We start from the raw sequence: 57,671 nt of genomic DNA on the forward strand, positions 1-57,671 counted from the left end.
GGTTCGAGTCCCGTCCATTCCGCAGAAAACAATGTCAAAATTGACTAAAAGCCTGTAAATCATCGATTTGCAGGCTTTTTTGTTTGCCAAATAATACCAAAATATGCATGTTTTAGCATAAAAAAGGTGAGCAATTCGGTGAACATATTAAAGCTGAAATCTTATAGGCAATTTCTGAGATTGATTTATTCATTTTGGCCATAAGTTCAATCGCGGTTATTATCTGAACTGTTTTTACATCCTGAGAAACGCGCGTAATGATTTTTATTATATGCTGGAGATCATCGATGCTCTGGGAGAAGCTTTTCCGGAAATACCTGGAAAGCGCTTATATGGTCAATTTAGATATTTTTCAGCGTGAGGTGACTAAAGATGCTGAGGAGCAGTACCGGGCCTTGCTGGAACAGACCTCGATATCATGCTGTATTTACCCAATAAAGTATTGGCGTCCTATTTAAATAGGACGCCTGAAACCCTCAGTCGGGTAAAGAAAAAGTAAAGGCAAGAACAAATCTGCTTGCTACTTAAATCAATTGTTGATTTACGGCAAAGGCTTTGATTGATCAAAAGGCACAATTTTTTTACGCATACTACCTTTATCGCGAAAAATGGCGTGAGATGTCTTGCGTCAACGCTGTGAAATTGTTACCGGTTTCCCGGTCGTCATATTAGATCTTGAGCGCGGTCAGGCGGTCATCGATTAAGCGGATATAAGAGCGGCCTGGATATGATCGCCAGAACCAACCACTGTTATCTATTAGCAATTTAATAACATTGACTATTTTATATTATAAAAATCTGTTCTAATTTGCACCAATAGATTTTCAACTATTTGCACAGTCGGCTTATCTTGCAAAGTAGACTTTTCATAAGCCACTTTTATATACTGCATTTTTTCTTCAACCATTCGCATCAGGTCATCAAAGTTAAATTCACCATTACGGATCTTTAAGAGGAAGTCACGATCATTACGTTTAACGATCACCTGCTGGTATAGCGCAATTTCTTCTGCCATGTTTAAAAGCCGGAAAGTGTGCATCATATTCTTAGCATCATAGCTTTTGCCATGTGATAATGTGCTCTGATACCGTTGTTCATTCCGCTTTTCCTCCCATTCCTGGTATTCTTTATATTCTCGGCAGTAGATAGAATAACTATCCTTGTTGAAGTTCATTACAGCTATATTCTCTAAATCTTTCGGGACAGAACTTAATGACACGTCGTCAGCGTCGGGACCAGATGATATTCCTTTAAATCGCCCCTCGGTTAACTGTTTTTGATGATATATTAAATACACGTTCCTGAAATGATCCAGATTCATTAAGCCACATTCTTCCTGATTAAAGTTATTTTCCTTTAACCATTCCTTTAGTGATACACTGCCATTGTTATAGATCACAAAGCAAAAATCCAACACCGATTTGCGTTCGGCATCTAACGGCTTGTTGATCTTCTTGTGTACCGCTTTCGCGGTATTCAACCGTGCGAAGTATCACCCGCCTACGACATCTTTCATTATGTTTTTCAAAAAGGGCTAAAAGCAACCGGTGAATTTTATGATTAGACCACTGCAATTAATTGCAGGCAGAACTCGATCTGCATCTTTCCCCTGTAAGAGGAGTATCATACCGAGGCATCACCAGTTTACGGCACCCTTTAAGGTTTAGGTAAATATCAAAAGAAGAGCTACAATCAACCAGCGTTGGTTTTGCGTTGGAATCGAAGTAACGCTGATCTACGGCGTCTTCTTTATTTCTTAAGGATCATTTACAATATTTAATTAAAAAAGGGTAAAAAGCAACAAGTGTAATGCACCTTGAGGTGCTCCTGCTCTACCAAACTGAGCTACAACGGCATTCGTATAAACGAGATGCCGAAGGCCGGATTTGAACCGGCGACCTGGACGTTAACAGCGAAGTAACACTCATTTACGACACCTTTTTTATTTTCAATTTCTTTAAAAAGAAGGGCAACAGGTAATAAGTCGTTTTTCTCTGTGCTCTACCAACTGAGCTACCTTTTCAGGATCGGACTCGAACCTCCAGCATAACTTGCGTCACACTGCCCTCCCCCTTCATGTGCGAAGTAACCCGTTTCTACGGCATCCTTATTTTAATTTCTTTTAAAAGCATGGGGCATTAGCTTCCCCATGCTTATTTACAGTTCTATATTATTGATAGCATCCAGGGCAGAGCCTCCGGTTTCTAAGGCTGCTAACACCTCAAAAACTTTATCGCTCCAGCCTGCTATCAGGTACACATCATTGCGCAATGTTTGCAACGGCGCTTGTCCGTAACCTTTCAGGTCAAATAGGTACAGTTTTGCCTTGGGCGATACTTGTGCCTTGTAGCGTAACCATAAGGTTTGAATATGGTCGGTAGTGTTATTACTGTTCCATAACTGGGCGTCGGTGAATAGAAACACCTTGTCCATCTGCGCCCTTCGTTGCAATATATCATTGATAACCAGGTAGCCATTGGTGCTATAACCAACCTCGCCCTCGCGGCGATAAAACTCCTGTACATTACCCAATATATTATTGCGTGGCACAACTATGGTTTTCCAGGTATCACCAAACATACCCACCTCCACGTTTTTGCAACGGCTTTGCAACAGCATGGCCAGCATTAAGCCCACATCATACAACAATATTTTGCTCTTGGCCGATACCGGTGTCTGCATTGATCCCGAAACGTCGCAAGCTAACAGCACACGGGTTTCATGATCAAAACCTTTTATGTTTGCAGCGCTGGCCTGTACTGCCTGCTCCAAAGCATTAAGCAATTCGCCGGTGTAACCTTTGTTTTGGCCTTTCATCAGGGCAGTCAGTTTTTCTAACACGCCTTGCGAAGGTGCTTTGGTAAGCATCGGGTTGATCAGCTCGCGATAAGCAGCCAAATAACGAAACGGGAACTGTTTTGCCTTAGCAACCTCATCAGCGTTGGCTAATCGTGCGCACACCTTTTCAAAATGCGCATAGCTCACGCCTGCTTCCTGAATATTACGCAGATTACGTAGCAAAGCCATGTAACCCAGTTTGCCGCTATCTATCAGTTCTTCCCATTTTGCCCTGAACGCTACAGCCTTGGCCTCTTCGCTATCAAAATTTAGCTGACCCAGGGCCGATAGTTCAGTTTCCCAGGTGTAAGGCGTTTGCAGATCGTTATTCGCTATTTTGTTGAACAACACCTGCTGCAAGTCGTCCTTAGCCTTGGGGTGAACCAAAAACAAGGCATCGCGCAGTTTAATAGCGCCATCGCGGTTATATTTACCAAACTGGTATTCGTCGAACCTGTTAAACGCGGTGCTCAAGCCTTTCTGCAATTGCTTGCTCAGGCGGTTCAGCTTTTTAGTTCCTTTACGCTCGTTCAGCAACTCATAGCAGGCCAATAACTCAGTGATCTCATCAGCACGGCCTATCACGCCATCGGTAACCCGACAAACCAGATCATCGCCCGAGTGCAGCTTAGCCAATTCGGTCACCAGTACCAGCGGTACCGAACGCATGTACATTTTAGTACGGGCATAAATAGCCAGCTTACCCACAAATACAGGGTTGCACGCGCTTATCAATTTTTGCAGGCGCGCTAAACGCTCCTGATCTTTTTCGTAAAAGGAATCGTTTATGCTCCTGGTAACCACGGCGCTGTATAGTTCCATTTCTGGCGACAGCGTAAACGCTTTGGCACCCGCGTGGTTGATAGTCTGGCCCCGATAGTTATTAGGATTAAATTTGCTTAACAGGTTGAATTTCATTTTGAACCTCCTTTTTTGTTTTGTTGATACAAAGATTGGGAGGCTCTGCGCAGTGTATCTGCGCAGATAAAATTATTTGAAATATTTTAAGATATTTATAAAATGGATGGCATTACTCCTGAAAAAGCCAATTATATTATAACACACTATTCAGGTATGCTTACCGAGCAAGAATTGGAGGCATTAAAACATCTCCGTCATTCTTTAAAGCTCCGTGAATTGCCTGACAGCGGGTTACGCACAAATATATATTTACGTCAGCGATGGCTAAGCAATAATCCGGAAATATTAAAACAACTTGATGGTGGATATGTGCAATTTACATTAAATTGCGCCAAGCGTATATTGAATAAAAATTTCGAGAAAATATATTTCAATTTATGCCCAGTGTGCAGGAAGCTGGCGAGAACGCCGAATGCAAAGCAATGCAAATATTGCGGACACGACTGGCATTGAATTTGAATCAAATTATTTACCAATTAAACCTTGCAACATTGGGATTGCTTAGCAATTTATTTAGAGTCAAGCCGGAAGCAAAGAAACGCTTTCCGCCGGTACCGCAATGGCAACCAAACACACCAATAGATCTTGATAGGATTCTTGAAGCAGCGAAGTATTACACTGGCTACAAATTGCAGTTGGGTGTATTTAAATATGGGACCGTAACTTTTTTCTCTGCACCTATAGATAACATTGAATCGGAATCAAAAATCTGCCTTAATAAAATCTATAATTTCCATCCCGATTTTAAGCCAATTACATTGGATGATGGGAATTACCTGATTGACTATAGTCAACCAGCGTTTACAATTGTGTTTAATGATGAGCTGGACAAACATTGGAACTACATTGAGAAAAACCATCAACGAGGCGTTTGTACCGACGAGGTTTTAATTGATGGACAAGGGCAACATAATGTATTTGACAGAATTGGAAAGATTTGCCTTTTTGCCCGGGCAAAAATGTTCATGGATGCACAGGAACCGGAAATTGTTAAAACATTTGATCCACTAATTGATTAATATCAAATCAAAAATATTTTACAGAAATTTCTTTGTTTGTAAAAAATAATGCTTATCATTGCATCATGAAAACAACAACAATACAATGCTCTATACCCCAACTGATTTATCAGAGAGGATAGGCTATGTATTGACTTAAAATATAACAAGATACTTGAATCCTCTTAGAAAAATCTAAGGGGATTTTTTGTTTTGGGGAGTTTTTTCAGGGTAGTATATCAATTGGTCAGATTACCTGCTTTGGGAGCAGGAGGCTCCCGGTTCGAGTCCGGGTTACCCTACGTTATTTATTAAGGAAATATAGCTTAATGGTTAGAGCAACACCCTTATACGGTGCCGGTTACAGGTTCAAGTCCTGTTATTTCCACAACTGGTCGATTGCCTGAGTTTGGTAATAGGAGTTCCACTTATGAGTGGAATAGTCATGAGTTCGAGTCTCGTATCGGCCAGTTTTATTTTCCTATGGTGCAACGGTAGCACGTCAGATTCTGGCTCTGAAAACCGTGGTTCGAATCCATGTAGGAAAACTTGATTTTATTATTGCTTTTTTGCTTTGATTCGGTTGTGAATTGGGTAGGGGATAAGTATGCCTAAAATAAAGAAATTTCTTTATTTTAGGCGCTTTGCTTTTAAGAGATACCACAAGCGGGACGCTTGCGGTAGCGGGGGGCGAAAGAATATAGAAAAATGAAAAAAATGGTGCTATTATAATATTTGCTACTATGTGTCTAAAGACGCTTAATACTCGTTCAGTTTCAAAGCCGATAACAGCCCAAAGTGTTAAAATCAAAAATATAGTGATAAGTACTGGCTTCATGTTATTTTATTTATAGCTTGATAAGGTTAATTAATCCGTTTTTTTCTGTTTATGATTCGTGGTAGTTTTTAATTTACAAGAACAAATTCAGTATCTGTCACTTGCGATAACCAGACATCCCTCCTTTGCTTTGAAGTTTAATATTATAGACCTTGGAATGTACAGGGAAAACTAAACTTGTAATATAGGCGGTATGTAAGTGAGTATTCACCCCATTAACCTAAACCAATCTTTAACGGTTAGTTCAAGCCGTACAACCTCATCCTCTGCTAATGGGCAACAATGAGCAATAGGACCTCTTAACTGATTTAGATTATTCATTATGCGCTGAAAAGCACGTTGCCCTCTGCTAAATAAATCGTCAAAAGCTTCCCAGTTCTTCGTTACTATTTGCGTTAATTCTCCAAACGTTGTATAGTCAATTTTCACCTCAGATCTTATTGTAAATCCAGAATCTTCTTCACGATGAATGTTTTTTTCTACGTTTTTTCTCGTTTCATCATCTACCTTTTCCTCCCACCAACTTTCACCGTATTTTTCTTGCATTAAAAGCATTACCTGTCGGCGAATGGACTTTTCTAAACAATAGAAAACCTCATAATGCTCTGACATAACTTTCGCTTCTTTTCGAAAATCTAAATCGAATTGTAGGTAAAAATCTTTCTTTTTTATTTCAGCTTTTTCAACTCTTCCAAGATTCAGCTCTAAATCATTTTCTACAGAATCAAGTTTATTCTCAGTAAGAGAATTTGCCAAACAAAAAAGTTTAATCTTAGATATTGTGTCGTTTTCAGTCATTTAAAAGATTTTCTTTAAGGGATTTAAAAATGGCGTTGTAAATAGCGGGATCATCGGTTTTTGGCAGAACTAAATTTATAGTATAATTAAGGCCGAGATTAAGTTTGTTTTTAGATTCCCGTCTGTCATTACTTTCAGACTTTGTTGATGAGATTTCTTTTTCACTTTCTTGTGTAGCTTCCTTTTTCGAGTTAAGCTTACCAGCGAAGTCTGCTAATGGTTTTGCATTAAAAAAAGTAGCGACTATTTTTTCCACTTTTGCAGAATCATGAGCTTCACCAGTCGCTTCCATAACAAGACCTTTAAAATCCTTCCTATCCAACTCATGACAATACTCATTGCGAGAATATAGTTCAGCATATGCGGTTCTTAAAGCTACCGCTAAACTAACTGCAGAGGTCGAGGGATTTCTAAACTGTTTATAAAGCGATGTGGGTGTGCCGTCAGAGTTTAATAGCCCTGCTTTTTTAGCCCAAGGAATAAAAGGTTGATAATTCCCGCCTTTAAAACCAAGTTTAGTTCTTAAAAACTCTTGGCTAAATGATTCGGGGGTTTGAGCTTCTTTAATTTTCTCTAAGATTTTTGTAATTGAACCAGCCGTTGTTATGTAAGGTATCTCTGCCATATGATAAGTTTATAGGTTAAAATTATTTAAATATATACATTCTAATATTAATAAAAGTCTATATTTTTCTCTGGTTAAAAGCCTTAATTGCTTAATAGTCAAACTATTTTCTTTTATTCTCACAATCCTAATCTCAACAGTAATTCGCCTTAAGAATACAAATTATCTGATCATCAAGCATTCATTAATTTCATGTTATTCACTCAAAAGTGAACAACATGAACAACCTCAATCCTCCGGCTTCTCCTTCGCATCTGCCATCCTTACAATTCGTGGTTCAAACTTGGCCAATACCTCTACCAGATTGTTTTGCGCAGCCATTACCGTGTGGATGTCTTTGTAAGCCATTGGGGCTTCGTCCACGTCGCTACCCATCAGGGTGATGCGTTTATCAATCAGGTTAGCGGCTATGGTAGCTTTGTCCAACGTTTTAAAGGCCGCGCTACGGCTCATGGCCCTACCTGCACCATGACTGGCCGAGTTGATGCTTGCCGCATCGCCCTTACCACGTACCAGGAAGCCAGGCGTACTCATACTACCGGGAATAATACCCAACACACCTTCGCCGGCCGGGGTAGCACCTTTACGGTGTACCATTACCTCGGTGCCATCGGCCAGTTGCTCTTTCCAGGCAAAGTTGTGGTGGTTTTCTATCATGCTGATGGGTTTAATACCAAGGGCACGGGCAATTTTGTTGTGGATCTCATGGTGGTTGGCGCTGGCATATTCGCCGGCAAGGTTCATGGCAATCCAGTACTCCTGTCCTTCGTCCTTATCCAGATCTAACCAGGCCAAATGTTTGGCTTCGGCAGGAAGCTTGGTTTTGGTCATAGCTATTTTACTGTAATGGTCGGCCACAGCACCTCCAAAACCACGTGAACCAGAATGTGAAAGCAAAGCCAAATATTTACCGGGAGGAATATCGTTTAAAGCACATTCCGTTAAGGTCAATTCGCCCCATTCCACAAAGTGGTTGCCGGTACCACTAGTACCTAATTGGGCATAAGCCTTATCTTTCAATGAGCGGATTATCTTGGTTTCGCCCCAGATCTTGCTATCAAATAACGAGCTATCAAAGTATGATCTGGTAGTACAACCCATCCCAAAATAGGTATTATCCACCAGTATATTTTTCAGTTTATCGGTTTCGGTATCAATGGATTCGGAGGGTATATCAAAAATACTTAAGCACATACGGCAGGCAATATCAACCCCAACAGCAAACGGAATAATGGTATTTGCCGTGGTAGCCAGCACGCCGCCAATAGGCAGGCCATACCCCTGGTGCGCATCGGGCATTAAAGCTCCGGCAACAGCTATAGGTAATTGCACTGCGGTACGCATCTGTGCTAAAGCACCCACCTCAATGTTCTCCAATCCCCACACCGGGAAGTCTGCTATTTCTTCTTTAAGCTTAAAATTGCTGCGTTCCTGCTTTATAAATTTGCCTTCTTTACGTAATGCAATTACATCTTTGGCCAGGTTTTTAAACTTGCCTCCCTTTTTTAAGGCGTAAGGCATCGGGTCGTCAATTAATGCTTCCAAATTGGCCAGTATCTCGGCTTTCCCTATAACGTTGTGCTTGAGCAAACCATTAGCCACCCGGCTAAAGTTTACCAATACATCCACATCATTAATACCCAGGGCTTTCAATTCATTATTGCCTATTTTTTCCTTTTCCATATCTATTGTGATCAATGAATTTACAATTAAATTCTCCGGGCCAAAACCCCTCTCTCCGGATCAAGAGAGGGGGCGTTTGTGAACAGGTTTAGCCTTTCGACAGTACAAAGAGAAATATCAAGTGCGCAGCGTATTTGCGCAGTTAAAAAATATTTTATAAATTCATCAAAAAATAATTCCGAGATCGAACTTTCGAAATCCGAGATCATAAAAACCTATGCCTGTTAACCGTAATGCCCTTATCCGCTACCGCACCATTGACCAGTGCCTGCAAAACCGCTTTAAGAAATGGACACTTGACGACTTAATAGACGCCTGCGGCGAAGCCCTGTATGAGTACCAGGGAATTAATACCGGCGTAAGCCGTCGTACCGTACAGGCCGACATGGAGATGATGCGCAGCAATAAGCTGGGCTACGAAGCGCCCATTATAGTGGTTGATAAAAAATATTATACCTATAGTGATAAAAATTACAGCATTACCAATAGCCCGCTAAATCAGCAGGATATGCAGGTGTTGACTGAGGTTTCCGGTTTGTTAAAGCAGTTTAAAGGTTTTAACCACTTTGCCGACCTTAATGAGATGGTGAGCAAGCTGGAGGATAAAATATATACTCAAAAAACACAAAGTACTCCGGTAATCGACTTTGAGAAAAACGATAACCTGAAAGGCCTGGAATGGATAGAGGTGATCCGTAAAGCAATCGTGGCTCAAAAAACAATTTGCATTACCTATCAATCATTCAAAGCCAGGGAAGCCAATACTTTTTGCTTCAGCGGGTATCTGCTGAAGGAATATCGAAACCGCTGGTTTGTTTTGGGTATGCCACATAAAAGGAATGACCAAATTTTAACGCTGGCTTTAGATAGGATACAAACCGTACAACAGGATGAAGAGCTGTACCGGGAAAACACCGTGCTTGATCTGGCAACTTACTATAATGATTGCATAGGCGTTACCAAGAGCCCTGGTCAGCGCGATAGCGAGGTGGTTTTCTGGATAGATGCCGCCAATGCTCCTTACGTAATTACCAAGCCCTTGCACCACACCCAAAAGCTGTTAAGTGAAGATGAGTTGGGGAAAACATTCAGTATGCGGGTGATATTAAACTTTGAATTGGAACGCGAGCTATTAGGCTTCGGTGCTAAAATGAGGGTACTGGGGCCAAGGGCGCTGGTAAAGCAAATAAAAGAACAATTGGCTAAAACTTTGAGAAATTACGAGAGCAACAATACGATGCCGGCCACAGCTACACTAACTTTACATGAAACAATGAAAGAAAAAGACATAATAAGCATAAGTAAATTTTTAAGCCTGATACTTCGTCACCAACCCGAACTAATTGGTATTGAATTAGATGATCATGGCTGGGTAAATGTAGATGAATTATTAAAGCAGGCCAATGCTCATGGCCATAGTTTAAATTTGGAGCTATTAAATCATGTAGTTGCAATCAATAGTAAAAAGCGCTTTGCCTTTGATGAAAGCAGACAAAAGATCCGTGCAAGTCAGGGGCATTCCGTTGATGTTGAATTAGGTTATCAGGTTCAAAGGCCACCAGAAATACTTTATCATGGAACGGGCGAAAAATCAGTGTACGCCATTCAGGAAAATGGACTGGAAAAACGGAGCCGACAGCACGTACACCTAAGCCAGGATATAGATACCGCAATACAAGTTGGCAGCAGACATGGCAAACCAGCTGTATTTGAGGTGTATGCCACCGAGATGTATAACAATGGCCATGTATTTTATTTATCAGAAAACAAAGTTTGGCTTACGGACAATGTACCAGCCCGCTTTTTGAAATTGATGGAATAAATAAAAGCTTCAATTATGCAAAAAAACGGGATATGTCTGGTAAACGTCAAGGCTTGAAACAATTTATGATGTTCATACGGTATGATGTATATGACAATCTGATATAATATTTTATATTTGCACTCAATTCCTGATTTGTTAACCTTTTAAATATCAAGGAATCATGACAGAGTCACTTTACATATCGCCCCTTTCGCTCATTGCCTAAACAGGCAGGCAAAATCTGTATCTTATTAAAATAATTTTGACGGTTGCATAGGTAACCTGTCCATTGTTTTGCTTGCCTCAATTTATTGGATCACTGAGCACTCTTAAAGAGGCTATATCCTTACTTAAGGACGAACAGAAACCAACAATCAAATTCAAAAAAATTAAATAATAAGGTGTGATAACGCACCTGAATGGCTGTGCTGTATCAAATTGATACGGCCCGGAATAAAAACATAACCCACATGGGCAATTTAAAAACAAAAGATTTAAGTAAAATAGGCTATCACAATGACCAGCTACGAAGCCTGGTAATTAGTATAGCCTCTAAAAACTTTAAACACCACAGTAAACAGCAATTGCTGGACTTGTTGGTGAATATTAAGAACGATCCGGACGCCTACCTTGATGATGAGCTAACGGCCCGGATAGCCGAAAAACTGATCGGCAAAACAGCGGCTCCATTGTTTAAAACATTTGAGTTACGGAATGAGCCGGTATATTGTAAAACCTACGGCGGGAAGGGTATAGAATCATCGGCTAAAAAACAAATGGAACTGGCTAATCTGCTTCCTGTAAGTATACAGGGGGCCCTAATGCCCGATGCGCACATGGGTTTTGGCCTGCCTATTGGCGGTGTACTGGCTACGGATAACGCGGTGATTCCTTATGCGGTTGGTATGGATATTGGCTGCCGCATGGCGTTGTCTGTTATTGATGAAAGCGATGGCTTCCTGAAACGCTTTGAATATCAAATTAAGCAAGCCTTAAAAAATCATACCCATTTTGGTATGGAAGGCGGGTTGGAAACGCGGCAGGAACACGAGGTGTTGGATAGCCCGGTATTTAACAACATCCAATTCCTGAAACCGCTGCGTAGTAAAGCGGTAAGGCAATTAGGCACATCGGGCAATGGTAATCACTTTGTGGAGTTTGGCGAGATTGAACTTTTAGCCGGTAACACATTAGGCTTACCAGCCAAAAAGTATACGGCTTTATTAACACACTCGGGCAGCCGTGGTTTAGGCTCGGCCATTGCAAGGCATTATACACAAATAGCCATGAATACCTGCAAACTGCCGCGCCATGCCCAGCAACTGGCTTGGTTGGATATGAATACCGAAGCAGGGCAGGAGTACTGGTTAACCATGACTTTGGCCGGCGATTATGCCAAAGCCTGTCACGAGCGCATTCATGCTAATCTGTTAAAAGCCTTAGGTTTAAAGGCTTTACACGTGGTAGAAAATCATCACAACTTTGCCTGGAAAGATCAACTGGCTGATGGCCGTGAAACGATCATTCATCGTAAGGGAGCAACACCGGCACACAACGGCGAACTGGGTATTATCCCCGGCAGCATGACCACTCCTGCATATTTGGTATCGGGTAAAGGCTCTCATAGCGCTTTATATTCTGCATCGCACGGAGCCGGCCGGGCCATGAGCCGGCAAAAGGCAAAGGATAGCATGACGGTTTCGGCCATGAAAAAACTGCTGGTCAATGCAGGGGTTACCCTCATAGGTGGCACGGTTGAAGAAAACCCAACTGCTTATAAGGATATTGAAAAGGTTATTGCCGCGCAGAGTGATCTGGTAGATATCCAGGGTAAATTTTTTCCACGTATTATCAGAATGAATAAGGAGTAGCGGTATGAAAAAGATGATGATACAAATTACGTCGGGTAAGGGCCCGGCAGAATGCTGCCGGGTGGTTGCCTGTGTGCAAAGCCTGATGATAAAGCAAGCCAAACAACAGGATATACAAATAGAGGTACTGGAAAATAAAGCCGGCGAACTAAACGGCACATTGCTTTCTGCTACCATGATGGCTGCCGGTAATAACGTGAATACGTTTGTAAAAGAGTGGGCAGGGACCATACAATGGATAGCGCAAAGTCCCTATCGTAAATATCACAAACGTAAAAACTGGTTTGTGGGCGTTGTCGCTTTTAATGTGAAGGAACTTATGGAGTGGAATCCTAAAGATGTAAAGCTGGAGACCTGCCGTTCATCAGGCCCGGGCGGGCAAAACGTAAACAAGGTAGAAACCGCCGTCCGGGGAACGCACCTGCCATCAGGATTGCAGGTTATGGCTATGGATACCCGCTCGCAACTGGAGAACAAGAAACTTTGTTTGGCCCGGTTAGAAGCAAAAATACTGATTTGGCAAACAGAACAACTTATAGAACAACGGCAGAGGCAATGGCTGGAGCATAACGGGTTGGAAAGGGGCAATCCCGTTAAAACTATTAAAGCCCAATTGTTTTAGTTACCCTGATAATTCATCCCATTGCGGTTATTTATATTCGCGATGGGATAATTATTTATTTTCATTAATAGATTATAAATCAGCTTCTAATTGATTCATGAACCCAAGCCGAGATTGTAGTTTTAGTCTGCGCAATTTTGTATTCTGATAACCTATTTCATTATTAGCATGTTACCGGTCTTGATTTACAGGGGATTTTCACAAAATCTATTGACGGTAATAGAAATGTCGATTTGAAATAGTTTACATTATTATTTTTGGCAGTTACATCGCCGGTGCTCCTGTTTTTAGGATGTTTTAAGTTCCGTCTCCTATTATTGAAATCAGCAATAGCTCGCTCTCAAACCTGTTAAGGTTTAGATATTTTTTTAACACGCGCGATGCGATAAGTATTTTATGGATAACTAACATAGTAGCATAGCTCTACACAACCGTGTTAATCAAAAATTCAAACCTAAGACCGCGCCAAAAAAAACTGGAATAATCCACTGAAAATGAAGGCTGTGCCTAAGGTATAACCACTAAAAGGTTTTCAGTTTTAAGAGATATCAGTTGAGCGAGCGCGCCATAAATGAATAAAGATAAAAAACACCGATGCTGCCAAATGATAAGTAAGCGTCGGCGATTGTTTTTGATTTAGATCAATAATTACCGTAATTGACCACGATACTTTTGTTAATAGGCCTTTTGACAGTGTTAATTTTTTTGAGGAAAATGATTTGCTGCATGATGAGGCTTGTGTACGCAAAGCTGAACTGTCAGGTGCCGGTAAAAATGGAAAGTTATGAACCATGATCTGAGCTTGCAGAGCGGGATTGTCAGGCCATCGGGGACGAAAACATTATTCCGTCGATCAGTGAAAATAGAAGACTTTTCGATCCGGGACCAAGTCAAAAAAAGCTTGATGCAGATGTTAATAAAGGCCTCTCCTTGTCCTGGGTAAAAATTTGGTAAAGGAGTCCTCCTTAGGATTAGCTTTTTGCCTGACCCTAAATCAATTCTTGTAGTTTTTGTGACTATGATTAGATTAAAGACATTTTTCATATTAATAATAACTTTTGGTGTTTTTCAAAAGGTAATAGCTCAGCGACCTGTTGAAATTGGAAAGAACGATCCTGAGCATATTTTTACTTACGATGAATTAAGTTTGCTGGAAGATAGTTCAGGGAGGATGACGTTTGATATGGTCCGGCAAAAAGACAAGGCCGGCTCATTCAAGGCAAACACGATTTATTATCCTAAAAATATTAAACACCATTCGGCTTATTGGTATAAAGTAAAAATTAATTTTTCGTCAGAGATCACCAGTAAACAAAGCCTTTTTGAGTTTTATGATCAAACAACGGGCGATATCATTGCTTTTTTGCCGGATGCCAAAGGTAATTATGAGCAGGTGAACAGGGGCGCAGATAAGGAATTTACCAAAAGGTTATATCATCATAAAAATTTAGAGTTTCTGATACCCGAACATCCTAAGGGAACTTATATATATTATTTCCGGATCAAATCGGCAGGAGAGGTCAATGTGATTATTGTATATCGTACGGTTGAGCGGTTCATCAACTACGCGCTTGCAGAATATATAACCTACGGATTTTTTTACGGAATGATCCTGGTATTTAGTCTGCATAATCTCTTGATGTTTTTCGCGACAGGTCTTAAGCAATACCTCTTTTATGTACTGTATATGTTAAGTGTAGGCATTTATGAAATGAGTGTTGATGGTATTGCTTTTCAGTTTATCTGGCCAGGAGCTCCGGTCTGGAACCAATATGCTTATGGCATAGCATTGTATGGCGTGAGCATTTTTGCACTTTTGTTTACGAGGACGCTTCTTCACCTAAAGCAGTATAACCTCAGGCTTTACAGGTTCATTAATATAACTATCATTATAAGAACTGTATATTTTATTTTTTGCTTCACTTTTAAACGGGAATGGTTCGTTTACAAATTTTGGGAATTTATTCCTTTATCAATTGCATTTCTGGCGGGTATCATGGTTTGGATGCAGGGTTTTAAACCTGCGCGTTTTTTTGTAATTGGATATACTTTTTTATTTGCCGGTGCCATCATGAAACTCATTACAGTACTTGGGTTTGCTACTCAACTGCCTGGGGCCGTTGGGCATTACAGTATGACGATGGGGTTTGTGCTCGAAATGACTTTATTATCTTTTTCTATAGGGGATCAGGTCCGCCTCTTTAGAACTGAAAAAGATACCGCCTCGAAATGGGCACTCCATCAAATGAACTTAAATATGGAATTACAGGGATCCATTAACCAGCGGTTGGAAGATCAGGTAGCCGAACGTACCCGCGAACTTGTTGCCCAAGCCAGACACATTGAGGAGCAGGCCAATGAAATAGCACGAATGAACCTGCTACTGGAGAACGATAATGTTCAATTAAAAACCGATATCGAAAAAATGACTGAAGCGCGAATGGAAGCTACTGATCTTAGTTTTGAGGAATTTAGTCAAAAATATCCCGATCGCGAACATTGTTACCAACTGCTTGCCGATCTGAAATGGAAGAATGGATTTGAGTGCAAGCGGTGTGCCTACACCCATTACAGTGAAGGGCGCCGACCGTTTAGCCGCAGGTGCAATAAATGTGCTTATGAAGAATCACCTATGCAGGATACGATATTTGAAAATAACCGGATACCGATCAATAAAGCGTTTTATATCGTTTACATTCTTTTTGCAACAAAAGGCAAAATATCATCTTATAAGATAGCCGAGCAACTTGATATTCGTCAGGGTACCTGTTGGACTTATGCCATCAGGATTAATGCAATCATAGAACAGCAAAAGCCGGCGCTCGGGCGTAATAAAAACTCCCGGTGGATTGATCTGATCCTGAAAGCAGGAAACTGAAAATAGGTTTCTTGTTATTAAAAATCTTTCAGTAGCTGATCCTCGTGCCAATCATTAAACTTTTCATATTACTGGCAACTCCGTTAAAGCGTGTAAGCTGCGAGTTTCCCGAATCCAGAAAAAGTTGGTCAGTTCCGTTGCCGGTTTCGGCATGCGTATATGTTCCTTGAATAAATATAGAAACTGGATTGCTAAGCTGGTAGCGAAAGGTTATCGCTGGTTCCAAGATGTATCCATCAGCCTTTTGTTTAAAACTTACAGGATGTTTAAACGCGTAGATCAGGTTCCAGTCGGCTAATGCTTGGTAGGTGGCTTGCGTATAACGTGTTGCAATATTTACGGTTAAACGCCGTAATAGTTGATATTCAGCAGAAATACCAGCTGCGGGTCCCCGCCATTGAGTGTTGTAAGTAGACCGAAGATTTTTTTGTCCGGGAACATCTTCAGCATGGTTCAACAGTAATAAAGCCTGGGTTAAACCGGAATAACCGGCTGTAAATGTTACCCATATTTTGTTGTTTTCAATTATGCGATAACCTGCAAATACAGCATATTTTTTCGAATTTCCTTCATCTGCATCCAGATCTGCCTGGTATGAAGGCAAACGCCGGTTGTCTTCACCATAGTCTGTATCATTAGCCTGGCCAGACTTAACATAGCCTTTGGCATACTCCCCCTGTATAAATAGCTTATCGTAAATATTTGCCTGCACCCCGAGATGCAGCAATGGCCCGCTAACAGACCTCCATTTAACCTCCGACAGAATATTGGGAGACGTACCATTTTGATTGCCTGCGATAGACCAGTTCAGATCTGAAGACTGGTATCCGCCGCTTGCATATGCTTCCAATAACGGATAGTGTCCCTGGCCAAAAACACTAAGGGCAAACAGAGAAAAGAAAGGCAATAACCAGTATTTTTTCATAAGATTAAAAATCACCTGTCGGCGTGATGCCAGACAGGTGATTATAAAGATGGGGTTTTACTGCTATTGATTAATTCCGAATGCTTCCCAGCCAGATATGGTGGCACGGTTACAGGTCATGGGCTGTGTACCATTTTCTGAGGAAATATATTTCCCGTTATTTCCTTTAAAAGAAATTTTACCATCAGCATTTACCACCCAGTCAAATTTTTCCCAGTCGCTTACGGTCGTGCGGTTACAGGTGATTGCTTGTGTCCCGTTTTCAGATGAAACGTATTTACCTTGTGACTGAAGAGCGACCTTGCCCGCACCCGCGTCAACTACGGTGAATGTTTCCCAGGCAGAAGCGGTTGGGCGATTACAGTTCATGGCCTGGGTGCCGTTTTCACTGCTCACATACATATTGTTGATACCCTTAATGGTAACGTTCTGGCCGATAGGTGCAGTTGTTGACGAACCTGTACTGCCTGTCCATTTAAAAGTTGCTGAAGTGCCTGCCGCTATAGAATAAGTGAAAGACTGGCTACCCCATTTTACTTTAAAGGATGTGTTTGAACCGCTGTTATTATAAGCTAACAGTACTTTGCTCCCATCACTGTTTTTAAAGGCAACGGTCTGGATATTTCCCGAATTGTCTGAACCGATACGTACAGCATCAGGCTGAACACATTTAGATACCTGGGCAATGATGTAATAACCAACATTTCTGGTAACTGTACTGCCTTGTATGGTGATAGCACCCAACGATGTTGTGCTTCCTCCTGCTGTATGCGGGCCCGGTTGGCTGTTGCCGTCGGTGGCTAAGTTCCATTCCATTGCAGTTCTTGACCAGTTGCTAAGGGCACCAAGCACTACGTTTTGCGTATGCCAGGAGAAGTCGCCGCTTGGACTTCCGCCCACGCCTGTAAACTGTTCTGTGAAATACACATTTTTATTAGTTGCATTTTTTACTACAGACATGGCAGAGATATTTCCTGCATACAAATGGAACGCTGTTCCGTCTACATAAGTACTGTTATTGGCTACGTAAATTGGATAGTCGGTACTATCGCAGTTATGGTCAAAGGCAATGATTTTACAGTTGAATCCGGCACCGCGTAATTTCGGGCCTATATAGCTGTTGATCAATCCTAATTCGTTATCTTTAGTAAGCCTCATGCTCGGTTCGTTATAAGGGTTCTGGGGCTCATTCTGCGGTGTGATCGCCCAAATGTTGATACCCTGTGCTTTCATCGCGTTCATGTAATCCAGGAAATATTGACCATAGCTATCATAGTTTTCTGCTTTAAGAGAACCGCCTATAAAAGAGCCGTTGTCTTTCATCCATCTTGGAGCAGTCCAGGGCGTGGCCAGCACTTTAATATTCGGGTTAATGGCCAGGATTTTTTTCAGGATCGGGATAGTATAAGTCATATCCGGTCCGGAAAGGTCAAAAGACGCGCCATCGCGATAGGTATAAGAATACTCGCTCATATCGGTTGCGCCAATCCCGATCCGAACGATAGAAAGGCCAATACCGCCGGTGGTGAAAAGTTCATTCAACAGGGAACTTTGCGCTGCTGATGACATGCCGCTGATCAATTTCGCACTGCCTTCGGTTAAGGTGTAGCCAAAACCGTCAATGGATTGGTAGGGTGTGCCTTCATTAATATTTATAGTGGTTGAAGCCGTCCCGGCATCCGGCGCAAAGTTGACATTTCCCTGCTGCTGCATTTGTGTACCACTTGTTGTCCATACGCTTACCGATTCATTGGCTCGTGCTGTTGTTGTGCCCGTATTCTTCAGATTAGCAGAAGGGCCGTCAAGGTTCTTTTTGCAAGAATAAAGTACGGCACTTAGCATAAAAAGTGCTGTACAGAAAAAATAGATTTTTCTCATAGTTAATAATTGTTTGTGGATTATAATTGATTTTAAAGGTTGTTTAACGTCTGTATTTTTAATCATAGGCACCTTTCCCTTTTGTTTACAATGAATGTTATCCATCTGACAGTTCCTGAAGAGGCCGGCAAATATCATGGCAACACGCCTTGACTTATTTTTTTCAAAATACGGTAAGGTCTGGTACAGTTCAGTTTAATTGTTAAGGTTGTTATTGGCTTAAACCGGGACGGAACCATGTTCGTTTTTCGGCTTTTGTAAAGCAAATTTATTGAAATAAAATCCTTATAAACAAGAGTTTTATTGTTGTAAATATCTGATATACAGTAAATAGTATTTTATTTAATACGAATTGAAAGCATGTGGCTTTGACGAATGCTACTTGAAAATCAACACTTTAAAAGGTATAAAAGCAGAACTGTTTTTTTGACTGATAATACACTTAAGTACAAGTTATTTTTTCTGAAAAATCATTGATAAAAGACAGATTCCGACATGCTTGTGACTGTTTATTTCCTGATTTTTAAATTATCGAGTATAAGTTTGACGGCTTATCAATCTTCTATCAACTTGCAGATACAGCTTCTGCCGTATTGATATTTCAGGATGTTGTGTTATTTCGTATAACGAAATATATATGCCTTTTGCCAAATGATGACCTATGTCAAAAAAATATTTTGACATAGGTCATCATTTGCTTTTAATATAGGTAGCAATTTTGTGTTGTGCCTTAGCACGAAAACGGAGCTACAAAATTGTCAACAGAAAAATTAGTACCTGCAGATATATTGATTAGGACATCCCGGTTTCGTCATCAAATTCAGGAAAGCTTTAATTGCTGGTGATGGACAGTTGTTCTTATTAGCGATATAGAAGTTGATTAATTATTAAACACAACCTTATGAAAGCCATGTTAAAGTATACTATCAGATTATTGATTCTTTTTTTGTTGTTGAATTTTTCGAAGGGATATGCTCAGGACCCTAAACTGCCAGCCACTAACTTAGGAATGATCAATATGCAGGATGGAAACCCGGCGCCCGGAAGTGGTTGGATATTTCGTGAGTTTGTACAATCCTATCAGTCGGGAAGTACCAGGGATGGGCTTGGGAAACCAATGCCGGCTCCAACTATAAGCTCTTTACTATCGATATCACAGCTCATCTATCAAAGTGACGTTAAAATAGCGGATGGCTATCTTGGGTATACATTTTTGGTGCCGTTGGTCAAAATTTCGGCCGCGAACAGCTCAGGAGAGATTCCTGCCGTTAATCCAGGATATGTTGGGGACATGACGGCAGGTGTATCTGTTCAATGGTATAATAAAAAGTTGTTTGGTTTAAGGTTCTCACATCGTCTTGAAGCAGACCTCGGGTTGCCAACAGGCGATTATAATACGCGGTATGCCATTAATCCTTCGTCGCATTTATATAACACCACCCTTCACTATACTTTTACAATGTTTCTTACAGATAAATTTGCGATCAGCATGCGGCATCATTTAACCTATAATTTCAACGAAATAGGTACCAGTATTAAGCCCGGTATGTTTTATAATTTTAATTATTCATTAGAATATCCAATTTCAGAAAGAGTGAGGGCCGAAATTGCAGGTTATTATTTAACGCAGATTAACCAGGATACCTATAGTGGTAACAGCAATTATTATCAACATACATTTGGTATAGCAGATACAAGAGAGCGAATATTTGCAATTGGACCAGGCATGAGCTACCAATCTCCTTCTGGTTTATTTATGGAGCTTAAAGGACTCCAGGAAACCGCTGCTAAAAATCGTACACAAGGTTTTCGCCTGGCATTAGGCTTGGCATATTTGCTGGATAAACATTAAATAGTAAATAGGTTCTTTGTTAGCGCAAAAAGCATTTTAAAAATACCAGAGCTATTATTGATTTTCAGATAAGAAATGAGGAACACTACTTCCTGAAGATATAAATCTATTTATCAATTATACTGTCTGCTATAGCTTAGTTAAATATCTTTCAGGTTGCCCGTAAACGGATGCCAACAGTAATTTAATATTAGCCTTTTCTACAGAAGCAATACCCATTGTGTGTCATATTTTATTAGTATTTACCCTAAATATGTGCCGTTTATTTCATGAATTACTACTAATTCTGTTCCATGTTTTAAATTAATATCAATAGAAAAGTAGAAAATTGGCGCACGGTAAACTTTACCCTTACCAACTAACATATGCAAAAAATTAAAATTTTATTCAACGACACAACTCATTGATTTAACGCACATGAAACACTATGATCAAGCATGCCCGGAATCTCCAGTCAGTATAACTATGAATTCTGCTTCAGTAATTTACTTTTAGCGACTGATCTCATCACGTCGAACATAGCGCCAATGGTAGCAGCAACTTCCTTGCGATAACTTCTTTTCATGAGCAGCTTTTCACAAAGACTTTCATCCCAGGGCTTGATAAAATGATTTAAATAATATTCATCCTTGGGGTTTACTAAAATGTCTATTTTTTCTTTCCATTCGTAATTTACAGTGATTATTGACGCATGGGTTCGCTCTAAAATTTTAAAGCCTATTGAAGTTTTCGGTAAATAATACAGAAATGCTTCACCAAAATCCATCCACGGTTTAAAACCTAATAGTGTCTTATCATACAACACCAGTTTGTTGTCAATATCCTGAATAAGCCACTTGTGCGATGCTTTGGGTGCCATATATTCACCCAAAAGGGAAGGGGTTTCCATGTATCCGCATTTGGCTACCCTTGCCTGCTCTTTAACAAACTGGATGGGGTCATCAACGTGTTCTAATACGTGCCTACAAATTACATAATCAAACTCATGATCTTTAAAGGGCAAGTTTTCACCATCCGCCTGGAAAAATTTTTGATTTTTTAAAACTTTTAAATCTCCCGATCTGTGCGTGTTATCTTCAACGTATTTATCAACAACAACATGGGCTCTTTTGTCTGGGTGATTACCACCGCCTACTTCTAAAACATTATAACCCTTTTTTATCAGGAGGTCATCCATTGTTTTAGGTGTTCTTATCTTCATATATTTTATAAAATTTTCAGGAGACGTAAATTTTTATTACAGATTTTATTTGTTCTTAGCCAATTATATGCCAACTTCAAAAATAAAATACTGCATGCATTTGAATGACCAGTATTTTTTGCTCAAAGTAACAAATTGAACAAACAGAAAACTAATGATTTAGGTTAAATTTTAGTAATATCCCAATATATTAAGGGGGCAATATTATTGTTCAACGAATTGTTTAGGACCCGCTTTAAAACTTTTAGCTATATACCCGCCTGAATTTCATGTTATTAAGAATAAGGAAAGACCGAATAATTGACGATAACGCTATTATGTTGAACATTGCAGCGTATAAAATAAGTTATCATGTTGTAAATATTACTATATGATAGTTTTGTGTATGCAGAAGGCGAATGTAGAATTAGCCCAATTGATTTATCGTAGAAATTATGCCCCGAAAAGTACAAGTAGCACAGCTTCTCGCTGTTGAAGCAAGAAGCTGTGCTATGCTTGAATTTAAGGTTTAAAGGTTATTCTTACTCCTTCGCTATGGGCGTTAAATTCCGGGGCATACATACATTGAACTGTTGCTACCCCGGTAGAAAAATTGCCGGGTTGGGCAACGCGTAACTGGTATTCAAAAACATAATTCCCTTTGTTTAAGTTGCTGATGAAGAAATTGGTAGCCACATCCCTGGTCATCTGGTAATAGTATAAACCATCCTGATATTTATATGCAGACAGGGCATCAACCGGCTCCGTACCCGCAGGGCGCATATCTTTTAGTTGCACATATTCAAAATCTCGTCCGGCTTTTAGGTAAACTATTACCTTGATCAAATCACCGGTTTTAGGTTGATGCAACGCATCAATAGCTGTTGATACCGGGCCTGAATCTGTTTGTTTTACAATAAAATACTTACGTTCCAGGTGAATATCTGTTTGTGATGTTGTTATCTTATCCAACTGTTCCAGGTATTGCCAGTACATGGCGCCCCAGCTGATAGATTTTCCATTATTTTTAATTTGTAACTTGCCCATATTCGGTTTAATTTGCTCATCGGCCCAGCTGGTTTTTATATAACCTGTTCCTGCATCAGCTTTAACGTCCGGTTTGAGTTCCTTTAACGGGGTTTCGTTTAATGTAATTTCAGCCGGCACGTTTGCCTGTAGCCAGTCACTCTGTTTGCTTAATAAGGCATAGCAGGCCGCGGCAGTTGCTTTTGTAGTTTTCCAGTTGGTGGTTTGTTTGTTGCGCAACAGCCATATTTTCATTTCTTCTACTGCTTTGTCCTGATTGCCGGCTTCTGAAAACAATTCGATCATTAAACTCTGTGTTTCAACCGGCGATTGATACCAGTAATAACCGCTTTGATTTTTACCCCAATACATACCCAACTCGTCAGACTGCTGCGCGGTTTCGGTCAGCGATCTGATAATGGCCTTGGCTACAAGCGGCCTTTCGTTGCGCTGCATAATGAGGGCAATCATGCCTTGTTCATAAATGCTTTGGCTTATCCATTGATTTTCGGCTCGTTTTAAGAAATTATTAAAGATGGTTTTTAACGCCTGGCTCATTGGTTTGTTTACATAATAGCTCCGCGCATACCAGGCGTGTATCTCTGTTGAACCGATGTGCTGTGTTTCATATCCAGTAAGCTTTTTAGCTCTTTGATCATCTTCAATCAGTTGATTATCCAGGTAGGCCAGTGCATTATCCTTTATGCTTTTTAAAGTCTGGTTATTATCATCGGCAATATGTAAATAATAAAGCTGCCCTATGCCGGCCAAAATATACTGGGTAATATAACGGTCGGCCCAATCACCGGCAAACCAGGGGAAACCTCCATTAGGTAATTGTCTTTTATGCAGCTTATCTAAATTCAGCTGCAGTTCATTACTCATTTTATTAAGATCAAAAAGCAGGGCTATGCGTTTCTTTTGTTCCGATTCATTAGTGGCGTCGCGCAGCCAGGGTGTTTCTTCCAGTAAAGTAGCTTTAAGTTCCTGGTTCTTTTCCAGGTTTGATAATAGCTCAGGGCTGTTGCTGCTTTTCCATTGATCAAACACCTGTTTTATAACCGGTATTTGATTAACGAGATTGGTAGCCAAGCTATTGGCATAATAACGACTAAAAAGCTGTTCTGAACATTCATACGGAAACTCCATCATGTAGGGTAAAGCCTGCACCGCGTACCATGCCGGATTTTGGGTATATTCAAGTGTAAGTGTTTTGTTTTTTAATGATGTGCTTTTATTGTTCAGCAATTTATCAAAGTTAAAAGCACGGGTTTGTCCGGAGCGTACCATCATAGGCAAACTTTCGGTAACCAGCATCTGGTTTGCTAATACAGGTATCGTGTTTTCTTCACCATCACTGTATTTACCGGCTTCGGCAGTAAGGCGGTAGGTGAGGGCATCTAAGCCTTGCGGAATAATAAGTTTAAAGGACATTGCTTTATTCACAGCCGCTGCAACTTCAAATTGCTGAGTGCTATCAGCCTGGTTTTGCAGTAAAGAAACGGGTTGCATATTAAGCGCATTGAAAAGTTGGATGTTTACTTTGCCTTTTAACTGCCCGGCTGTTAAGTTAGCCAGTCTTGCCGAAACCGTAAGTGTATCGCCCTCGCGTAAAAAACGTGGCATATTGGCACTAATGCTCAATTGTTTTTGTGTAACTACCTCGTTTTCAATGTAGCCGGTTTGCAGCTGTTTGGTATGTGCAAGAGCCTTAAATCGCCATTTGGTTAATGCTTCGGGAATGGTAAATTCAATCAGTATCTGTCCTTTTTCATCTGTACGTAACTGAGGGTAAAAGAAAGCTGTTTCATTAAAATTTTTACGGATAATGGGTTTGGGCTTAATGTGGATATCTCTCACATCCACGCTTGTAAAAATTTGATTGGCATCGGCATTTTGTACAGCTACACCCGGTAAGCTGCCGGTCAAATATCCGGATGCATTAGCAGTCATACTTCTTGAACCGTAAATGGAATCATTACCTCTTATACGCACAGTTGTTACCGCACCGGTCATTTCTCTTATGGTCTGATTACCATAGCCAACCACTACAACTTCGTTCAAGGAGCTATTGTCGGGCTCCAGCTTTATGTTCAGTGTAGTGCCTGCGCTGGTTAATACCTGTTTGCCTTTGTAGCCCACATAAACAAAAACAAGGGAGGCATTGGCAGGTACCTTGATCCTGAAGTATCCCTTTGAATTTGTACTGGTAACTATATTGCTTTCTTTTATTGCTAAAGACACGCCCGGAATCGGTCGGCCACTATTGGCGTCTCTAACAATACCGCTTACATCATAGCCGTTTTTTACACGTTCGGCATTCTTTAAATAATCGGCCTCCAATCGTTTATCGTTTTGTGCCGTGATTGCATTGGCTTTTACTTTTTCCAGATAATTTTGATAGCCCTGGTTATAACCTCCGTAATAGTTATAATCAAACAAGTTTAGCTTTTCATAATCACGTGTTAATAAATTATAGCCATTTAGTCTGTAAAGTATGGGTTGCGTAGCAACAGTGTTTATAAAATCGTAGCTATTCCACGCAAAGTAATTGGGTTCGTATTTTGCCTGAGGTGTCATCATGGCTTCCCAGTTTTGAGCCGGGGTAATATCATCTAATGAAGCATCATATAAGCCAGCCAGCATCTCCGCGGCTTGTTTTTGGTTATTTTGGCTGCTTACCTGCAGTTTCCATTGTTCTTTTTCGCCAGGCTGCAGCTTGTTGCGAAAGCTCAGCAGCTTAATTTTTAAGCTTTCTTCCACGGTTGACCGGTAAATTTTCTGGTAGCTGCTGTAAACCCTGTTTTGGTAAACCATCATAAACTGAACAACCGGATCTTTTTCATTTGCTGATACCGGGATCTTAATACGCTGTTGCCCCTTTTCAATACTGATCCATTTTGATGAAATGAATTTAGCCCCATCATAACGTTCCATCAGTACATTAACTTTCTGATCGGCACCTACTAAAAATTCTGCCTGTTCGCTAGGTTTTATTTTGTTTAATATAGGTACAACCCAATTGTTAAATGTTGTGGGCATGGCCGGCTGCGCAATAAGGTTAATGTATTTGGTAACGGAAGTAGTATCGCCTTTTTCGTTACGTGCACTAATGATCATTTGGTAAATTCCGGTCGCTTCTTTTCTTAAAGCGTCCAGATCAATAACGGTGGGTTTTTCTTCATCGGAAATGGCGTTTAAATTGATAACCTGTTTTACCTTTTTCCATGTTGAAAATGAGTTTTCACTTTGGTAAGCATAATCAGGGAAATCCTTTTTGAAATCGTCTTGGTTAATGATGAACTGATCGGGCTTTTCTCTCCATAGCCTGTTTTTGAATAACCGGTCAGGACTTTGAAGGGCGTATAATTCAACTTTAACTGTTGCTTTTTGAGGCTGACCATTTAAGTTGTTGATGTTTATAAGGGTTTTTATAGAATCCTTTGCAAAAAGCAAATCTGGTATCGCGTTGCTGATCACGATATCGTTATTACCAATTATAACCGATGTTTGTGCCGACCGTGTTTCGCCGCTGGCATCGGTCACGTCTGCACTAATGGCGTATGTGTAGTAAGGGTTATAGGTAATATCGCGATTTTCTTCAGGTATGGCTTTGAATTTAATGCTGAAATGCCCTTGGGCATCGGTGATAATGGTGTCTGTTTTTATTTCAATGCTTTGGGGCGCAAAATACGGGCTATTTAATCCCCGCCACTGGTTGGGAAAATGATAAACTTTATTTTGCAAACGCTCAATACGATAAGCTACCTTTGCCTGCGATAAACCATAACCAGAGAAAGCTATTACATTACCCTTGATCGTAACAGAATCATTGAGCTTATAACTTTCCTTTACCGGTAAAAACTCGGTTTGAAAGGTAGGGCGTTTGTACTCCTCAACTTTTACCGCTATGTTACCGTCTTCCGTAGCCAGTTCAACATTGCCGCCCAGCATATTTTGTGGAATAATGAAGCTACCGCTGAATGTTCCAAATTCATTGGTTTTAAGTTTTAAAAGCGATACCTGTTTTCTGTTAACATCAGAAAAGGTGATCTGCACATTTTTATCAGGCATGATCTTGCTTTTACCATCAGAGGTTTGCAATTGCAGTCCTTTAAAATAAATAGTTTGCCCGGGGCGGTATATCTGCCTGTCGGTGAACAGAATGGTTTTATCTTCGGGATAGTCGTACCTGGTATTGTCCGTTGCACCGTTAATATATTTGGAGTCGTCAATTAAGGTGTCGCCTTTAGCTGTTAAAGCGATTGAAATATTACCATTTAGGGCACTATTGAATGTAAACAGGCCTTCCTTATTAGTTGTACCGCTTGCACTGGTATCTATCCGGGCTGCTTTTACTGCCGGGCCACCATTGAAATAACTGCCGCTTAATTTAACCCGAACGCCACTTAACGGCGTTCCTGTTTCTCTGTCTGTTATCCTGAATTCAAGGTGCTGGTCGGGGTTTGCCCTGGCCACGTAGGCCAATCTGCTTACCCTGAAATTGTTTAGGCCCGTGAGCGCTTTATCATCAGCTTTAGCATCTTTAACCAATAATACATAATTGCCAGGCAATAAACCGTCAATTTTTATTTCGGTAATGTGTCTGTAGTAATCATCGGTATAGGGCAATTTAATCTCGTTGGTTTGTACGGGCTTAAGATTCTTTAAAAAATCAAGTTTGTATTTCCCACGTACGCTATCTGAGTAAAAAGAACCAAAGCCTTCTGAAAATTCCTTTAATTGCTTAGCTGATAAACGATATACGCTAACCTTAGCCGAAGTGATATTTTTATAATTTAATAAAGCCAGCAACGGTTTTTCGGAAATGTTCACACTCTCCATTGAGGCACTAATTTGCTTTTCTTCTATCTGTTTAATCAAATCCCGTGCATTTTTTCCGCCTAAACTTTCGGGATAAGCAGTAAAGGCTTTTGTGAAATAACGGTGTGCCGTTTTTAAACTATCCTGCTGCTGATAATACTGCCCTTGTAATACCAGTGCATCGCTACTGATAGGTTTTGCCGAAAAGTTTGAAGCTACTTGTTGTAATGTGGAAAAGTAAAGCGAATCTTTATGCGCAACGGTGGCTTTAGTATATAAAAAGCGTAATCGTTGCAGATCAATATCTGCCAGAGCCTCTTGTTCGTGCCGTTGTAGATGGAATTCAGTTGCCTGTTGTAAATACCTTATACCCAGATAATGATTTGAAGCAGTATCGGTAGTTGTAAAATGGAGTTTAGCAAAGGTGTCGCTGCTGCCAAATAAAGCAGGGGCGTTGAGCAGAAAAGGTAGCCGGGGTTTGATCAGGTCAGGCTCATCTGTAAGGTAGAAATCCAGAGCCCTTTGTACCAGTATATCATACAAGGTAGGGCGCAGGTACCGTGTTGATTTATCACCTTCTAAAACGCCATCCAGGATGCTGATGGGGGTACGCTGTTCTTTTTGGCTTTCAGCTAATGAAAGCTGGTATAAATTGCTGGTTTCTGCAATAATGGTTTTCAGGTCCCATCGGGTAAAATCAGAATCGGCTTTTGCCAAACTACTTCGCTGGCTAAACTGATACCGGTGTTGCTGATAATATTTCCAGTAAGTTTCTGCTAATAATGATTGCAATACAGGCTTTACCGGAAAGCTGGATTGGTTGATATCTGATTTTAAACGGGTGATAATAGCTACTAAGGCATCTTCTTCCAAATAAGACTGAAATGTCATGCGGTAAATGACAGCCCGTATTTGCTGCGGTGTATTATTGTTTTCATGGGCCAGTGCATCAAGTTTATCAACCTCTTTTAATGCCGACTTAGGTAACCCAATATTGGCAAGGGAATCGATCCGGTTGCCAATATCCTGATATTTGTTTTGAGCAGATACCGATTGAATAAGTAGGAAAAGACAGATGACGAGGAGGTATTTTAACGTATTAAAAAATGGCAGATGCATAAGATTCAGGGTTTGGCAGATGTTATAAATTTAAGCATTAACGATTATTAAAATATATAATTATCTGTAAGATGCAGATAGGTTAATGATTCCATAAAGACTTAAAAATATTTTAGTACTGGCCTTAATATTTCCGCACAAAAGCAAAAGCCCCACGAAGTGGGGCTTTTGCTTTTGGTTTCTTTTACCTGCTTAAGTATCAATCAGGACGACTTTATTTATCCTGGACACACCGGAAGCCTACATGTTCCATGCCGCTGTCTTCGGTGCTTTTCATACGGCGGGCTACCCTATAACCAGAACAGTAGCTATCGTTACACAAATAAGAGCCACCCCTGATCACCCGCTTTTTGGCATTGGGTTCTTCAGGATCATAACTGATTGCCGGGCCTTTAGGGTTTGATACACCTGTGGGTTTATTTATGGAGCTATAATATTTATTATTGTATAGGTCATTGCACCATTCCCAAACATTGCCCGCCATATCATACAGGCCATATCCGTTAGCAGCAAATGACTTAACAGGTGCTGCAAAATAAAATTTATCGGTAAGTAAGTTTTTATTGGGGAAGGTACCCTGCCAGGTATTGGCTTTAGGCTTGCCTTCATCTACACCTTCGTTGCCCCAAGGGTAAATGTTATTATTCAATCCTCCGCGGGCGGCCCATTCCCATTCGGCCTCGGTAGGTAATCTTTTTCCGGCCCATTTACAATAGGCCTGCGCATCATACCATGAAACCTGTACAACCGGATGGTTTGCTTTACCTTTCAGGTCGCTGCCTGGTCCGTGCGGGTGTTTCCAACTGGCACCGGGTTGCCATGCCCACCATTGGCCGTAATCATTCAAATCAACAGCTTGTTTTGGCGAAGTAAATACCAATGATGCCGGTACTAATAGTTTATCATCGGGTTTAGGGGTGCCGGGCGGGAGTTGTTTTTTAAGCTCGTTCCAGTCGGGCTTTTTTTCGGCAGTGGTGATATAGCCCGTAGCTTTAACAAACTGTGCAAACTGAGCATTAGTAACTTCGGTAGCATCAATCCAAAAACCAGATACACTTACTTTATGTTTAGGGTATTCATCTTCAGCGGCTTGTTTATTATCAGCACCCATCATAAAGGTACCAGTCTTTATCCATACCATGCCGCTGTGTGTGCTATTATCAGCATTTGATATAGGCAAAGCGTTTGCCGGCTGACTTTCTAAACTGGCAAACCGGGCAGGTATGTTTGATTCGCAGCAAACCTTTTTTTCTTTTTTTAATGATGTTGCCTGAGCTTTGTTACTTACCGGCGAATGGCTTTTCTGTTTACAAGCAAAGCAGGAAACTAAAAATATATAAATAATGAGTTTAACTTTTTGATGCATCTGCTATAGCATATTTGGAAAGCGGATAAGCTTTACCGGTTTTTAACATTTTGTAAAAGGCTTTTTAACTCGGCCAGTTTTTTGGGGTTTGATTCAGCTAAATTATGTTTTTCGCCGATATCATTTTTTATGTAATAAAGTTGTGGCTCAGGGTTGTTACCCAACTCCATATTTACATCCTTATTTATTAACGGTCCATTACTGGGTTCAATATACTTCCAATCGCCCTTAATTACCGAGAGCGTATTGTTTAAAGACTGTTCAATAACATATTCCCGGCCATTTTTGCTTTTGCCTAATAATACATCAAGAGCGTTTTCGCTATCGAGATTTGATTTATCGGGGAGGATATTGCCGGTAAAGGCAGCAAAAGATGCCAATAAATCTATTTGGCTGAATAGCGCATTGGAAATGCCTTTTTTAATATGCCCAGGCCATGAAATCATAAGCGGGACTCGTGTTCCGCCATCGAAGGCGCTGTATTTTCCACCCCTCAGAGGGCCGGCTGGTTGGTGGCCGTTTAATTTCTGAACGGCCTCATCCTGGTAGCCATCATCAAGCACAGGGCCATTATCACTGCTGAATATAATGAGAGTGTTGTTGGTAAGCTTAAGGCGGTCAAGTGTTTTTAAGATTTCGCCGGTGGTCCAATCTAATTCCAATATGGCATCGCCGCGGGCACCCATGTTACTTTTACCTGCAAAACGTTTATTAACCGCCCGCGGAACATGAATATTGTGCGTTGCAAAGTACAGGAAAAAAGGTTTGCTGGCATTGGCTTCTATGAAGTTTACGGCCTTATTAGTAATAACGGTGCTTATTTCTTCATCAACCCACAAGGCCGATTTACCTCCAGTCATGTAACCAATGCGGCTGATACCGTTTACTATAGTTTGATCATGCTGGTGCGATGGCTTGAGCTTTAATAATTCCGGATGCTGAGTGCCGGTTGGCCAGTTACCAATTGGGCTTTTATAATCTACTTTTATAGGGTCGGAAGGGTCGAGGTTGGCAACATGATGCCCATCTACATACACACAGGGTACCCTGTCAACCGTGGCTGGTAAAATAAATGAGGAGTTAAAGCCAAGTTCTATAGGGCCGGGTTTGATGTCCCCGTTCCAGTTAGGGCCTATGCCCTGTTCGCCCAGGCCAAGATGCCATTTGCCAACTATACCGGTTTGGTAACCTGCGGTTTTAAATACCGATGCAATGGTGGGCTTATTCGGGTTTATTAATAAAGCTGCGTCTCCGGGAGCTATGCCGGTTCCTTTTTTTCGCCAGGCATATTGGCCGGTTAACAATGAATATCTTGATGGTGTACAGGTGGCCGATGTGGCATGGGCATTGGTAAACAGAAGGCCGTTGGCAGCAATACGATCAATGTTGGGGGTGTTTACATTTTTTGCACCGTAGCAACTGATATCTCCGTAACCTAAATCATCGGTATATATGATAATTACATTGGGCTTCTGCTGTTGTGCGGAGGCATTTAAGTGAACAGATAAGAACGCGGGAATATAATACAGTAATAAGTATAAAACACGCCTCATAGGTGAGCTGATAATTTGCAAATTGATTTATAGCCGGTTATACGGCTATAAATATACAGACACCTTTTTGAAGACTATATACTATTGATTAATAAAAAATTCCATTAAAATGGGTAAAAGCGGCGTTATGCTATAGAAATAGTTTTTAGAATGATTGTTTTTCTGAAGTTGATCGCGCAGGTTTTTGAGGGCCATCTGGCAAATATTTGAAACCGTTTGCAGGCTAATATCCATTACCTGGGCAATTTCTTCGCGACTTAAATTTTGCATAAATTTCAAGTACAATACTTCTTTTTGCCGTTTAGGTAACAGCTGAGTATGTTTTGCCAGTTTAAGGGCCAAAAGCTTATTGAACTCGTTATTGATAAACTTTTGCTCAACCGATATTTCCAGGTCAAATGGCAGCAGTTCATTATCGTAATCGGTAAAGCGCTCAAACTTTTCTAATGATTGTATTTTTCTGTACAGTGAACGGCGCAGGGAAGTGATCAGGTAGGCTTTGATATTAACTTCGCGGCTCAGGTGTGCTTTTCTGTTCCAGAGTTTTATGAATAACTCCTGTACGGTATCTTTAACAAGCTCTTCGTTTTTGCAGATCTTTGTTCCGTAATTAAACAAAAAACGGAAATACTTTTCCATTAAAATATTTAGAGCGGCAATATCGCCATCAACAAAATTTTGCCAGATAGAATTATCCTGAGTAGCATCCATAACAGTATATAATAGTATGTAAACGTGCGATTGTTAAGTTGCCAAACTGCCCATGCGGAGGTTTATTACAAATAGTATCTGTATTTTTAAACCTGTAAATCAAACCAGAATTTTGTCAGAAACAGCTTTATTTACTTATCCTGTTTTTATTTGATGGCAGTATATATGCATTGATGTCCGATGCGTTGTAAAAGTATATCGGGTGTAATATCAGAATACTACTAAAGCATTAAGTTTTAGTTAAGCATTTATATGATGTGTATATGATGGTGTGGGTTTAAAAATAAGTTATCTGATTGTGCATTATTGCGCAGATTTTGCACTATTGGCATAAAATATTATAAAAAAATAGTATCAAAACCCTTGGGCTGGGTCTTTCTAATATAATATGTATAATAACAACAAATTTCAAAATTACAATCTTCTTGATTTTGTATTAGATGATGATTTCAACAAATGGGTATTATCACCAGATACAGATGATGATCTGTTCTGGATAAGCTGGATAAGCAATAACCCGGAAAAAGAAGCCATGATAGATGATGCCAAGGAAATAATTTTGTCATTTAAGGTTTCAGACCCGCAGATATCAGACCGTGAGATACGGTCAATCGTGGATGATACTATTAGAAAAATTAGTGTAGGAGATCTTAGTCAGGCTGATGATGAAGTACCAAGGCTTAAAAAAGACAAAGGCCGGCTCTATTGGTTAAGCGGTATTGCTGCTTCGCTGATCATCGGGATATTTGGAGCTTACTTTTATATACAAAAGGCTGATAGGTCAATTTATCAGCAACTGGTAGCCGACAATACCGCGGTACTCACCGAACAGTATAATAATACAGGTAAACCGCTTACCATTAAACTGGAAGATGGAAGTTTGGTAACTTTGCAGAACAGATCGAGACTAAGCTTCCCTAAAACCTTTCTGAAAAAAAATAACCGGTCGGTTTATTTGAATGGGGCCGCGTTTTTTTCGGTAGCTAAAAATCCGGCAAAACCGTTTTTGGTATATGCAAATGGCATTGTTACTAAGGTGTTAGGCACCCGGTTTAAGATAAACTCATTTGATACGGATAAAAAAGCGGTTGTTGAGGTTATATCCGGAATTGTTTCGGTGAACTCTTTTAACCTGAAAAATGCTAAGCCCGAGAAAAGCAATGAAAAAGATGGCGGCATAATATTAACCCGCAATCAAAAAGCTATTTATGGTATTGATAATCACCGGCTCGAAGCTTCCATTATCGAAAATCCGCAGCTGGCCGATAGTACCCTGAACCTTCATTTTGTTGATACCTCTATTAAGCAGGTATTAACTTCAATTAAGCAACTGTACGGTATTGAGGTTATTTATGATGAAAAGCTGGTGACTGGTAAAACCTTTACCGGCGATTTAACGAACACCACCATGTATCAAAAATTAGATGTTATATGTAAGATATTGAACTGTCATTATGAAATAATTGACCGTAACATCTATATCAATCAGGAGCGTTAAGGCTGTTCTGTTACTTATCTCCTTCATTTATTACTTCCATTTTTTAGGCATCATCTGTAGCTAAATAATGATAGTCATATATCGCTTTGTGTCCTCCTCAAAAACTTTACTTCTGGCAGTTGCTTAGCTCGCACTAATTAGGTTTGGGCTTTAGTGTTCATGTAAAATAAAAAATAAAAAGAATTGGTATCGATTTAAAAAGCATGTCTCTGTAATAATAATCATGAGCACTAACTTAAATCGCGATTTTTTTTCAACTGAAGGTTTTGTTTGGGCTATACCCCTCAAACAGCTGATTTTAAAAATCAATGTTAATCCGTTGGATGATCAAAGCCAATGGTACAACTAATGAAACTCCTAATCCTAATGAACAAACTAACCAACAAAATTTATTGTGTATGAAATGTAGTAACGTTTACGCTTTAGTTTTTTTCTTTTTCCTGCTTTTTGTAATGGATGCCAAAGCGTTCACACAAAACGCGCTGGATAAAAGAATAACCATTGAAGTAAAAAATACGGAGGTTAAACGTGTTTTAAAAATAATTGAGAAACTGGCAGATATCAAGCTGGCTTACAGCGCCGAAAATATCAGTAAAGTCCAGATATCATTGAGCGCACAGGATCAAACCGTTAATGAGGTTTTAAAGCAGGTGCTTTACAATCAGGGTATGACCTACGAGGCAGTGGGCGATCTGGTAGTAATCCATAAAAAAAACGAAATTGTAAGTATTGCAGAGGTAACGGGTAAAGTAATTGATGAGAAAGGCTTGCCCTTGCCCGGCGTTACCATAAAGGTTAAAGGAAGCGAGCAGTCTACCTCAACCGATGCAAACGGCAGGTTCTCCATTAACTTAACCAATACCAATATCGCATTAGTTTTTTCATTTGTGGGATATAATGCGCAGGAGATAGCGCTCAATGGCCGTACGGTTATTAATGTAAATATGGAGCTCAACCAAAAATCGCTTACTGAGGTGGTTGTTGTGGGCTATGGTACTCAAAAAAGAGAGAATGTGGTTGGCTCTATCGTACAGATCTCCGGCGATAAGTTAACCAACCGCCCGGTTACTCAATTACAAAATGCCTTAACCGGGCAGCTGCCCGGTGTTACAGTTACCCAGCGTAATGGAAGGCCGGGTTTTGCAAGCGGTGCCATCAGCATTAGAGGAGTAGGTTCTTTTGGCGCCGATCCTTCGCCATTTATTTTGGTAGATGGTATCCCTACAGATGGATTTAATGATATTGATCCGAATGATGTAGAAAGTATTTCGGTATTAAAAGACGCGTCATCTGCAGCGATTTATGGTGCCCGTGCAGCTAATGGTGTTATTTTGGTTACTACCAAAAGTGGTGCTAAAGGGAAAGTTAAGGTTAACTACAGCGGCTATTTCGGATCGCAGGTGGCCACAGCCTTGCCAGAGTTTGTAAACTCATGGGAGTACGCTACCGCATATAATGAAGGTAGCCCGTCGCCTACGTTTACGCCAGAGCAAATCCAGAAGTTTAAGGATGGATCAGATCCGGATAACTATCCCAATACCAAATTTCTGGATCTCATTATGAAAAAGCATACCAGCCAAACCGGACACAACGTAAGTGTAAGCGGTGGTAATGATGCTAATGTGTACAACGTATCATTTGGTTATTTGTATCAGGATGGTTTGGTGGCCCGGGAAAATTACGCCAAATACAATGGCAGGTTCAACATGACAACCAACATTAGCCCTAAATTAAGTTTAACTACACGTTTATCAGCCATATCTGCCGATGTAAATGAACCTACTACCAATGTTTTAGGTTTAATCAGCGATGCTATTAAACTGCCGGGCAACCTGGTGGCGGTTTACAGCAATGGCGAATATGGTGTGGGTTTAGGCTCTAACGGTACGCCTGTATCACGCTTGGCCGGGAAAGCATATAATAAGGGGAACAACCTTGATTTAAACGGAAATGCACGTTTGGACTATAAACCTTTCCCTGGCTTAAAATTATCCGGCATTACCTCCTACGTACGTACAGAGTTAGATAGCACGGCCTTTGCCGCTACACAGCTATTACGTGGAGGAATAATAGATGGCCCCAATTCATTGACCCGAAAAAACGCCAAAACGAATTACTATACCTTTCAGGGTACAGCAGATTATACGAAGCAGTTTGGAAAACACCAGATCAACGTATTGTTAGGCTATTCATTTGAAGAGACCAAATCAGACAATTTTACCGCTTCGCGTAATGACTTTCCGGGTAATGATCTTACCGAACTTGATTTAGGGTCTCCGGCATCGCAAACTAACTCAGGCACCGGATCTGAATGGGCCATAGAATCGGAATTTGCAAGGCTTAATTACAGCTTTGCCAGCAAGTACCTGGTTGAGGGGGTTGTAAGGCGCGATGGTTCATCCCGTTTCCCTACCGATAATAAGTACGCTTATTTCCCATCTGTGGCCGTAGGTTGGAGAATAGGACAGGAAAACTTTATCAAAAATAATTATCCCTGGATCAACGAACTTAAAATAAAGGCATCCCGCGGAACTTTGGGTAACCAGAACATCAGGTCGAACTACCCGTATCAGAATACGCTGGGTGTAATTAATGGCAATACAGGCACCGATTACTCATTTGGTGGTACAGTAGTGCCGGGCGTGGCCCGTTCACAAATTGTTGATAATAATTTGCATTGGGAATCAACCCGCACAACAGATGTAGGCATTGTATTTGGATTGTTTAAAAATACCATAACAGGCTCCGCGACTTACTTTAACCGCTACTCTTATGATATTTTGTACAGCCCAAGCAGTAGCGTATCAAATGTATTAGGCTTTGGCCTGTCTCAGCAAAATACCGGTAGCTTGGAAAATAAAGGATGGGAATTTACCTTAAACTATAATAACCAAATAGGCAAGGTAGGCTTAAATATAAGCACAAACTTCACCATCATTAATAACAAGGCGCTTGACCTGGGTGTGGGTAACATTACCCAGCCAAATGGGTTGGTTGGTAATGGCAGTGATTTGTTTATCGGTTACCCGATGCAATTATACTACGGCTATGTGGCCGACGGGTTATTTAAAGATGCTGCCGATGTGGCCAGCTGGCCTAAATATTCTACCAGTATCACAGCCGCTTCCAAACCTGGTGACATCAGGTATAAAGATATCAGCGGACCAAAAGGGGTACCTGATGGGGTAGTTGACCCAACTTATGATCGCGTTTACCTGGGCAGCCAGATCCCTAAATACACCTACGGAGCCAACATTGGCGTAACCTTTCATGGTTTTGATGCCAGCATATTATTACAAGCCATAACCGGGGTAAAAGGCAACCTGACCGGCAACTATGGGTTTGCTATGAATAATGGCGCAAACATACAAAGGTGGCAATATGAAGAACGCTGGACAGAGGCTAACCCAAACCCGCACGCGGCTTACCCGAGAGTTGAGGTGCTCAGCAGTGCAGGTAGTGCTAACACACCGCTATCATCATTCTGGATATTGAATGGCTCATATCTGCGGATTAAAAACGCTCAGGTAGGCTATACATTTTCTAAAAAATTAATGCAAAGCGTTGGCATAGCTAATGCCAGAATTTATTTGAGCGGTGAAAACCTGCTCACTATTGATAATTACCGTAAAGGCTGGGATCCCGAAGTAAATACCGGTACAAACTTCTATCCGATCCTCACTAATTACACTCTTGGCGTTAATGTTACTTTCTAAACTATTTGGTATGAAAACTAATCAGATAAAATATTTGCTTACAACCCTGGCTGTCCTGTTGATGGCAAACATGTCATGCAAAAAGGAGCTGAATAAAAACCCGTTAGATAAATTCTCTAATGATACTTTCTGGACCTCAGAAGCAAACGCTCTTATTGCTTTAAATGGTGTTTACCGTGGTAACATCCTAGTAAACGCTCCCGAATATAATCCCGGCGACTGGTGGGATTATAATGGCTTAAACTGGCTGGAACTGGCAACTGATAATGCTTATCCGCGTACAGGCGAATCAGCACCTACCAACAAACTAACTAACGGTACATTAACAGCTAACGTAGCTATTTTAGGAAATTACTGGACAAACAGCTACCTGCGTGTTGCCCGTTGTAATGACTTTTTGGAAAACATTGATAAAGTACCAATGGACGCGACACGTAAAAAGCGCATGATTGCCGAGGTTCGCTTTATCAGGGCCAGTCAGTACTTTTATTTGTCGCAATATTTTGGTTCGGCTCCTTTGGTAACTAAGGTGCTTACCCCAACCGAAGCCAATAATGTTTCAAAGGCTACCCATCAGCAACTGGTTGATTTTGTTATAGCCGAATATACCGCTGCCGCGCTTGATGTGCCGCGACAAAAGGATATTCTCACCTCAGAAATTGGTAGGGTGAACAGGCAGGCGGTGCTGGCATTTTTAGGCAGGCTGCAGCTTGCCGAAGGTAAATTTACTGACGCTGTTAACACCTACAAAACCATTGTTGATTTTGGCGACAGTATCATCGACCCCAACTACCAGTCGATATTTTTGGAGGCGAATGAAAACAGCAGTGAGAATATATTCAGTACGCAGTTTGTTCCAACTTTATTTGCTAACCCTATTATGCAGCACTTTGCACCTTCAATGGGTGGGGGATTTAATTTAATGAATCCGCTGGTGAGTTTAATGGAAGCTTACCAGTTTACAGATGGAAGTACTTTTAGCTATACCGATTCAAAATATGATCCGAAAGATCTGGGTAAAAACCGTGATCCGAGATTAAAATATACCATTCTTTATAATAATGCACCTTACGGCAGCTCGGTGTATATCTGTAATCCTGATTCTGTAAACGCTAAAGACAGGTTAGGCACCGCAGGCTTAACCCAAACCGGTTTTGGTGTAAGAAAATACATGAACGAGGCCCTTACAACCGGTTTAGCAACCAGTAATGGTGGCAACTTGCCTATTATCAGGTACGCGGAAGTTTTACTGAGTTATTTAGAAGCCAAACTGGAGGCCGGGCAAGCTATTGATCAAACTTTGCTTGATGCTACCATTAATAAAGTGAGAGGACGGACCTCCGTTAATATGCCCCGCATTACAGAAACTAACCCAATACTGCTGCGCCCTGTTTTACGTAATGAACGCCGTGTGGAACTCGCGCTCGAAGGCATCAGGTTATGGGATCTGTTGCGCTGGCACGTTGCCGACCAGGTTTTAAAAGGTGACTTTTATGGTCACCCGTTCCCGGGTATAAAAACCGCTATCAAGAAAAAAGGTTCGGTTGCAGATCCATACAGCCGTTGGTATGTAACAACCAAAGCTTTCCGTAAAGGTAAGGATGAGTACTGGCCAGTACCGCAAAGCGAGGTTGATATCAACCCTAAGCTGGCGCAATAAATATAACCGTTAGCGATATTGGAACAACAAAGCCTTGTACTGCACAGTACAAGGCTTTGTTGTTTACTCGGCAATGTGTGGTGTTAAAAAATATTGAAAATCAATGGTATGAAATGATAAAATAGGCCTCTTGTATATGTATGTGGTATGAGTGTAGGGAGTTTTTCAAACCGGAGAAATTAATTAACAACATATAAACATCAAACTACTTAAAACCTATGAAAACCAAGTTCACCTATGCCTTAGGCATGCTGTTGTCTGGAGCCATATTTATGGCGGGCTGTAGCAAAAACTCTGAAAAGTCTGTAACTTCAGCCAAGGCTGATGCGATGAGCAAAACGCAGAAAGTTGCTTCTGCCGCCGCCGGTACCACCATTTGGGGCGCTTCTTCACAACCATTCCCGGGCGAAACCTTAGGAACCGGCGGTAACGGGCCAATAACATCATGGCAACGTTTAAACCGCAGGCTTCAAACCAAAAACGGCGGCATCGGCCTAAAATTCCGCAGAAGCTATGACACCGGTATCCCTGCAAATTTCGCGGCATCAGGTATGGCTGATGACATCGGTAACAGCGATGTTTCTGTTGGCGAAATAAAACCTGATTGGGTAGCAACAGCTAATGGAACAAACTTTAACCAGATTAAGGAGTATGTACAAACTTTTCCGGCAGGCAGAACCATTTACCTGGTTTTCTTTCACGAGCCGGAGGATAACGTAAAAACCGGTTATACTTTTGACGTATTGCAACATGCCTTCGCGCAATTTGTTACAGCGGTTTTAGCAGCCGGAAATCCTAATGTACACCCTTGCTATGTATTAATGTCTTACACATTTAAAGCGGCATCTGGCAGAAATCCTGATAACTACAACATGGGTACTTACTTAACAGCTGCTCAAAAAAGTCAGGTTATTGCCGGTTTAGATGGTTATGCTAATGATCCAACCGTAAGCGCTACTCAAACCTTTAATGCCAATTTTAACAAAATGGCAACCTGGGGCTTTACCCGTTTTGGTGTGTTTGAAACCGGTGTACACGCTAATACCAACCCTACTGATCGTAAAAACTGGATTGTTGGATTAGGCACCTGGGTTAACAGCCGTACCGATATTGAACTGGTATCATACTTTAACTCTGGTATTGGCGATAACGCAGGCCCAACCGGATGGTATTTAGGTAATTGGTACAAAAACGGCACTACCTTTACCTGGGATGATGCCGATGGTACGATTGACGCGTATGCTCAATTAATAAAATAATAAAATCTTTAAACATAAAAAGCTCAAGCAAGTCTTGGGCTTTTTATGTTAATTTTAAATAACAGAATAAGAGATAGATGTATAAAAAAAATACGTTTTGGAAAATGCCATTCTTGATGGCGTTATTAGGCATGTGTTTAACAGGTATTGTTGAGTTGAAAGCCCAAACACCTATAAATAACATTATTTATAAAAAAAATCCGGGTACAAAGCCCCGTAATATCATCTTTATATTATCCGACGATCACCGGTATGATTTTATGGGGTTTACCGGTAAAGTTCCGGGTTTAAAAACACCGAACCTGGATAGGCTTGCCAATGAAGGTGCTCATTTTCAAAACGCTTTTGTTACTACCTCATTATGTTCGCCCAGCCGGGCATCTATTTTAACCGGGCAGTATGCGCATACACATACGGTTGTTGATAATGAATCGCCGGCTCCATCATCACTTATTTATTTCCCGCAATACCTGCAAAAGGCAGGTTACCAAACTTCTTTTTTTGGGAAATGGCACATGGGCGGCGGCGATGGCCATCCGCGTCCGGGTTTTAATAAGTGGGTTAGCTTTAGCGGGCAGGGTGTTTACTATAACCCAACGTTAAATATTGATGGCAAAATTGTTAAGTATCAGGACAGTACCTATATCACGGATCTTTTAACCGACTTGAGTTTGGAATGGTTAAAAAAACGGGATAAAAACAAGCCCTTTTTCATGTACCTGTCGCACAAGGCGGTTCATGCCGACTTTAAACCGGCAAAAGCAGATAAGGGTTTTTATAAAGATCTGCAAATTCATTACCCGGTATCTATGTTTATGACAGAGACGCCTACAAGCAAAAAATTTATCAAGGGCGTACGTGAGGATGGCAGCATGTATACCTTCAATAATAAGGATATTCCGCAGTGGGTTAGGGCTCAGCGTTACAGCTGGCACGGAGTTGATTACATGTATCACGGTGAAACAGACTTTGACCAGTTTTATATTGATTATCTGGAAACACTCATGGGCATTGATAAAAGCGTTGGCCGTGTATTGCAATATCTGAAAGATAATGGTCTGGATAAAGAAACCCTGGTTATTTATATGGGCGATAATGGATTTTCATTTGGCGAACATGGGCTAATTGATAAACGCCAGGCTTATGAAGAGTCTATGCGCGTTCCTTTGCTGGCACGCTGCCCAGATCTGATAAAACCAGCCACAAAAATTAAACAAATGGTGCTTAATATTGATATAGCGCCATCCATTTTAGAAATGGCCGGCGTTCAAAAGCCTAAGCAAATGCAGGGAATGTCGTTCCTGCCTATTATTCAGGGAAAGGATGTACCGTGGCGCAATGAGTTTTTTTACGAGTATTACTGGGAAAGCAATTTTCCGCAAACACCAACCCAGTATGCCGTACGTACCGATCAATACAAGTTTATCCGCAATTGGGGTATATGGGATATTGACCAGTTGTATGATATTCAGAAAGATCCATACGAGGTTAATAACCTGATACGCGATAAAAAATTTCAGGGCGTTGCCAAACAGCTTAATGATAAATTATTTGATTGGTTAGGCCAAACAGGAGGGCTCCAAATTCCATTAAAACCTGTTTTGGAAAAGAAAAAAGATCATTTATATAAAGGAACATGGTAGTACTCAAATCACTTCCTAACCATTTATCACGTTGTTTTTGTTACACAAATAATGCGAGAATTTTATGCGTGGCATAGTATAGTATAAATAAAGTGGTGTCTTGATTATTGATTGGGAACAATTAAAATGGAATGCCTGGTCAATATATTATGAGAATCATTAAGTTTTTATTAGCTGTAGTACTATTAAACTTTGTACAGCATACTTACGCGGCAGAAATAATTCGCCTCAATAAAAATAACCTGGACCTGCTGCCCAAAGGCAAAGAGGTAGACGGTATGATAGGCGATTGGGTGATGAAAAATGATAAGGTGGTGGCTGTAATAGCCAACGCTGCTTTTGACAGGGAAGCCAATCAAATGGTATCGTCAATACAGGGCGCAGTAATTGATTTTACAACCCTTGCCCAAAATAACGATCAGCTTACCGTATTCTATCCGCAGGGAGCCAGGGTTGATGTGCCATCTGCCGATACGATTATTGTTTTAAAATCGACTGGGACATCGGTACAGCTAAAAACGGTAAAGTTTGCTACCACAGACGAACCTTTTACTGCCGAAACCACCTATACTTTAACTGATGGTAAGGCTTATATAGAAGTAAGTACCACTTATAAGAACACAACATCGGCAACTATCAAAATTACACCTTATGACATGCTGCGTTGTGATAACAACCTGGATGATATTACACCCGTTGGCAAAACCAACATGGCGTTTATTTACAACAAATGGTATAATTCCGCCTATGGGGTTATGTCGTCACAAAAACAGATTTACACGGCCCCGGTTACGGGCAAGCGCAATTTTATCACGATGGGGCACCGCATTTACTATGAGGGTACTTCAGAAAAGCCAAATGATGCCATTGATCTGGAGGCTGGTAAAGAGCTTACCCTATCACGCATACTGTTAACTGGTACCAATGTATCCGATCTGCAAAGGCAACAACTGGTAATTGCACCGTCGTCAATCAATCTGCAAAAAGTACCTGTTAACGTAAAGGATAAAAATGGTAAGTTACTAAAAGATGTATTTGTAACCGCCAGGAATAACCAATCCGAACTCATTTCATCTGCCTTAACTACTGTAGATGGCAACGCGTTGCTTTATGTTCCGCTTGGTCAGTTTAAAATGAGTGTTACCAAACTGGGGCATGACACGGCCAGCATGGTGTATGATGTAAAAGCAACAAATCCCAAACAAAACTTTATACTAAAACCTGAAACCACAATTGATTTTACGGTTAGCGATCAAAACGGTGAGTTTTTGCCGGTTAAAGTATCATTCACCAACCTGGATAGTAAAAAGAAAGTTAATCTTGGTCCGCCTACGCGCAGCAACGGTAATGGCAACTTATATTACGCCAACAGCCCTAAGTTTACGGTACCCGTTCCTGAAGGTAATTATAAAATAGTGATTTCACACGGCCCTGAATATGATGCTGAAGTAGTGAATGTTAAAGCAGTGGTCGGCAAGGCAAATAAAGTAAATGTGAAAATCCATCGTGCTTTTACAAGCCTGGAGTACGTACTGGCCGATCTGCATAACCACACCACCCGTAGCGGTGATTCTAACTCCGGCGTACCCGACAGGGTAATTAACATGGCTGCTTCAGGGGTTGAATTTGCCCCGGCTACAGAGCATAACCGTATCAGTAGTTATGAGGATGTGATCAAAGAATTAAGCCTGCAAAAGTTTATAACCTCAGCAGCAGGAATGGAGCTTAGCGGCAGACCAGGCCCTGGGGAAACTAATCACCAGATAGGATTCCCGTTGTTGATTCAGCCAGAAAAAAGAGGCTATGGCGCTCCCAAAACAGATAAAGATCCTTATGTACAAATAGGTAGACTTTACAATTACGATAACGGAAAATTTAAGCTGGTACAGCAAAATCACCCCGAGATAAGCCGCCTTTACTTTGATAAAGATAATGACGGGCAACCGGATAAAGGCTATGGTACCGAAAAATTTACAGATGTAATGGAGATCAGGGAAACCATGTATGATCTGCCAGAGGCATTAGGTGGTGGTGATGCCAATACCCGTTCTTTTCAATGGCTTCAAATGCTCAACCTGGGTTATCATATTTTCGGAACTGCCAACACCGATGCCCATACCGTGGGGAACGCTACCGGCTCGCTTTTCAATTATGTGTACACTAAAAATGATGTGCCTGAAAAAATTGATGCGGTTGAAATAGCTCACCAGGTAAAGGATGGCCGTGTTATCATGACCAACGGCCCCTTCATGACTGTATTAGTAAACAATGAATTACCCGGAAGCAACGTAAAAGCCATAGGCGGCAATGTTAAAGTAGGTATTGAAATTATGACTGCTAACTGGTGCAAAATTAACACCGTACAGCTTATTATAAATGGCAAAGCCGATAGTACGCTAAAGTTTACTAAGGCCAATAATCCGAAAATGTTTCCGGGTACGGTAAGGGCATTTAAAGCTGAGGTGCCTGTTCAGCTTAAAACCGATGCGCACATCATTGTATTAGCCTATGGCCAAAATGAAAGCGTAGGATTGGTTGAGGGCGAAAGAAATGTACGACCAATGGCCTTATCAAACCCGGTTTTTGTTGATGTGGATGGTAACGGTTTTATGCCTAACAAGGATATGCTGGGCCAGCCCTTGCCAGCCAAAAAATCAAAAAGGGGAGCACCCAAAGGCGAATCGGAATAATTAATGATTGATCTTCTGAGCATTCATAAACTTATGAAAAAGATATTTTCCTTTTCGCTCATCCTGTTTTTAACGGTAGCATCGTGCCCGATTATGGTGTATGGACAAGCTGCGTGGCGAACTAACCTGCAAAAATATATTAATGGTAAACTATTAAAAACTGATGGCGGCTATGGTTGGGAAGATCAGCCCGATTCGCATTCCACAGTATGTTTTGCGGTAACCGGAACTTTGTTTGATATTGGTCAACTCCCGGCAAATAAAGCGCAATTAGCTGAATTTATCAGAACGCATCATCCGCAAAGGGGACCTAATAAGGAAGCTGGCCCCAGCGGCTCCGAATTGCGAAATCTTACCTATGAGCAAATACAGGCCATTTTATGGTTAGGTGGTGATGTTTCATCATTCGCGGGCATGGTATCCGGTTGGAAATCGCAAGCTGGCTTATTGGCCAATTATGAGGATCACAAATACCCGGTGATGTACCAGGAGGCCATGATCCTTATTTGTCAAAAGCTGGTAAATGTTCCCTTGACAGATCGGATAGCATATATTGATTATTATCAAAGTCATCGCAGGCCAAATGGTAGCTTTAACAATTCACCAACAGCAGCCGGAGGTGATGGTAATATATTAAATACCTATTGGAGCTTGTATGCTATGGCTGCTTTGGGAGCACCTAAAGCTCAAACTGTCGAAACTACGGAATGGTTGCAAAACTGCCAGTTAAAAAGCGGCGGTTTTACGCATCAACCCAATCCGCAGATAGGTATTAATGATGATGTGATATACACCTGGGCAGGTATAAAGGCTTTGCAATTGTTAGGTACTAAGCCCAAAAACGTGCAGGCAGCTATTGCTTATTTGGTATCCCTGCACAATGCTGATGGTGGTTTCGGCGATAGGCCCGGCTTGCACTCAACTCCTATTGCCACCTATTATGCTATTGATGCCTTAAAAGTGCTCAATGGTTTTTCTGCGCTTGATAAGGCGGCGATGTCTAAACCCCTGTCTGTATCTAATCCGGATTTTACAGGTTACAAAGTATATACGGTACAATTTCAAGGCCAGGGTGGTGGTAGCCCGCTGGAAGCTGTTATGCTTGCAGATCGTTTAAAAATTCAGCTCTGGGGAGCTAAATATCCAGCCAAAGGATGGGTTGAAGAAGCACAGAAAATAGCAGATGCCAAAAAAGTTCCCGTCACCTTTTTTCTGGCTGACGAACCACATGACAATGATGTAACCGTTGATGGGATGGGTTCTTTTAATCACGTACTGGATTATATAGCTCCAGCTAAATATCCGATACACTACAGCGATAATGCAACCTATGATGAACTGAAAAAAACTACGCTGAAGCAGCTGAAAGATGTTAACGGCGGTTTGCTTTTACAGGTTAGCAATAACGAACCATTGGCCCGCTTGTTAATTGACGAATCTATTAATAGCAATTTAGGTTATCTGGGTATCAGTACAGTTCATTTCGGACAAAACTTCGCGTTCTGGCTACCTTATTTAAATGAGTACCGTTACCGGTTGCCGCTGGTTACCCTGCAGGATGCACACGGTATTGAAGCCTGGTGGTGGGCCGACGAGCTAACTAATCACCGTACCCTGTTTATAGCTAAGGAACCTACTTACGAGGCCATGATCAAGGCGTTGAAAAACAATTGGGTGGTAGGTGTTCGGCATGATAGTGTAAGCAACTTTAAAACCCGTATGCTGGGTGGTATAGAAGCCGCCCGTAAATTTCTCATATCAAAAGAACCTTCATGGAAATGGTGGAGTACTCCTGATAAACTGATCCGCCCGCAGGTGGCGATTACCATTATTGGTAAGGAAGATCAATATGAGGCGGGTAAACCGGAGACTGACTTAAACATCCGTATTCGTTGCCGTTGGAACAGTGTGCGCGAAGCCTTAAAAACGCCGGCTGCAACCTTGCAGGAATTAAAGGTAGATGGGCAGGTTGTTTTGGCGAAAGATACGGTGATCAAAAATAAAAGAGGCTTAATAGCAGATGCTTATTACCTGTATGTATGGGGAAACCCGACAAAAGGCCAGCATCGGATTGAGGCAACTATTAAAAATTTAAGTACTAACGCTGTGGAAACCTATACACAAACCTATGTTCAAAACTGATTTATATTATATGAAAAATAATAAACTGAAACAGATTTCAGGTTCCACATTCCTGTTGATGGTAATGACTGCCGGTGTGATGTTAAGTTTCAAAACACCTGAAAAAAAATTACCTCAACAGCGCAAGCCTAACATTATTTATATCATGGCCGATGACCTGGGCTATGGTGAGGTTGGCTTTAACGGTCAAAAAAAGATCAATACTCCAAACATCGACCAACTGGCTAAAGAGGGTATAATATTTAAGCAACATTATGCCGGAACCGCGGTATGCGGCCCGTCAAGAGCTGCCTTGATGACAGGTATCAACACCGCCCACGCTCATGTACGTGAACTTTCTGCCTGGACAGCCAGCGGAAAATCAATCGATTTGGGTAGCGATGAAATAACTGTTGCTTCTGAGTTAAAGAGAGCCGGTTATGCAACTGCTATCATTGGCAAATGGGGACTTGATGAGAGTAATACTACGGGCAACACGCTGGATCATGGGTTTGATTACTTTTACGGCTATAAAACCCATACAGAAGCACATCACTACTATCCACCTTACATCTGGGTAAATCGGGATAAGGTTATACTAAAAGATAATGTACCGGCCGAGCATAAAGGCACTTACTCCAATGATGCATTTACCGCCCAGGCTATTAATTATATTCAGCAAAATAAAAATAAGCCGTTTTTCCTGTATCTGCCATACACTATTCCGCACAACGAAATAACTGTTCCTGAAGATTCAAAAAGGCCTTATGAAAGCCTGGGTTGGCCTAAAAAGCCAATGAAACCTGCTCATTACTATCATGACCCTGAAGGTAATACTACTTTCGCAGGCATGGTATCAAGACTTGACGGTTACGTAGGGCGAATTATGGCGGAGTTAAAAAAACAAGGTATTGATGATAATACGCTGGTTATATTTACAAGCGATAACGGACCAGCATTTAATAACGAGTTTTTTGATGCAAGCGGACCTTTGCGAGGTAGTAAGTTAACCATGTATGAGGGTGGTATCCGTATTCCGTTTGCTGCCCGGTGGCCGTCTAAGATTAAAGCAGGCTCGGTAACTCAACAGCCGGCTGCCTTTTGGGATTTTTTACCAACCGCCTGCGAAATTGCCGGTATTAAGCCTACTAAAAATGTTGATGGTATATCATACCTGCCCACTTTGACCGGTAATGTTAAAGCGCAAAAAAATCACGATTTTTTTTATTGGGAAGTTAACGAAACACAGGGGCCTTTGCAGGCAATCAGAATGGGCAACTGGAAAGGTATTGCTAAATACGAACAACCCTTTGAATTGTATGATCTGGCTACTGACATGGGCGAAACAACAAACGTGGCTAATAAATATCCTGAAATAGCTGCAAAAATTAAGGCTACTATGGCATCAACCCGTACAGATAATCCGGAGTTTCCTTTAACCAAGAGGGAATCACATTATGGTAACGATGGGAGTAATTGATTTCACCATTACCTAATTGTTTAATAAATCAGACTATACTTTTTCAACAATAGTTAAAAGTATAGTCTGTTAAACCCATTTTTGGATCAGTAATTTTTCAAGCTCTTTAATTTCGGCCGCGTAAATGGTTTTTTTGCGTGTGCCAAAATGAAGTATATTTTCCAGGTGCAGCTCGCCTTCCCAAACGAGTTGAATGTTACCAGCTTCAATTTCTTTACGGCACAAAAAATCCGGTACAACAGAAAAACCCTCACCATTACTGAGGCACCGGATTATGGAACTCATGTTAGGAACAATAAAGTTGGGTTTAAAATCAGGGTGGTTACCAAAGTTTTTCACCCAGAAGTTCTTGAGGTGTTCCATATCGGCAGCGGTGCTGTACCAAAGCTGATGTTTAAGCCATTCTTCGCTTTCAGGCAGGTTTTTGGATAACAATAATTGTTTCAGCTGGCTTATGTCTGTTTTTGCTCCGGCTACTAATACGATCCGTTCTTTTGAAAATGGTTTATATTCCAGATTGGGTTGATGGCCTTTTTGCGATGTGATGATCAGATCGAGTAAGCCATTATCCAGATCCTGCTGCATTTGTGGATATTCACCAAACCTGATGATCAGGTTAAAGGGCAATTGCGCTACATGTTCTTCTAACGTGTATTGAAAAGTTTCAAAACACATCCCCACGCTAATAGTAGATCTTTCGGCCTTTGAAGTTCTGTGAAACAGTTGTTCGGCGTTCTCCAATTTTAACAAAGGGTCTAACACAAAGTTATAAAGTATCTTTCCGCGCTCTGTTGGTACCATTTTTCGCGCCGCGCGATCAAATAGTTTATACCCTGTATAAGCCTCTAATGAATTAAGGTGCAGGCTAACCCCCGGCTGCGAAATGAAAAGCTGTTGAGCAGCAGCAGACAGTGTTCCGGTTTCATATATAGCCTTAAAGGTTCTGAGCCATTCTAAATTAAGCATTCTATTATTTTTATGATACAAATATACATTTTTGATAATAAAAGTATTGAAAATCTTACCGTATGTTTAACAATTATTCTTGATTATTATTCCTATACTGGAGCAAATTTTAAGCTTGATAATAACCTGTTTTTCAATTTCATATAACCGTATTTGCCTCATGCACACTATTATACGATTTGGTCACATGCGTCTTGATGACACCACCTCTCCGCCTGAAATTCCGTAATATTGATATAAAAGGATTGCTATGTATTATGAAATGTATTCTGCTAATTAATATGTATGATTCCAATGATTACCTATAGTAAAATAAACAATGGCTTGTTTAATTTGAGCAAAACTCCTCTTATCTTATTGGTGGTTTTGCCACTGTTTGCTTTTTCCTCAAACAAAAATCGTTCAACCGATTTTGCAACAGACCGATCCGTAGCTGTTAAGTCTGCAGCATTTGAATTTGCTATTCCGGCTACAGTAAATATAGCATTTGTTCCGTCCGGAACAGCTGCACCAACTGGTTATACTACAGATAATGGTTTGGCTTATACTGATGCACGTGGCTTTGGCTGGGTAAACCCAACAACTAAAGCGCCTCAGGATATGACACCCAATATGCGTATCCGCACAGGCTCAAGCGCTAAACAGCTTTTGGGAGTAGTTCAGATGCAGGCAAGCGACAAGGGACAATTGCCCGGTACCTGGGAGTACACCATTCCTAACGGGACTTACCGGGTAACTATAGGCGCGGGTGACGAAGCTTATTTTGACAGCGATCATCAAATAAATGCTGAGGGATTACCCATTATTACTGATCTGGTAACCACAAATGCGGCTAAACATAAAATAGCCATAGGGGTAGTAACCGTTACCGATGGTAAGCTTACCATTGATGCTACAGGTGGCATTAATAGCAAAATAAATTATATCAGCATTGCCAATGCTGATCCGGTAACGGATACTACAGCGCCAACTGCAAGCATCAGACTTGCCGGAAGCCTTCAATCGGCAGGTGTTTATACCGGTTCGGTACAGGTTTTTGGCACCGCGACAGATGGTGGCAGCGCTGGTATTAAATCTTTACAATACTCCATAAATAACGCGGCTTACGTTAATTATACAAGCCCGCTTACCATAACTGCTGCGGGTAGCTACAATATATTGCTGAAAGCTACTGATGCTAATAACAATGAAAAAATTAGCACAGCAAGCAGTTTCACTATTTCCGGCGGTGGACAGGCAACAGGAACTACTACAAAAACTATTGCCTTTTTACCTTCAACCTCAACGGCTCCCGCGGGCTACACTCCTGATAATGGTCTTTCTTATACTGATGCCCGAGGTTTTGGCTGGGTAAATCCAAGTACAAAAGCCCCACAGGATATGACGGCTAATATGCGCATACGTACAGGTACCAGCGCCAAGCAACTTTTAGGAGTGGTACAAATGCAGGCCAGCGATAAAGGTCAACTACCAGGCACCTGGGAGTGCGCGGTTACTAACGGAACTTACCGCGTAACCATTGGCGCAGGGGATGAAGGCTATTTTGATAGTACCCACCAGATAAATGCCGAAGGCTTACCGATCATAGCAGATCTGACAACTTCAACTACTGCCAAGCATAAGATAGCTATTGGTGTGGTAACAGTATCAGACGGAAAACTTACTATTGATGCAAATGGCGGTGTTAACAGCAAAATAAATTATATAACTATTGCGCCTGCCAGCCAGGTAACAGATACTACAGTACCAACAGTAAGCTTAAGAATTGCAGGAACAACCAGTTCGCCCGGAGTATATAGTGGCCCGGTACAGGTGTTTTTAACAGGAACAGATGCTGGCGGAGCCGGTATGGATTCGCTTAAATATTCCATAAACAACGCTGCGTTTGTAAATTATACAACACCTTTTACGGTTACCGCGGCTGGTAGTTACAGTATTGTAGCAAAAGCCGTTGATGCTAATAACAACAAGAAAACAAGTCCGGCCACGGCTTTTAGTATAGGCACAACCACTTCTCCGCCAGCTACAGGTACTTATATGGTGCTAAAAAACCCGGATGGCTTCCCGGCAGATGATCGCTTGCTTTTTTCACTGATCAAAACACCGTGGAGGCGTACCAGCCCGGATACAACTCCATTTAATGCTAACCATGATAAGATAAAACTCCGGATCAATAACCGGGGTGTAAACAAACTTACCGTAACTAATTTGCAGGTATCAAATACTACCGCTTGGAAAGTAGTTTCTGTAGGTACTGATTTAACCGCAAAGGTGCCTTTTAGTATTAATTCAGAAGCTTTTGTTGATGTGACCATCCAGTTTATAACAAAAGATGCGGGAACAAGGTTGAAAATATTTACAGATTCATTAACCATTACCAGTAATGATGCTAAATTTCCGGTAAAACGGGTAAAACTTACCGGTATATCACAACTTGCAGGCGAAGGTTTGAGTGAGCCTTATGCACAGCAGATAATAACGGCCGCAGGTTTTACAACAACAACTGGCTACAGCCATGATGATGGTGATATTAATGGCTCGGCAAAGGTACCTGGTTCCAGTGAAGTGGTGGCTTCTTATTTTATTCAGGCCGATGCAACTAAGCCAATAACCGTTCATCAGGTTGCCGCTTATCACGGTTGTTGTTCGGCAATTGAATCTATAAGGTATTTCAAAAAAGGTTCTACAGGCTCGTCATTAGTATTTACACATAATAATTTGGATGGGCAATCAGTTATTCCAAGGCTTATTGGTAGTACAACATTGCCTGCAACCAATACCTTTAACGTAACAGGTTCATTCGGATTCAGAGTAGGTTCTGCTTCAACAGACAGAACACAAAACTTTAACGGGCTTATAGGTATCAGAGTGCTAAAAGCAATGGACTCCAAAGGAAACATTATTCCAAATGCTTACTTTTTAGATTGCGATTATCTTGGAACCCAGTTCACTAATTACGATTATCAGGACAATATTTATTACGTAGAAAATATCAAACCTGAATCAGGCTCATTGCATTATTCAGAACTGGTATCGCTTCCGAAAACTGCGATTGATTTTGGACCTGTAAAAACGGCATCATCCGGGTCCTTTAGCTTGACTTTGAAGAATAACGGACAAACATATCCTGATGGGTCAAGCGATTCGCCAATTGTATTACAGGGCTTACAGATAGTGGGCCCTAATGCTGCTGAGTTTTCGGTAAGCGCTTTAACTACAACTAACCTGGCAGTACAGGGCACAACTGCATTAACTGTTAAGTTTAATCCTAATAGTGTGGGTATCAAAAACGCGGCTTTGATGGTAAAATACAACAGTTCAGCTGGTCCGCTTAGGATACCATTATATGGTATAGGTAACTCAAATACCGCCACCGTTAATGTGGTGAAACGAATAAAGGGCGGAGCAGATGCTAATGTAACCGTAAACGGAACCGTATTTGAAGCGGATAAAAATTATAGAAGCGGATCAATTAAGCTTGACATGCAGATGGTTAAAGGACCTGTAATATGCACAGATGATGATGTTTTATATCAAACGTATTTGTCTGCAGCGGCAGACCTGGCAGAAACAAGGTATAATATCCCAATTACTAATGGTAATTACTTGGTAAGGATGCATTTTGTTGAAAATTATTGGAACGCGGTAGGGGCAAGGGTTTTTAATACTTATATTGAAAATAATCTTGCTTTACCAAGCTTAGATATATTTTCAGAAGTTGGCTACCGTTCGGCGATAGTAAAAGACGTTGCTGTATCCGTAACCGATGGTACCATGAGCTTTAGGTTTGATCCAACAGCCAACCGGTTAGGAATTGCCGGGTTAGAGATATTCCAGGTGCAGAATGTTGCTGCATTTGCTGCGGTGGATACTACTGATACATCGGCGAGTGCGCTTAGATTGGCATCAGCACCCACGTCAACTGAGAAAAAAATAACAGTATATCCTAATCCTAATATAGGCACCTCATTTTTCCTGAACGCAAGCAATTTTACGAAAAATGAAAAGGTAACCATATTGGTAACTAATATGGCAGGTAAGTTATTACAAACTGAAACCTTTGTTGCCGATGAGTTAGGAGGAGCCAGTGTACACGTATCTCTAAATAATGCGCTTACTAAAGGAGTTTATATTATAAGCGCGCAAAGTGCAACAGGAAACCTGGTATCAAAACTTATGGTTGATGCAGGACAATAGCTCTTTAAAAATTAGATAAATTTTGATCAAAAAATAAACTAAAATATATTAGCCTCCTGTCAAATCCAGCTTCACTATGGTGAGCTGGATTTTTTTATGCAGGCCTCTTCGGCAAACTGCCGTTAGTGTTAAATTATCTCGTCTGTCATTGTATTCATTACCACCTGATTATGTAAAAATATGGTGGAAAAAAATATCTCAACATTTTGTTGTTTTTAAGTAAAGCTTGGAACATTATGGCAAATCTTCACGTATACTTAATCAAAGCTTTTGTATAATTGCCAAATAATCAAACAATTTGACATGGTTATACCCAGGCCTTAGCACAATTTATTTTATTTTTTAAAACATGAAAATTCAAAATGATGTTGATACGGCTGTAAGCTTTGAAATAAACAATTTGTTATATATGACCGAGTCATTAAATCAGTGGTTAAGTAAGGCCATTACCCATCCCGAAAACAATGATGAAGTAAAATATTATTACAATAAACAACAACGTGAGCTTTTTATGGTCGATAAAGCTGATGGTGTTTTAATTAACGCAGATAGTTTGGAAATACCTTGTTTAAGTTTAAAAGAACGGATAGCCATACAAATGGATTTTATCCACAGAATAGAGAACTTCGGCCTTTTTGATCGGGTGGTATCTGAAATTAATAAGCAGGATAAAAACTCTTCCTTTATACTTGATAATCTCTTGTTATCAGATAAAAAATTAAATTTATTGATTGACTATTGGGCTGAATTTAAGGTTGAACAGCTTAACTATGTTATCAATGATTTTGAAGATGAGCATGATATTAATTTAAAAGCTGCTAATATTCGCTAAGTGCATTAATAGAAAGAATTAAAATAGGTATACAAAAAAGCCAGATTTCATATCTTGAAATCTGGCTTTTTTGTGCGCTTAGCTTTCCAAAATCTGGCTACAACAATTGTAGTATTCCTTGTTTGTGTATCTTTTTATTACTTTTTTGAGCTGATTTGATGAATAATTCGTTTATTTATTAATTAACGGTTTAAAAAATTGAAGTTAAGTTCTGAAACATTCTTATAAGGGTGTGGTACTTTTTAATTACGACATTTTTAATAAATGTTAATTTAACAGGAAATAGTTTCACATGATAGGTATTTTACAATAACCTGTTTAATTTTTTACCAAATTTGTATTGGTAGTTTTTTTTTAGTAGTATTATATATAATTTAAGTTAAATGGTTCTGCGACTACTGGTTAACGTTCAAAAGCCAGAAATTTTTAGCTGAAACGATGATTTATTAGGGATGTAAAAATTAGTGTCAAATTTAACAAGGAATTTATGGTCTCGTTTTGGGATAAGAAAAAAGTTTTAAGGTACGCCTCTATTGATTTTTTAGAGCGCTTTAAAATTTTGAATAAAAACTGTATAGGGGAACTGCACCTGGAAGAATTATTAGGGCCATTATTTGAGAGCCATTTACCATATTTAAATTCTGTGATGGATGGTAAGCCGAAGGTTTTTGAACAAAATCTTAATTCGCACATTAAGGGGCTGCACTCCTGTATTATTACCTATTACCCGGATAAAAAAGATAAACAAATAGTAGGTTTTTACCTGCAGGTATTAGAAAAACAAGAGGTAGATCTGCTTGATCCGGAACTGATGATGGCTATTAATCAGTTTAATAATATTTTAAATGCCCCACCTGCTGAGAAAACTGATTTTATTGAGAAACCGGTAGAAGAAACAATTGATCCTCAGATTCAAAAAGTAGCTGAATATTTAAAATTGATAGTGCTCATGGATTTTCCGGGTCTTGCTTTAATTGCCGAAACACATTGTATGTCTGTTTCTAAATTAAAGCGCGATTTTAAACTCGCTTACGGCGTTAGTCCGTTTATATATTACCGGAAGCTTCAGATGGATATTGCCGAACAATATCTTAAAGAGAAAAAATATCGCATTGGTGAATTGGCAACCATATTCAATTTTTCCAATCCCTATAATTTTACGGCGTGTTATAAACGATTGAAAAACAATTCTATTAACCTGAAGTTCGATTTTGCTTCGCTGGTTTTTCTCCTGGCAATACTTACTTCTATCTGGAATTTACTCAGTCCGGATTGCCCTAATTGATTTGGGCTTTAACAGCTAAAGTATGGGCGCTAACAGGTTATGTTCCAGGTTTGTTACAATTATCTTTATGGTATCACAAACGATAAGGAAATTATAATTGTAAATAAACTTCACTCTCAAAGCGGTTAATCATGTTCATTTTTTAATGAAGTTGGTTTAAACAGATTCTTCAATAAAAGAAATTAGATTCCACTCAATTTAAGCCAAAATGATTAACCGCATTTTTTAATTTATCAGGTTTTATTCCTTTGCTTTCTGATTAGGTTAAGATATTTGGCTCGAAAAAATATCCTGGATTATTTTTTGAGTTATTGGTTTTACAAAGTATGATTTAACACATGGGTATTTGGCCGAACGGTCAATATCATGTTTGTTAAGCGAAGATGTTAGTATAAATATGTCAACATGCTTAATTAACGAGTGTTCAATTGTGCTGAAGCTTTCCAAAAAATCCCATCCGCTAAACTTGGGCATATTCAAATCTAAAAGGATAAGATCAGGTAAGGCAAAGGCATTTTGTTTGTTTTCCTGTAATAGCCTTATAGCCGACCGGGCGTCAACACTGTGCACGGTTTCTAAGGGATAAGTATACTTAACCAGCATCTTATCAACAATGATGTGTTCAAGAGGGTTATCATCTATAATGAATACTTTAATCATTTTAGCTTTGATTAATGCATAATAGTTTTTTGACTCCTAAATCGGCCAAAGGTTAAGTTGATTTGCTGATTATCATGAATTTTAAACTTTAATGCGCCGGTGTTTGCAATTTGGAGTTGTTTTATTTGGTTACGCAAACAATGTTATGAAATTTAGATGCCCGGAATACTACCGGGCATCTAAATTTGAATTTTGTAACCAGGAAATAAGTAATTCTTAAAATTTCAAAGGGTACTTATCTTAGCCAGGGTTCTATCTTATTAAAGTTTACCCTGCTCTATTGCCCGTCATTTACGACTTCAACTTTTTGGTGGTCAAAAAACTCGTTTATTTTTGTATAGTTTAAAAGCAGCTTATTATATTCCTCTAATAGAGCAATGTAACGGTCTTTCCATACATGGTGGGTTGGCAATTCCCAAAAAATAGGGTCGTCGCTATCCGGTTCTTTATAATTATGAACTTCCTGAAATTCCTCTTTTGTAAATAAGTTGGGAAACTCAACAGAAAAATCATGTTTCAGGATACATCCTATCCTGTAAATTATTTCGGTTTTTAAATATTTTTGGTTAAACCAATTATACACCGACCGCCGGTTAACGTGGGTCAGGCGTGCAATTTCGCTGATGCTATAACCTTTTTTTCTAACCAGCATCTCCACAATATGTCCATAGTGCTCTTCCATGAAAATTTGTTTTATATGTTTTAGAAAATGAGTGATTTAAGATATTGTTCTGTTAATTAATGAGTAGCTAAACTAAGCTCATGGTTGTTGTTTCTGTATTTACTACCAATGCGCAGTTAAGCTGCTTCATAAACATTACAACAGATTTTCCCTTGATCTTAAGTACCTCACCCTGCCAATCCAGAAGAACGCCGTCTTCTATTTTCATTGTATCACCCACTTTGATTCTGGGGAGGCTTACAGCCTCAACATCATCATAGCTTTCAATCAGTTTTTTTATCCGCTCTATTTCCGAATTGTTAACTGATGCGGGTTTGCCGCAATGGTGAACAAAGTTTACAACTCCCATTGTTTGTCTTACTTTGAGTTGCTCCTTTAAATCGGCCCTGACAAATAAGTAGGAGGAAAATAACGGAAGCTCAACGATTTTGGTCCTGTCAACCCATCGGTGCTTGGTTTTAATTGTAGGACAGAATGAATTTATATTCTGCGTTTTAAGAAGTTTATCAACCTTTTTTTCCCATCTGGATTTTGTGTATACCACAATCCATTTGGGTTTGTTGATATCTGATATCTGAGTTTGTGTGAAGTTTGTCATAAAATTTAAATTGAGAGTTATTTAATTTTATCTGTGAGAGTTAAATGTTTGTCTACATATTAATTTTTATTAGT

At 40.4% G+C, this 57,671-nt stretch carries 34 protein-coding genes, 3 tRNA genes and 1 pseudogene; 21 read left to right on the forward strand and 17 right to left on the reverse strand.

Annotated elements, in window-relative coordinates; genetic code table 11:
- The first annotated feature begins 257 nt into the window (after positions 1-257).
- Positions 258-458: a hypothetical protein gene (locus tag AAGC65_RS01885; protein WP_343110707.1), complete on the forward strand. Its 201-nt coding sequence runs from the start codon at positions 258-260 to the stop codon at positions 456-458.
- Positions 459-778: 320 nt separating this feature from the next.
- Here AAGC65_RS01885 and AAGC65_RS01890 read toward each other — a convergent pair whose 3' ends face one another.
- Together AAGC65_RS01890 and AAGC65_RS01895 are read right to left on the reverse strand one after the other, a co-directional pair.
- Positions 779-1,480: a hypothetical protein gene (locus tag AAGC65_RS01890; protein WP_343110708.1), complete on the reverse strand. Its 702-nt coding sequence runs from the start codon at positions 1,478-1,480 to the stop codon at positions 779-781.
- Positions 1,481-2,157: 677 nt separating this feature from the next.
- Positions 2,158-3,756, reverse strand: coding sequence for a TROVE domain-containing protein (locus AAGC65_RS01895; RefSeq protein ID WP_343110709.1), 1,599 nt, complete (start codon positions 3,754-3,756; stop codon positions 2,158-2,160).
- A gap of 380 nt (positions 3,757-4,136) precedes the next feature.
- On the opposite strand from AAGC65_RS01895, the gene AAGC65_RS01900 reads away from it, so the two are divergent.
- From AAGC65_RS01900 to AAGC65_RS01915, 4 genes are all read left to right on the forward strand, one after another.
- On the forward strand, positions 4,137-4,778 hold the full coding sequence (locus tag AAGC65_RS01900) for a hypothetical protein (RefSeq protein WP_343110710.1): 642 nt from the start codon (positions 4,137-4,139) through the stop codon (positions 4,776-4,778).
- 207 nt (positions 4,779-4,985) lie between these two features.
- Positions 4,986-5,059, forward strand: a tRNA-Pro gene (locus AAGC65_RS01905).
- 13 nt (positions 5,060-5,072) lie between these two features.
- A tRNA-Ile gene (locus AAGC65_RS01910) sits at positions 5,073-5,145 on the forward strand.
- A gap of 5 nt (positions 5,146-5,150) precedes the next feature.
- Positions 5,151-5,227 (forward strand) — tRNA-OTHER (locus AAGC65_RS01915).
- Positions 5,228-5,802: 575 nt separating this feature from the next.
- Here AAGC65_RS01915 and AAGC65_RS01920 read toward each other — a convergent pair.
- The 3 genes from AAGC65_RS01920 to AAGC65_RS01930 form a co-directional block, all read right to left on the reverse strand.
- Positions 5,803-6,393, reverse strand: coding sequence for a Swt1 family HEPN domain-containing protein (locus tag AAGC65_RS01920; protein WP_343110711.1), 591 nt, complete (start codon positions 6,391-6,393; stop codon positions 5,803-5,805).
- Complete coding sequence (locus tag AAGC65_RS01925) at positions 6,386-7,018, reverse strand: DUF5343 domain-containing protein (RefSeq protein ID WP_343110712.1); 633 nt, start codon at positions 7,016-7,018, stop codon at positions 6,386-6,388. Before AAGC65_RS01925 ends, AAGC65_RS01920 begins: the two co-directional genes overlap by 8 nt.
- 228 nt (positions 7,019-7,246) lie before the next feature.
- A complete protein-coding gene (locus AAGC65_RS01930; RefSeq protein ID WP_343110713.1) occupies positions 7,247-8,701 on the reverse strand; it encodes an RtcB family protein in 1,455 nt (484 codons plus the stop codon).
- A 217-nt stretch (positions 8,702-8,918) separates the two neighbouring features.
- Between AAGC65_RS01930 and AAGC65_RS01935 the strand changes: the two genes are divergently transcribed.
- From AAGC65_RS01935 to prfH, 3 genes are all read left to right on the forward strand, one after another.
- On the forward strand, positions 8,919-10,523 hold the full coding sequence (locus tag AAGC65_RS01935; protein WP_343110714.1) for an RNA 2'-phosphotransferase: 1,605 nt from the start codon (positions 8,919-8,921) through the stop codon (positions 10,521-10,523).
- Between the two features lie 452 nt (positions 10,524-10,975).
- The gene (locus AAGC65_RS01940) at positions 10,976-12,376 is read left to right on the forward strand and encodes an RtcB family protein (RefSeq protein WP_343110715.1); all 1,401 of its coding nucleotides are present in this window, start codon (positions 10,976-10,978) and stop codon (positions 12,374-12,376) included.
- Positions 12,377-12,380: 4 nt separating this feature from the next.
- A complete protein-coding gene (gene prfH, locus AAGC65_RS01945; protein ID WP_343110716.1) occupies positions 12,381-12,998 on the forward strand; it encodes a peptide chain release factor H in 618 nt (205 codons plus the stop codon).
- Positions 12,999-13,361: 363 nt separating this feature from the next.
- Here the strand turns inward: prfH and AAGC65_RS26155 are convergent.
- A pseudogene (locus AAGC65_RS26155) lies at positions 13,362-13,621 on the reverse strand (hypothetical protein); the annotation flags it as partial.
- A 395-nt stretch (positions 13,622-14,016) separates the two neighbouring features.
- Here AAGC65_RS26155 and AAGC65_RS01950 point away from each other — a divergent pair.
- On the forward strand, positions 14,017-15,876 hold the full coding sequence (locus AAGC65_RS01950; protein WP_343110717.1) for a 7TM diverse intracellular signaling domain-containing protein: 1,860 nt from the start codon (positions 14,017-14,019) through the stop codon (positions 15,874-15,876).
- Between the two features lie 28 nt (positions 15,877-15,904).
- Here the strand turns inward: AAGC65_RS01950 and AAGC65_RS01955 are convergent, their stop codons facing one another.
- Positions 15,905-16,801 (reverse strand): hypothetical protein, encoded by an 897-nt coding sequence (locus AAGC65_RS01955; RefSeq protein ID WP_343110718.1) that lies wholly within the window; start codon positions 16,799-16,801, stop codon positions 15,905-15,907.
- 63 nt (positions 16,802-16,864) lie between these two features.
- Positions 16,865-18,679 (reverse strand): glycoside hydrolase family 30 beta sandwich domain-containing protein, encoded by a 1,815-nt coding sequence (locus AAGC65_RS01960; protein ID WP_343110719.1) that lies wholly within the window; start codon positions 18,677-18,679, stop codon positions 16,865-16,867.
- 901 nt (positions 18,680-19,580) lie between these two features.
- Here AAGC65_RS01960 and AAGC65_RS01965 point away from each other — a divergent pair.
- The gene (locus AAGC65_RS01965; protein ID WP_343110720.1) at positions 19,581-20,531 is read left to right on the forward strand and encodes a transporter; all 951 of its coding nucleotides are present in this window, start codon (positions 19,581-19,583) and stop codon (positions 20,529-20,531) included.
- A 463-nt stretch (positions 20,532-20,994) separates the two neighbouring features.
- Here AAGC65_RS01965 and AAGC65_RS01970 read toward each other — a convergent pair whose 3' ends face one another.
- The 5 genes from AAGC65_RS01970 to AAGC65_RS01990 form a co-directional block, all read right to left on the reverse strand.
- The gene (locus AAGC65_RS01970) at positions 20,995-21,732 is read right to left on the reverse strand and encodes a class I SAM-dependent methyltransferase (protein ID WP_343110721.1); all 738 of its coding nucleotides are present in this window, start codon (positions 21,730-21,732) and stop codon (positions 20,995-20,997) included.
- A 501-nt stretch (positions 21,733-22,233) separates the two neighbouring features.
- The gene (locus tag AAGC65_RS01975; RefSeq protein WP_343110722.1) at positions 22,234-28,680 is read right to left on the reverse strand and encodes an alpha-2-macroglobulin family protein; all 6,447 of its coding nucleotides are present in this window, start codon (positions 28,678-28,680) and stop codon (positions 22,234-22,236) included.
- Between the two features lie 214 nt (positions 28,681-28,894).
- Positions 28,895-30,046, reverse strand: coding sequence for a formylglycine-generating enzyme family protein (locus AAGC65_RS01980; protein ID WP_343110723.1), 1,152 nt, complete (start codon positions 30,044-30,046; stop codon positions 28,895-28,897).
- Positions 30,047-30,078: 32 nt separating this feature from the next.
- Positions 30,079-31,599 carry an arylsulfatase gene (locus AAGC65_RS01985; RefSeq protein ID WP_343110724.1) on the reverse strand — a complete coding sequence of 507 codons (1,521 nt, stop codon included), beginning with the start codon at positions 31,597-31,599 and terminating at the stop codon, positions 30,079-30,081.
- An 81-nt stretch (positions 31,600-31,680) separates the two neighbouring features.
- The gene (locus AAGC65_RS01990) at positions 31,681-32,310 is read right to left on the reverse strand and encodes a sigma-70 family RNA polymerase sigma factor (protein ID WP_343110725.1); all 630 of its coding nucleotides are present in this window, start codon (positions 32,308-32,310) and stop codon (positions 31,681-31,683) included.
- A gap of 388 nt (positions 32,311-32,698) precedes the next feature.
- Here AAGC65_RS01990 and AAGC65_RS01995 point away from each other — a divergent pair, with 388 nt between their 5' ends.
- The 8 genes from AAGC65_RS01995 to AAGC65_RS02030 all read left to right on the forward strand — a co-directional run bounded on the left by AAGC65_RS01995 (position 32,699) and on the right by AAGC65_RS02030 (position 48,377).
- Entirely contained in the window at positions 32,699-33,808 is a 1,110-nt protein-coding gene (locus tag AAGC65_RS01995; protein WP_343110726.1) for a FecR family protein, read from the forward strand.
- A gap of 308 nt (positions 33,809-34,116) precedes the next feature.
- Complete coding sequence (locus tag AAGC65_RS02000; RefSeq protein WP_343110727.1) at positions 34,117-37,524, forward strand: TonB-dependent receptor; 3,408 nt, start codon at positions 34,117-34,119, stop codon at positions 37,522-37,524.
- A 10-nt stretch (positions 37,525-37,534) separates the two neighbouring features.
- Positions 37,535-39,184 (forward strand): RagB/SusD family nutrient uptake outer membrane protein, encoded by a 1,650-nt coding sequence (locus AAGC65_RS02005; protein ID WP_343110728.1) that lies wholly within the window; start codon positions 37,535-37,537, stop codon positions 39,182-39,184.
- A gap of 218 nt (positions 39,185-39,402) precedes the next feature.
- Positions 39,403-40,443, forward strand: a complete 1,041-nt coding sequence (locus AAGC65_RS02010) for a hypothetical protein (RefSeq protein ID WP_343110729.1) — start codon at positions 39,403-39,405, stop codon at positions 40,441-40,443.
- Between the two features lie 77 nt (positions 40,444-40,520).
- Complete coding sequence (locus AAGC65_RS02015; RefSeq protein WP_343110730.1) at positions 40,521-42,086, forward strand: sulfatase; 1,566 nt, start codon at positions 40,521-40,523, stop codon at positions 42,084-42,086.
- 149 nt (positions 42,087-42,235) lie between these two features.
- Complete coding sequence (locus AAGC65_RS02020; protein ID WP_343110731.1) at positions 42,236-44,776, forward strand: CehA/McbA family metallohydrolase; 2,541 nt, start codon at positions 42,236-42,238, stop codon at positions 44,774-44,776.
- 33 nt (positions 44,777-44,809) lie between these two features.
- Entirely contained in the window at positions 44,810-46,918 is a 2,109-nt protein-coding gene (locus AAGC65_RS02025; RefSeq protein WP_343110732.1) for a prenyltransferase/squalene oxidase repeat-containing protein, read from the forward strand.
- A gap of 10 nt (positions 46,919-46,928) precedes the next feature.
- Positions 46,929-48,377 carry an arylsulfatase gene (locus AAGC65_RS02030; RefSeq protein WP_343110733.1) on the forward strand — a complete coding sequence of 483 codons (1,449 nt, stop codon included), beginning with the start codon at positions 46,929-46,931 and terminating at the stop codon, positions 48,375-48,377.
- Positions 48,378-48,446: 69 nt separating this feature from the next.
- Here AAGC65_RS02030 and AAGC65_RS02035 read toward each other — a convergent pair whose 3' ends face one another.
- Complete coding sequence (locus AAGC65_RS02035; RefSeq protein WP_343110734.1) at positions 48,447-49,343, reverse strand: LysR family transcriptional regulator; 897 nt, start codon at positions 49,341-49,343, stop codon at positions 48,447-48,449.
- 285 nt (positions 49,344-49,628) lie between these two features.
- On the opposite strand from AAGC65_RS02035, the gene AAGC65_RS02040 reads away from it, so the two are divergent.
- From AAGC65_RS02040 to AAGC65_RS02050, 3 genes are all read left to right on the forward strand, one after another.
- Positions 49,629-53,540 carry a malectin domain-containing carbohydrate-binding protein gene (locus AAGC65_RS02040; protein ID WP_343110735.1) on the forward strand — a complete coding sequence of 1,304 codons (3,912 nt, stop codon included), beginning with the start codon at positions 49,629-49,631 and terminating at the stop codon, positions 53,538-53,540.
- Between the two features lie 349 nt (positions 53,541-53,889).
- Positions 53,890-54,372 (forward strand): hypothetical protein, encoded by a 483-nt coding sequence (locus AAGC65_RS02045; protein WP_343110736.1) that lies wholly within the window; start codon positions 53,890-53,892, stop codon positions 54,370-54,372.
- 559 nt (positions 54,373-54,931) lie between these two features.
- Positions 54,932-55,657: an AraC family transcriptional regulator gene (locus AAGC65_RS02050; RefSeq protein WP_343110737.1), complete on the forward strand. Its 726-nt coding sequence runs from the start codon at positions 54,932-54,934 to the stop codon at positions 55,655-55,657.
- A 264-nt stretch (positions 55,658-55,921) separates the two neighbouring features.
- Here the strand turns inward: AAGC65_RS02050 and AAGC65_RS02055 are convergent, their stop codons facing one another.
- The 3 genes from AAGC65_RS02055 to AAGC65_RS02065 all read right to left on the reverse strand — a co-directional run bounded on the left by AAGC65_RS02055 (position 55,922) and on the right by AAGC65_RS02065 (position 57,597).
- On the reverse strand, positions 55,922-56,317 hold the full coding sequence (locus tag AAGC65_RS02055) for a response regulator (protein WP_343110738.1): 396 nt from the start codon (positions 56,315-56,317) through the stop codon (positions 55,922-55,924).
- A gap of 277 nt (positions 56,318-56,594) precedes the next feature.
- Complete coding sequence (locus AAGC65_RS02060) at positions 56,595-56,999, reverse strand: helix-turn-helix domain-containing protein (RefSeq protein WP_343110739.1); 405 nt, start codon at positions 56,997-56,999, stop codon at positions 56,595-56,597.
- A gap of 67 nt (positions 57,000-57,066) precedes the next feature.
- The gene (locus tag AAGC65_RS02065) at positions 57,067-57,597 is read right to left on the reverse strand and encodes a UpxY family transcription antiterminator (RefSeq protein ID WP_343110740.1); all 531 of its coding nucleotides are present in this window, start codon (positions 57,595-57,597) and stop codon (positions 57,067-57,069) included.
- Positions 57,598-57,671: the final 74 nt, after the last annotated feature.

The sequence above is a fragment of the Mucilaginibacter sp. genome (assembly GCF_039207105.1).
GTDB lineage: Bacteria > Bacteroidota > Bacteroidia > Sphingobacteriales > Sphingobacteriaceae > Mucilaginibacter.

Coding starts and splice junctions, on each gene's coding strand:
- AAGC65_RS02065 (WP_343110740.1), bottom strand. CDS start 57,597: ATGACAAACTTCACACAAACTCAGATATCAGATATCAACAAACCCAAA.
- AAGC65_RS01925 (WP_343110712.1), bottom strand. CDS start 7,018: ATGGCAGAGATACCTTACATAACAACGGCTGGTTCAATTACAAAAATC.
- AAGC65_RS01930 (WP_343110713.1), bottom strand. CDS start 8,701: ATGGAAAAGGAAAAAATAGGCAATAATGAATTGAAAGCCCTGGGTATT.
- AAGC65_RS01960 (WP_343110719.1), bottom strand. CDS start 18,679: ATGAGAAAAATCTATTTTTTCTGTACAGCACTTTTTATGCTAAGTGCC.
- AAGC65_RS01920 (WP_343110711.1), bottom strand. CDS start 6,393: ATGACTGAAAACGACACAATATCTAAGATTAAACTTTTTTGTTTGGCA.
- AAGC65_RS02015 (WP_343110730.1), top strand. CDS start 40,521: ATGTATAAAAAAAATACGTTTTGGAAAATGCCATTCTTGATGGCGTTA.
- AAGC65_RS02020 (WP_343110731.1), top strand. CDS start 42,236: ATGAGAATCATTAAGTTTTTATTAGCTGTAGTACTATTAAACTTTGTA.
- AAGC65_RS01935 (WP_343110714.1), top strand. CDS start 8,919: ATGCCTGTTAACCGTAATGCCCTTATCCGCTACCGCACCATTGACCAG.
- AAGC65_RS01950 (WP_343110717.1), top strand. CDS start 14,017: ATGATTAGATTAAAGACATTTTTCATATTAATAATAACTTTTGGTGTT.
- AAGC65_RS02005 (WP_343110728.1), top strand. CDS start 37,535: ATGAAAACTAATCAGATAAAATATTTGCTTACAACCCTGGCTGTCCTG.
- AAGC65_RS02030 (WP_343110733.1), top strand. CDS start 46,929: ATGAAAAATAATAAACTGAAACAGATTTCAGGTTCCACATTCCTGTTG.
- AAGC65_RS01955 (WP_343110718.1), bottom strand. CDS start 16,801: ATGAAAAAATACTGGTTATTGCCTTTCTTTTCTCTGTTTGCCCTTAGT.
- AAGC65_RS01970 (WP_343110721.1), bottom strand. CDS start 21,732: ATGAAGATAAGAACACCTAAAACAATGGATGACCTCCTGATAAAAAAG.
- AAGC65_RS01990 (WP_343110725.1), bottom strand. CDS start 32,310: ATGGATGCTACTCAGGATAATTCTATCTGGCAAAATTTTGTTGATGGC.
- AAGC65_RS02025 (WP_343110732.1), top strand. CDS start 44,810: ATGAAAAAGATATTTTCCTTTTCGCTCATCCTGTTTTTAACGGTAGCA.
- AAGC65_RS01885 (WP_343110707.1), top strand. CDS start 258: ATGATTTTTATTATATGCTGGAGATCATCGATGCTCTGGGAGAAGCTT.
- AAGC65_RS01985 (WP_343110724.1), bottom strand. CDS start 31,599: ATGAGGCGTGTTTTATACTTATTACTGTATTATATTCCCGCGTTCTTA.
- AAGC65_RS01940 (WP_343110715.1), top strand. CDS start 10,976: ATGGGCAATTTAAAAACAAAAGATTTAAGTAAAATAGGCTATCACAAT.
- AAGC65_RS01975 (WP_343110722.1), bottom strand. CDS start 28,680: ATGCATCTGCCATTTTTTAATACGTTAAAATACCTCCTCGTCATCTGT.
- prfH (WP_343110716.1), top strand. CDS start 12,381: ATGAAAAAGATGATGATACAAATTACGTCGGGTAAGGGCCCGGCAGAA.
- AAGC65_RS02045 (WP_343110736.1), top strand. CDS start 53,890: ATGAAAATTCAAAATGATGTTGATACGGCTGTAAGCTTTGAAATAAAC.
- AAGC65_RS01965 (WP_343110720.1), top strand. CDS start 19,581: ATGAAAGCCATGTTAAAGTATACTATCAGATTATTGATTCTTTTTTTG.
- AAGC65_RS02055 (WP_343110738.1), bottom strand. CDS start 56,317: ATGATTAAAGTATTCATTATAGATGATAACCCTCTTGAACACATCATT.
- AAGC65_RS02040 (WP_343110735.1), top strand. CDS start 49,629: ATGATTCCAATGATTACCTATAGTAAAATAAACAATGGCTTGTTTAAT.
- AAGC65_RS01900 (WP_343110710.1), top strand. CDS start 4,137: ATGCCCAGTGTGCAGGAAGCTGGCGAGAACGCCGAATGCAAAGCAATG.
- AAGC65_RS01995 (WP_343110726.1), top strand. CDS start 32,699: ATGTATAATAACAACAAATTTCAAAATTACAATCTTCTTGATTTTGTA.
- AAGC65_RS01980 (WP_343110723.1), bottom strand. CDS start 30,046: ATGCATCAAAAAGTTAAACTCATTATTTATATATTTTTAGTTTCCTGC.
- AAGC65_RS02035 (WP_343110734.1), bottom strand. CDS start 49,343: ATGCTTAATTTAGAATGGCTCAGAACCTTTAAGGCTATATATGAAACC.
- AAGC65_RS02000 (WP_343110727.1), top strand. CDS start 34,117: ATGTTAATCCGTTGGATGATCAAAGCCAATGGTACAACTAATGAAACT.
- AAGC65_RS02010 (WP_343110729.1), top strand. CDS start 39,403: ATGAAAACCAAGTTCACCTATGCCTTAGGCATGCTGTTGTCTGGAGCC.
- AAGC65_RS02060 (WP_343110739.1), bottom strand. CDS start 56,999: ATGGAAGAGCACTATGGACATATTGTGGAGATGCTGGTTAGAAAAAAA.
- AAGC65_RS01895 (WP_343110709.1), bottom strand. CDS start 3,756: ATGAAATTCAACCTGTTAAGCAAATTTAATCCTAATAACTATCGGGGC.